Consider the following 56,670-nt stretch of genomic DNA (forward strand, 5'->3'; position numbering starts at 1 on the left):
GGGGTGTGGTGGAGGTGGCGGGGGCGGGGGACGCGGTGCTCTCCCTTCCGGGGTGGACGCGGGGCTTCGTGTGGGTGAACGGCTTCTGCCTCGGGCGGTATTGGGGGGTGGGGCCGCAGCGGGGGCTGTTCGTGCCGGGGCCGGTGCTGCGGGAGGGGGCGAACGCGGTGTGGGTGCTTGAGGTGGAGGGAGCGGAGGGCCCGGCGGAGGTGCGGCTGCGGTAGCCCTGCCGGGGGCTTCCCCAAGCCCGCCCCTTCCCGATCCGGGGGCTGCCGCCCCCGTGCCCCCGCTTTTCGGCGCTCCGCGCCTCGTCCTCAAACGCCGGACGGGCTGGATCTGTCGCTGCTCACGGCAGGGTTTTCAGCCTCTCCGGCGTTTGAGGAGCGGGGGTCTGGGGGCGGAGCCCCCAGGTCGGGAAGGGGCGGGTCAGGGGCGCCCCGCGAAGGTCACGCCTCGTGGACCTCGAACGTGTCCAGGACGAATTCCGCCTTCCCGTCGTCGCCGACCTTGCGGAGGCCCACCCAGGGCTCTCCGTCCGCGGGTGCGGTGAACTCGTAGGAGTGGGTGGTGGGGGCGAGGGCGACGGGCAGGGGGTCGCGGGAGAGTTCGCGGGGGGCGGGGGTGTCGGTGGCGGTCACCCAGGCGTACTGGCCCGCGGTCTCGTTCTCGTAGCGGAAGGACACCCGGTACCGCTTCCCGGCGACGAAGCGCACGGTGTGCGGCACGGTCCGGTAGACGAGGCCCTCGTTCTCGCCGCGGGACTTGAGGGACTGGCCGCCGTCCACGACGTCGTCGACGGCCTTGCCGTTCCAGCCGCGCTGGGTGAAGGGGGCGTGCCGCTGCGCGATGTGGGTGCGCGGGTCGGTGGCTCCCCCGGCGTCGCCCTTGACGAAGGGGCCCCAGCCCTGCGGCACGTGCTCGAAGTCCTCGCGGCACAGGACGCCGCGGGGCAGCCGGGGCGCGGGTGCGGCGGCCACGACGCGGACGTTGTCGAAGCGGACGCGGGCCCGTCCGGCCGCGGCGCGCAGCGCGAGCCGTACGGGGCCGCCGCCCTCGGGCACGGTGAAGGGGGTGAACAGGCGCTGGAAGCGGGTGCCGTGCTTGCGGTCGGCGGCGACGAAGTTCACGGCGGTGGAGGTGGTGGTCCGGTTCGCGGCGGTGACGCCGTCGGCGGTGCGCACCTCCAGGGTCGCGGTGCGTTCGTCGCCGGGCCGCTCGCCGACCTCGACCTGTACGGAGGCGACGTACGGGCCGGGTTCGAGGCGGCGCAGGCGCTGGGTGACGCAGGCGGCGGCGCCGGGGGCGATGACGAGTTCGTGGTCGCCGAGGGCACTGCGCCGGACGGCGGCGGGCCCGGTGACCTGCCAGGCGTCCAGGGTGCCCGCGTGGAAGCCGGGGTCGCGCAGCGGGGTGCCCTGGCCCCAGTCGGGGTCGGGCAGGGCGCGGGCGCGGGTGCGGTACACGACGTAGGGCTGCTCGGCGCGGGCGTCGATGGTGATCTTCCCGGCGCGGACGGGGAGGGCGCGTTCGTGGACGCGGCCCTGGTCGGTGAGGCGGTACAGGTGCACGGTGCGGGCGCCCGTCCAGCCGCGCGGCAGGGTCCAGCGGCTGGTGCCGCCGCGGGGGTTGTAGTGGTAGAGCTTGGCGGGGTCGGTGGCGCGGCGGGGTTCCCAGGGCAGCAGGTAGGTGCCGTCGGCGTAGACGGGGTGGCCGCCGGTGGTGATGCGGCGGGTGCCGTCGGTGTCGGTCACGGCGGTCGCGCCGTCGCCGAAGAAGGTGATCTCGTGCTCGGTCCACGTCTTGACGGGGTGGGCCTGGAGGTACTTGGCGGGCAGCGCGTGGGTCCAGATCAGCCGGTGGAAGGCGGTCCAGTCGGTCTTGCCGACCCAGCCCTCGTAGTTGCCCATGCGGGCGATGCCGAGGAGGGTGGGCCACTTGTCGGCGAAGACGTCCTTCTGGTGGTGGCGGATGAAGCGGATCAGCTGGGAGTTGATGCCGCGCGAGGTGTCGGGGCCGTAGTCGGTCTCGGTGGCCCAGTGGGACCAGATCGCGGAGCGTTCGAAGCCGTGGCCCCATTCGGTGGTGAGGGTCCAGCCCTGCTCGCGCAGGGTCTGCTGGAGTCGGTCGGAGGTCCAGCCGGACTCGCGGAACACGTCGATGTAGAGGGTGTTGAGCGCCTGGTGGGTCTCGCGGCGCAGGGCGGCGAAGCGGCCTGCGATGTCGCCGGAGACGAGGTCGCGGCGCTGGTCGATGCGGTAGCTCTGGTCGAGCCAGTCCCACTGCTGGTCGGTCTTGTCGACGAGTTTCTCGGAGAAGGCGTGGGCGACGGGGTAGGACTCGGTGGCGTTGACGTGGACGCCGAAGTCGCTGTTCCACTTGGCGCCTTCGCGGACCAGGGTGTTGAGGTCGCGCAGGCCGCCGGCGCGGGTGTTGTGGTTGCCCGCGTAGTCGGGGTGGGCGGAGTCGTGGCCTTCGGACTGGTAGCCCTTGAGGAGGGTGTACTGGCGCAGGCCGTCGGTGGCCAGGTGGATGCGTTTGACCTCGTCGAGGGTGGCGAGGAAGGGGTTGGTGGCCTGGGAGGCGAAGTTGAAGGGGATGTGCGGGACGACGCGCAGGTGCTGCTCGTCGGCGCCGAGCGGGTTGACCATGATGTCGCGGAAGGCGATCGCGGCGTCCTGCCAGTCGACCTTGCCGTCGCCGTTGCGGTCGCCGGTGACGACGACGGTGGCGTAGGGCAGCGGCTCGGTGGCGTCGACGGGCGAGGTGGCGGCGCGGTGGGTCCACTGGCCGGGGGTGAGGCGGGCCTCGGTGCGGCCGTCGGCGCGCAGGGTCTGGCGCCACAGGCGGCCGTTGTCCCAGCTGGTCTCGGACGTGGGCTTGTCGTAGACGGTGTTGGTCTCGACGGCGCCGCCGAGCCGGTCGTGCGCGAGCACGGCGTAGGCGCAGCCCGTGGGTGCCTGTGCGGGGGTGTCCGCGGCGAGCCGGACGAGGGTGTCGCCGCTCTTGGCCTTGTCGAGCTGGACGCGGGCGGCGAGCAGGGTCGCACCGGGCTGGTCGCTGCGGACGGACAGCAGGGCGAGGCCGGGGACGCGGAGGGTGCCGACGCGCAGGGCGGGGGTGTCCTGGATCCGGGTGACGCGCCAGTGGACCTGGCGGCCCGCCACGGAGATCTCCACGTCGAGGCGGGTGCCGCCGTCGAAGGTGAGGACGTAGGCCGCGCGGTCGTGGTGTGCCGTCGCGGTGACCTTCGGGGTGTGTTCCTTGTCGTCGATGAGGAGCGTGGTGACGGGGTCCGGCTGTGCGTGCAGCACGGCGCCGCTCGCGCGGTCGGTGTACGACACCACGCGCGGGAAGGCGGTGGCGACGCGGACGTCGAGGGCGGCGGAGCGCAGCACCGCCTCGTCGGCGCGCGGTCCCGCTGCGGGCGCGGCGTGCGCGGTGCCCGCGCTCACGGCGGCCCCCAGTGAGGCGAGCGCCCCGGTGGCGACGACGGCTCTGCGGCTCGGCCCGGACGGCTGTGACGGCGGCATGGACGCACCCCTTGGTGGGACGGAATTCGTGACGGTCACGATGCGCCGGGGGTGCGGGGGGCGCCCATGGACAAAGGAGCGGGAGGTGTTGGACTAAGCGCGGGGCGGTCGGGCAGCGCCCCGAAGGGGCGCGGGGAACTGCGCGACAAGCCACGACGGACCCGCAGACGAAACGCTGAGCCCGTGACTCAGGCCGCCTCCCCCTGCCCGTACGGCAGTACGGCGCGAACCTCCCAGCCCCCGTCCGGGCGCGGGCCCGCGGTGAGCCGCCCCCCGAGGGCACGGACGCGCTCCGCCAGGCCCACGAGACCGAATCCACCCCGGTCGCCGGGGCCGGGCGATGGCGCCGGGGCGCCGTCATCAGTGACTCGCACCTCAAGGCCGCCCTCGGCCAGCCGCACGGTGACGCGGACGGCGGTAGCCCCGGCGGCGTGTTTGCGTACGTTGGTCAGCGCCTCGCGCACGATGTGGTGGGCGGTGGCCGCGAGATCGGCCGGAAGGCGTTCCTGCAGCCCGTGTTCCACCTCAACCGTCACGGGCGGCCCGGCGACGGCACCGGCGTGGGCGAGCGCGCGCAGCTCGGTGAGCCCCGGCAGGGGCGCCGTGCGCGCCTCGCCCTCGCGCAGGACGCGCACCAGGCGGCGCATCGCGCCGAGGGCCGCGTCGCCCGCGTCCGCGATGCGGGCGAAGGTGTCGGCGGTGGTGGGGGCGTCGACGGCGGTGCCCGCGGTGAAGCCCGCGGCGCGGGCCTGCACGACGATGCCGGTGACGTGGTGGGCGACCAGGTCGTGCAGTTCGCGGGCGAGGTCGAGGCGCTCGGCGGCGCGCGCGGCCTCCATGTCGCGCACGCGCTGGGCCTCCGTGCCGCGCAGCAGCAGGGAGAAGGCGCTGACCACGGCGGCGAGCGCGGAGAACAGGAGCGTGAAGCGGCCGGGCGCCGCGTCGCGTACGGGCGCCGCGGCGCAGGCGAGGGCGAGCAGCGGTCCGAGTACGGCGGCGCGCCGTGCGGGCAGCCGCAGCAGGACGCCGGTGAGCAGCACGAGCAGGGCGACGGCCTCGCCCAGGCCCCAGACGGCGAGCGGCCGTCCGCTGGCGAACACGTACAGGGTCGCGGCCCAGGAGACTCCGGCGGCGGTCCAGGCGCGGGCGGCGAGGGGCACGCGCGCCCAGGGCACGGCGCACAGGCAGGTGACGATGCCCGCGGTGAGCAGTGCGGCGCGGGGCTCGGTGGGGTTGCGGGTGAGCGTGAGGCCTTCGACGAGCACGAGGAGCACGAGGGCGGCGGCGAACAGGAGCCGGGCGCCGTGGCGCAGCGCGGGGTGCCGGTCGAGGGCGGGCGGTCTCAGGGCGGGGCGCACGGCGGGCTCACGGGGCCTTGGTGGCGAGTCCGCTCTCCCACGCCCAGGCGGCGATCTCCACGCGGTTGCGGGCGGCCAGTTTGGCCTGGACGTTCGCGAGGTGGGACTTGACCGTGGACAGGGACACGTACAGCTCGGCGGCGATCTCGGCGTTGGTGCGGCCGCGGGCGAGGGCGCGGACGACGTCCCGCTCGCGCTGGGTGAGGGGTTCGGCGGGGCCGGGGGCCGCCTTGCGGGGGGCCAGTTCGCGCAGCAGGCGCACGGTGACGGCGGGTGAGACGAGGGCGTCGCCGACGGCGGCGGCCCGGACGGCCTCGACGAGCATGGCGGGGCTGGCGTTCTTCAGGAGGAACCCGCAGGCGCCGCCGTGCAGCGCGGCGTGGACGTACTCGTCGAGGTCGAAGGTGGTGACGATGACGATGCGGGGGCGGCTGCCGCGGGCGGTGAGGCGGCGGGTGGCCTCCAGGCCGTCGAGGCGGGGCATGCGGATGTCGAGCAGGAGGACGTCCGGGTCGTGCCGCTCGACGGCGTCGAGCGCGGCCTCGCCGTCGACGACGTCGGCGAGCACCTCGATGTCGGGCTTGCTCTCCAGGATCATGCGGAAGCCGGTGCGGACCATCTCCTGGTCGTCCGCGATGACCACCGTGATCGCCATGTGCCGCTGCCTCGCCGTCGCCTGTCTCGTACGCGACGAGTGTCCCATATGTACGCAGCCGGGCCGTACTCCTGTACGGGTGCGCGGGTGCCGGGGCGCGGCCGTCCGGGACGCGGAGAGCCGGGCCCCGGAAAGGGGCCCGGCTCCGTGCACGGCACTGCTCACCGACCGTGCGTCGCGGTGGTGGGGCGGGACGTCAGAGCTGGTTGGCGTACTTGGTTATGTCGGCCGCGAAGGTCGACACCTCGGTGTAGACGCCGGGGTAGGCCGGGCGGGCGCAGCCGGTGCCCCAGCTGACGATGCCGACCTGGATGTACTGGCCCGCGTCGTCCTTGCGGAACATGGGGCCGCCCGAGTCGCCCTGGCAGGTGTCGACGCCGCCGACGCCGAGCTTGCCCGCGCAGATCTCCTCGCCCGGGATGATGTCGCCGTTGTACGCGCGCGAGCAGTCCGCGTCGCTCACGAACGGCACGGTGGCCTTGAGCAGGTAGCGCTGCTGCGGGCCGCCTTCGCGGGCGGCGCCCCAGCCCGCGACGGTGAAGTTGCCGTTGTTGTACTTGGTGTCGGTGGCGATCTTCAGCGTGGGCTGGTTGATCGGCTTGGCGAGCTTGATCAGCGCCCAGTCCTTGCCGCTGCCGTTGTAGCCCGGGGCCTGCAGGACCTTGGTGGACTTGACCTTGATGGCGCTGGAGCTCTGCAGGTCGACGACGCCGCCGGTGGCGGTGATGGAGGTGTTGTTGCCGGAGCCGTCGACACAGTGCGCGGCGGTGAGGACGACGTCCTGCTTCAGCAGGGAGCCGCCACAGCCCATCGACAGGCGGACCATGAACGGGAACTCACCCTGCGCGGCGCGCGTGCCGCCGACGACCTGCTGACCCGGGGTGGGGCCGGGGTGCGGGGCCGCCTGGGCGGCGAGGGGCTGCAGGCTGAGTCCGGCGAGGGCGATCGACCCGAGGACGGTGGCTCTCTTGACTCCACGAAGCTTGTCGGTCTTCAACGTGATGTCCCTTCATGGGAGTTGTGGGGGGTTGCGCAACGCGACGGGCCCATGCCGCACGCGCCGGAGCGCTGCGTGGCATGAGCCCGCCAAAGCGTTGTTGGATTATGAGGAGGCCCACACGCGGCCGACAAGGGGCGGTTTTCAGCCAGCCGTCGACTTCCGAGCTGGTTACGGCCGCGAACAACGCCCGTACAGTAGGGACGAGTTGGGATGATCCATGCGGGATCCGGCATCGGATTCCGCCGCGGCCCAGGGGGGACGGCGTGGCCAACGAGCGGCCCGTGGAGCACGGCTACCCCCATCTGGAGACGGTCCGCGCCGCCGTCACCGCGCTGTACAAACGGCTCTCGTACGACACCGTCCACTCCTTCGACACCAGCGTGGCGCCCGCGGACGTGGCCTTCTGCGACCAGGACGACCTGCACCTCGGCGCGCAGCGGGTGGCCCGCGAGATGGTGCGGCACCTGCGCCTCCCCGACGCCCGCCTGATCGTGTCGTTCCGCGAGATGGAGCACGCCGCGTTCGTCGAACTGACCGCGGGGCCCGAGTACTTCATCGAGCTGAACGACCGCTTCCGGCGCCACCGCAGGGACATCGGAGCGGCCCTCGCGCACGAGGTGATGCACGTGTACCTGCACCGCCTCGGCCTGACCTTCCCCGGCACCCGCGCCAACGAGATCCTCACGGACACCGCGACGACCTACCTCGGCGCGGGCTGGCTCCTCCTGGACGCCTACCGCGAGGACGGCGCGTCCTCGCAGAAGCTCGGCTACCTCACGCCGGAGGAGTTCGGGTACGTGCTCGCCAAGCGGGCCCTCGCGTTCGGCGAGGCGCCCGAGACGTGGTTCACCAGCGCGCAGGCGTACACCGCGTACACGCGGGGCCTGGCGCAGGCCCGCCGCGACGGGCAGCAGCCGCCGCTGACCGCGGCGGGCTGGGCGGGGCGCCGCCGCTACGCCAAGGACCGGCGATACGCCCTCGACCACGGCTCGGGACCCCGGTCCGGCGGGTCGTACTCCTTCTCCCGGCCCGACGCGGCGGGTCCGCTGCGGGTCTCCTTCCCCTGCCCCACGTGCCACCAGCGGATCCGCCTCCCGGCGCGGGGGCGGGTACGGGCGCGCTGCGGCCTGTGCCGCACGGTCCTGGACTGCGACACGTAGCCCGGCCGCCCCGGGGCCCCCTCGCCGCCGGTGCAGGCCCCGACCTGGTGGCTTGCACGTCGCCGTCCGGCGCAAGAGCCAGCCAGGAGGCCGCGGACGCGTGGCGCGGGAGGGCCGCGCAGCCCTAGCCGCCCGCGCCCGGCCGCCCATCCATAGCCGACCGCCCGTAGCTGACCGTCCGTAGCTGACTGTCCGTAGCTGACTGTCCGTCAAAAACTCCGCGCGTCCGCCTTCCCCCTTCAAGACCCCCTCGCTACCGTCCCGCACGACCGGACCACGGCGCGGCGGAAGGCGGACCGATGCGCGGCAGCACTCGCACCCTCACGGCGGCCACGGCCGTCCTCATCGCACTCGGCACCGGCGCCGCGCCCGCGGCGGGATCGGCGCCCGCGCCGGACCGCTCGTACACCGCGGCGGAGCGGTCGGCGCACCGGCAGCAGATCCCGCTCCAGGGCGCCGTCAACGTCCGTGACGTGGGCGGCCACCGCACCTACGACGGCGAGCGGGTCAGGCTCGGCCTGGTCTACCGCGCCGACGCCCTCAGCAAGCTCACCGACGCGGACGTCGGCACGCTGGCCGGGCTCGGCCTGCGCACGGTGGTGGACTTCCGGGTCGCGGAGGAGGTCCGGTACGACGGGCAGGACCGGCTCCCCGCCGGGCTCGCCGCCACCGCGCGGCCGGTGCCGGACAACGGCCTCTTCCGGCAGCTCATGACCGTGATCGGCTCCCGCGACCCGGTCAAGCAGGAGGAGCTGCTCGGCGGCGGCAGGGCCGAGGCCTTCATGCGGGAGGTGTACCGCGCGTTCGTCACGGACGCCACGGGCCGCGCGCACTTCGCGGCGACGCTGCGCGACCTCGCGGCCGCGGGCTCCGCGCCGCTGCTCTACCACTGCACGGCGGGCAAGGACCGCACGGGCTGGCTGACGTACGTCCTGCTGCGCGCGGTCGGCGTGCCCGAACGGACGGCCGTGGCGGACTACTTGGCGTCGAACACCTTCCGCGCCGCCCACGACGCCAGGCTGCGCGAGTCGCTCAAGCAGGCGGGGCTCATGGTCAAGCCGGAGCTCCTCATCCCGCTCCAGGAGGTCCGTACGGACTACCTCGACGCGGCGCTCACCGAGGCGACGCGGCGGTACGGCGGCTTCGGCGGCTATCTGACGAAGGGCCTGGGCCTGGCCCCGCGCACGCTGCTCGGCCTGCGCGAACGCCTGGTCGGCTGAGCCGCCGCGGGCCGCCGGGGGCCGCCGCGCGCGGTCAGGCGGTGCGCGGGGCGACGATGCCGAGCGCCCGTGCCGCCTTCAGCCACTGCGGGAACTCCCCCACCAGGTGGTCGTAGAGGACGTCGTCGGGCACCGCGCGCGGCTCCTCGCCCGCGTGGAAGAACCCGGCGTTGTCGACGGGCCGCTTCTCGGGCACGGCCAGGTCGTCGAGGCGCCGCAGATAGTCGAACTGCCTGCTCCCGGGGTCGCCGAAGCCGATGAACTTCCAGAACATCGGCAGTTTCGCGGCCTTGCACAAGTACCGTTCGGCCGCGGCCTTGTTGAGGGGGCCGCCGTCGGTCTGGAAGACGACGAGCGCGGGCGCGGGCGGGCCCTCGCCCCGGCTCCGCGCGCTCTCCGCGGCGTCCAGGTAGTGGTCGATGACGGCGTCCATGGCCAGGTGGTAGTTGGTCTTCCCCATGTGGCCGAGGCCCGCGGCGATCTTCTCGATCCGGCCGCGGTGGCGGGCCAGTTCGACGTCGGCGACGGCGTCCACGTCCGTGGAGAAGAACACGGTCGGCACGACGCCGTCGTCGTCCAGGTGCGCGGACAGGCCGAGGACGCGGTCGGCGAGCGCCTGGACGCTGCCGTCCTGGTAGTACGGCCGCATGGAACCGGAGTAGTCGACCACCAGGTAGACGGCGGCCCGCTCGCCCTCCAGGCCGTGCGCGCGCACGGAGGCGCCCGCCGTCTTGTAGAGGCTGACGAGCGCGGGCGCCGTCTCCTCGACCTTGCGGAGGCTGATCGCGGCGGTCATGCCGGGCCCGTGAGGAAGTCGACGGCGAGGCGCAGGAATTCGTCGGCCCGCTCGGCGAAGGCCAGGTGGCCGCAGCGCGGGAAGACGTGCAGACGGGCGTCGGGCATGGCCTTCAGGGCGACGAACGCGCCGTCGAGCGGGTTCACCCGGTCCTCGCGCCCCCAGGTCAGGAGCGTCGGCCGGGTCACGCGATGGGCCTCGCGCCACAGCAGCGCGCCCTCCGGCCACTTCGCGAACGCGGCGCCCACGCGCTGGGCGCCGAGCCTGGCCTCCGGCTCCAGGGCGCCGGCGAACCGCTCCTCGACGAGGTCGTCGGTGACGTACGCCGGGTCGTGGACGAGGGTCGTCAGAAACGCCCGCATCGCCTCGCGGGTCGGCTCGGGCGCCGCGCCGAACTCGATGAGCCGTCGTACGCCTTCGGGCGGGTCGGCCGAAAAGACGTTCAGGGAGAGGCCGCCGGGGGCCATGAGCAGCAGCCTGCCGACCTTGTCCGGGTGGTCGAGGGCCAGCCGCACGCAGGCGCCGCCGCCGAGCGAGGCGCCCGCGAAGTGGGCGCGGGTGATGCCCAGTTCGTCGAGCAGCGCAGCGACGGCGGCGGCGCTGAAGGAGAAGAAGTCCCGGTCGGGCTCGGGCTTGTCGGACGCGCCGAAGCCGGGCTGGTCGACGAGCAGCGTGCGGAAGTGCCGTGCGAAGCCGGGCAGCAGGTCGCCGAAGGTCGACCAGGCCGACGCGCCGGGGCCGCCGCCGTGCAGCATCACCAGGACGGGCGCCGCGGGGTCCTCGGGGCCCGCCTCGTGGTAGCGCAGTCGCAGACCGTTGGCCTCGGCCGTGCGCGAAGTGCCCGCACGCGTGCGGTCCGTCCCCTTCGTCTCACTCGTCACGCCCCCATCCTCCCCCATCCGCCCACCCGCCCCGCACGGGACCGGGTGGGCGCTACCCCCGGGGGCTACGTCGGTTCGGCGTCGCGGAAGGACGGCAGGGCGAAGATCCTGGTCTTCGCCTCGTCCGACATCAGCTCCACCAGGGGAAGGACCAGGCCCCACAGGTCCCGCTTGTCGACCTCGCGGGCGAGCGCGTCGAGGTCCTCGTCCGCGAGCGCCCCGGCCCGCTCCGCGACGACCTGCCGCGACGGCTCGGGCAGGACCTCCACGAGCGGCAGGAACTCGGCCCACAGGCCGGTGGACACGACGGCGGGCACGATGCCTTCGAGGACGCCGGGCTCGCGGAGCGCGGGCAGCGCGGCGACGGCGCGCCGCTCCTCCTCGGACAGCAGGGCCACCAGCGGAAGGAGCGACTCCCAAAGGCCCTGCGCGGCCACGGTCGTGACGAGCGCGTCGAGGCGCTCGGCGGGCTGCGCCGCCGCGAGCGAGGCGATCCGTCCGCGCTGCTCGCCGGTGACCATCCCGGCGACGGCGAGCGCCTCGGGCCACAGCCCTTCGGTGGCGGCGGAGGCGATGACGGTCGCGAGCCGCTCCTCGCCCATCAACTCGACGATGCGGCCGAGGTGTTCGGGGTCGTCGACGAGGAAGCCGGTGCGCAGCACGGCCGCGTCGTCGACCTGCGGCAGGATGCGGCCCAGCGCGGAGTCCCTCAGATGGCCGACGAACCGCCCCATGGTGAGGTGGTCCTCTCGTCCGGCGAGTTCGAGGGAGATGCGCACGACGAGGCCCTCGTCGAGCCGGTCGACGATGCCGCTGATCCGCCGCGGGTCGAGGTGCCCGCAGGACTCGGCGGTGAAGGCGACGGGCAGCTTCTCGATGATGTCGGCGGCGCGGGCCGGTTCGAGGCGCCCGGCGACGGCCGCGGCGAGCCGGGGGCCGAGCGCCTTCTGGGAGATTGCGGCGGCGACCCCGGCGGGCACGAGCTTGGTGGCGGAGGCGATGCGGTCGAGCATCTCCGGCGACCGGTCGTAGAGCGCGGCGACGCAGTCGGCGCGCAGGCGGCGCACGTCGTCGGCGGGCAGCTCGCCGAGGAACGCGAGGTCGTCGGGGTCGACGTCGAGGAGCCGGGCGGTCTTCAGGGTCTCGGCCCTGGCGCGCAGCTTGTCCACGGTGTTCACGCCCCCTAGCGGAAGAGGATCCGGCGGACCGGGCCGCGGGCCAGGGCGGGCACCAGCTTCAGGGCGTCCTCAGCCGCCTCGTTCAGGCCGGAGGCCCGGCGTTCGCGCTCGCGGCGCAGTGCGGTGGCGAGCCGTTCGATGTGGTCGGGCGCAAGCCTCCCGACGCTTTCCGGGGGTTCGGCCCCCAGCTCCGTCTTCAGCTGCTCCACTGCTCGGGTGTTCACGGGGGACCTCCCACGACGCGCGGCTGCTGCGGGGTTCGCGTCCCGAGAGTGGAGCGGAATTGAATAATAGTCAATAGCGGGGGACGGGGCGTCTGCGCCCGGCGTCCGCACCCGTACGCTTGGCCGAATGAAACGCGCTGGTCTGCTTCTTCTCGCGGTCGTCCCCCTCACCGTCGCCGCGGTCGCGTGCTCCGCCGCCGACGGCTCCAAGGGAACGGGCAAGGGCACGTCCACCACCGCGCGGCCCTACGACGAGAACGGGTCGTCGGTGGACCGGCGCACGGACGACAAGAGGGTGGCGGACCTGCCGCCAGGCCTCGCGGCGCCCGCGAAGAAGGAGCTCGCGATGCGGCTCGTCGCGAGCGCGGAGAACTCGACACTCGACTGGCGCGGCCAGTACGGCTACATCGAGGACATAGGCGACGGCCGCGGCTACACCGCGGGCATCATCGGCTTCTGCACCGGCACCCACGACCTGCTGAAGCTCGTCGAGGACTACACGGAGAAGCACCCGGACAACGGCCTGGCCCGCTTCCTGCCCGCCCTGCGCGCGGTCGACGGCAGCGACTCGCACGAGGGCCTGGGGCGGCCCTTCACGCGCGCGTGGGCGCGGGAGGCGCGCGCGGCCGCCTTCCAGCGGGCCCAGGACGCGGTGCGCGACCGCCTCTACTTCGACCCGGCGGTCCGCGCCGCCAAGCTCGACGGGCTCGGCACGCTCGGGCAGTTCGTGTACTACGACGCGATGGTCATGCACGGCCCCGGCACCGGGCCGAAGGCCTTCTACGGCCTGCGCGACGCCGCGCTCAAGAAGGCCCGCACCCCGGCGGACGGCGGCGCCGAGACGACGTACCTCGACGCCTTCCTCGACGTCCGCCGCACCCTGATGAAGACCGAGAAGTCCCACCGCGACACCACCCGCATAGACACAGCCCAGCGCCGCTTCCTCCGCGAGGGGAACCTGGACCTGCGCACGCCGTTGACGTGGCGGGTGTACGGCGAGAGGTACCGGGTCCCCCGCTAGGCAGGCACAGCGACGGGAGCGCCCCAAAGGGGCGCGGGCCTGTATCGATCTGCGGCTCCGCCGCGCGGGCGCGACCAGCCACGACGAGCCCGCAGCCGCCCGACGGCACAACGCGGCACATCCAGCGGCGCCGGGCGCACCACGGGCCCGGACCCCACACGGGAATCCGGGCCCGGGACGGGCGTACGGCGGGGCTCAGCCCTTGACCGCCCCGGCCGCGAGGCCGGAGCCCAGGCGGCGGTGCACGATCACGAAGAAGATCATCACCGGCAACGTGACCAGCGTGGAGCTGGCCATGACGGGCCCCCAGGAGGTGGTGTTCTCACCGAAGAACTGGAAGATGCCCACGGCCGCCGTGTACTTGTCGCTGCCCTTCATGAAGGTGTACGCGAACACGAACTCGTTCCACGCCGTGATGAAGGCGAAGATCGAGGTGGCCACCAGGCCGGGACCGACCAGCGGAAGCAGCACGGACCAGAACATGCGGAACCAGGACGCGCCGTCGATGTACGCCGCCTCCTCGACCTCCTTGGGCACCGCCGCGACGAAGCCGCGCAGGGTCCAGATCGCGAACGGCAGCGACAGGGCGATGTACACCACCGAGAGGCCGAGCAGCGAGTTCAGCATCTCGAAGTCCCGCATCTGGATGAACAGCGGGATGACGAGGGCCTCCAGCGGCACCATCTGCACGACGAGCACCATGATCAGCACGGACGTGCGGAACTTGAACTTGAAGCGGGCCACCGCGATCGCCGCGAACAGCGAGAGCGCGGCCGCCGCGGCGATCGTGGCGACGCCGACGATCGCCGAGTTCAGCAGGTACTGGCCGAAGTTGCCCCGGTCGAAGACGAAGTCGAAGTGGTCGAACGTCAGGCCGCTCGGCAGCAGGTCTGAGCCGCGCGTGATGGCCTTCGGGTCGAGCGCCGTGGAGACCATCCAGTAGACGGGGAACAGTGTGAAGACCAGCAGCGCGATCACCGCGACCGGCAGGCCGATGCGTGAGGCGAGCGTGGTACGGCGGACGCTCACAGTTCCTCCTCCCCCTGCCGGAACAGCGTACGGATGTAGATGACGGTGATCACCAGGAGCAGCAGCGTCAGGAGGACCGCGGCCGCGGCACCCGTGCCGTAGTCGTTCTTGGCGAACGCCTCGATGTACGAGTAGACGCCGAGGTTGTAGACGTCCGGGTTGGACCCGCTGCCTCCCGGCATCAGGAAGACCTGGGTGAAGACCTTGAAGTCCCAGATGGTGGACAGGATGGTCACCACTAGGAAGACCGGCTTGATGCTCGGCACGGTGATCTTCCAGAACCGCTGCCAGGCGTTGGCGCCGTCGATCTCGCCCGCCTCGTACAGCTCCTTCGGGATGGTGAGCAGCCCGGCGAGCACGGTGATCGCGACGAACGGGAAGCCGTGGTGCACGACGTTGATCGTCGCGATCCCGTAGAACGGCAGCCGTTCGGTGAACCAGTTGGTGGTCTCCGCGTCGATCAGGCCGAGCGAGTCGGCGACCTGGCTGACCATGCCGTCCTGCGGCTGGAACAGCCAGATCCACACGTACGTGCCGGTGACCGCGGGCATCGCCCACGCGGCCAGGATGGACACCGAGCAGATCAGCTTCCACGTGGTGCCGAGCCGGTTGAGCAGCAGGGCCACCAGGGTGCCGAGCACGACGGTCAGGCCGACGCACGCGAACGCGAAGAACACCGTGTTCGGCAGGACCGTCTTCCACAGCAGGTCGCCGGTCAGCAGGTCCTTGTAGTGGTCGAAGCCGATGTACGTGCCCTCGCCGCCGCCGAACTTGACCTTGTAGTCCTGCAGCGACAGCTTGCCGACCTGGATCAGGGGCCACAGGAGCAGCCCCACGAGCACGATCAGGGAGGGGGCGAGCAGCAGCCAGGGCCGGGTGAGGGTGACCAGTTTCTTGCGGCGGCGCGCGGCTTCGGCGCCCCCGTCGTCTGATTGCGGGCGGACCGAAGGCGTGACCTCCGGCCCGTCACTGACGAGCGTGTCTTTCACGGCGTGACTCGTCTTTCGCTTACTTGTCCTTGGCGAAGATGTCGTCCATGTCCTTCGCCGCCTTGTCCGCGGCCTCCTGGACGGACGACTTGCCCGTGAGGATCGACTGGACCATGCCGGTGATGACCTGCGAGGCCTGGATCTCGCCGTACGCCTTCGTCTTCGGAACGGTGGCGCCGGCCTCGATCATCTGCTTCGCGAACGGCTCGACCAGCGGGTCCTTCTGGTCCTGGATCTTCTTCAGCTCGGAGTTCTGGCCGGGGAAGTAGTTGGTCTGCTTGGCCCACTTCGCGGCGAACTCACCGGTGGTCATCAACTTGACCAGCTCCCAGGCGAGTTCCTTCTTGTCCGTGTTGAACGCGGACAGGTAGGAGCCGCCGAGGAAGGACTTGCTCATGCCGCCGTTCGGCCCGGGGATCGGCACGGCGCCGAGCTTGCCCTTGAGCTTCGGGTTCGCCTCGACGATGGCCTTGGGGGTCCAGTTGCCGCCGACCGACATGGAGATCTCGCCCTTGTTCCAGGCGTCGCCGACCTCCTTCTCCGTCCAGGTGTTGACCTTGGCCGGGGAGACCTTGTCCTTCCGCGCCAGGTCCGTGTAGTACGTGAGGCCCTTCACGGCCTCGGGCGAGTTGATGGCGGACTTCCACTTGTCGCCCTGCTGGGTGGCGAGTTCACCGCCCGCGCCCCAGACGAAGGCCGTCGCGAACATCTCCGCGCCGCCCGCCACCGGGAAGGCGATCTTGTCCGGCTCCTTCGCCTTGAGCGTCTTCGCCGTCTCCTGGAGCTCCTTCCAGGTCGTCGGCGGCTTCAGGTTGTGCTTCTCGAAGACGTCCTTGCGGTACACGATGGACCGCACACCCGCGTACCACGGCATGCCGTACTGCTTGCCGTCCAGGGTGCCCGCGTCCTTCAGGCCCTCCACCAGGTCGTTCGACAGGCCCGACTTCTTCAGGTCGTCCGTGACGTCGACGAGCGCGCCGGTCTCGGCGAACTGCGGCACCCACGTCGTGCCGACCTCGGCGACGTCGGGGACCTGGTCCTCGCCGCCCTCGATGGCCGTCGTGAACTTCTTCTGGGCGGTGGCCCACTGCTGGTACTCGACCTTGATCTTGGCACCGGTCTTCTTCTCGAAGGCCGCGCCGACCTCCTTGAAGAAGGGCCGGGGGTCGGGGTTGGTCCCCTCCATGATCCATACGGTGAGGGTCTTGCCCTTGCCGTCGGCCTTGTCGCCCTTTTCCCCGTCGCCGTCATCGCCGCACGCGGTTGCGGTCAGACCGAGCGTCAGGGCGATACAACCCGCCGCGATGACACGTCGCTTCATGCCGGCCCCCTTCAGGTTCTTGTAGTGGGAGCGATTGTGCTCACGCAGGGTGTTGGCGGTCTAGACCCTTTCGGGGAAGCGGCCGAACCGTAATCACCGTTGCGCGGTGCGCTATCGCTGTGTTCCGACGGTGTCGTACGGCGCCGCCGGGCGGCGGATCGCCTCCGCGGTCCCACCCGTTTGCCGCACATCTGCCGCCCGGCAGGGGGCTTTCTCCCCCACCCGCCCACCCTCGTCCCCCTGCCTCCTCCGAGCGCCTCACGCCGTGCGGCCCGGGACCGACCAGATCCGGCCACCGGCCCGCGCCCGAGCGCGGGTTGAGAACCACGCCGCGGCACCCACCCTGCCCGGGGCACGGCCCCGCCCTCGCCACGGCGCCTGACGCCGGAACCACGCCACCCAGACGCTCGGACACTGGCCGAAGCCAGACCTGAAGCCACGAGGCCGCCGCACACCCACGCGCGGCACCCCCATCCACCGCTCCCGCACCCTCACCCGACACGGCTCGGGCTCGCCGACCGGGACAGCGCCCCCACCACGCGCGACCACCTCACGCAGAGCGATCAAACTCAGCCACGCCCCCCACCCAGGCACCGGTTGAAAACGGGGCCGAAGCCCTTCACGCCACGACCAAGTGGTACGGCTCGATGGCACCCCCTCGTGTCGCGTGCGGCGGGCAGGCCCGGCCTCCCGCCCTCGCTCGGGCGGGCCGAAAGCACGCCCGAGCCAGATCCTCAGAGACGGGCCGCGGGACCGCCCAGTACGCGGCACACGGGCCCGACCCAGGCGGGGGCAGGCGGGTGGGACCGTGCGTGGAGCGCAGCACTCCGGAGCCCCGGCCAGGAGGTAAGGAGGCCCGGTGCGGGGAAGAGGTGCGCGGTGCCTGCCGAAGTCCGGTCGGGGACATGGCAGGCACCGCGCCAGTTCCGTACGCCGTTGTACGGGACAATCAGGGTCCGGACCGCCGGGGAGGCGGTCCGGGGATCAGACCGTGAGGGAACGGTCCGAGGGACGGATCGGGGCCGGGAGGTCACTCGCGCCGGTGAGGAACCGGTCCACACCGCGCGCGGCCGAACGGCCCTCGGCGATCGCCCAGACGATCAGCGACTGGCCACGGCCCGCGTCACCCGCGACGAAGACGCCCGGCACGCTGGTGTGGAAGTCACCGTCACGGGCAATATTGCCACGCTCGTCCAGGTCGATGCCGAACTGGTCCACCAGACCGTTCTCCCGGTCCGTACCGGTGAAGCCCATCGCGAGGGTGACGAGCTGCGCCGGGATGCGCCGCTCCGTGCCCGGCTTCCGGGTGAGCTTGCCGTCCACGAAGGCGACCTCGACCAGGTGCAGCCACTGCACGTTCCCGTCCTCGTCGCCCTCGAAGTGGGTCGTGGAGACGGAGTAGACGCGCTCGCCGCCCTCCTCGTGGGCGGAGGTGACCTTGTACAGCATGGGGAAGGTCGGCCAGGGCTGGCCGGGCGCCCGGTCCTCGCCGGGTCGGGGCATGATCTCCAGCTGGGTGACGGACGCCGCGCCCTGGCGGTGCGCGGTGCCCACGCAGTCCGCCCCGGTGTCGCCGCCGCCGATGACGACGACGTGCTTGCCCTCGGCGGAGACGGGCGTCACCACGTAGTCGCCCTCCTGGACCTTGTTCGCCAGGGGCAGGTACTCCATCGCCTGGTAGACGCCCTTGAGCTCGCGGCCGGGCACCGGCAGGTCGCGAGCCGTCGTGGCGCCCGCCGCGATGACCACGGCGTCGTACCGCTTGCGCAGCTTCGCCGCGTCGATGTCGCGGCCGACCTCCACGCCGGTGCGGAACTTGGTGCCCTCCGCGCGCATCTGCTCGATGCGCCGGTTGATGTGCCGCTTCTCCATCTTGAACTCGGGGATGCCGTAGCGCAGCAGCCCGCCGATGCGGTCGGCGCGCTCGTAGACGGCGACGGTGTGGCCCGCCCGGGTGAGCTGCTGGGCGGCGGCGAGCCCGGCCGGGCCCGAGCCGATCACGGCGACCGTCTTGCCGGAGAGCCGCTCGGGCGCCTGCGGCGCCACGTCGCCCGTCTCCCAGGCCTTGTCGATGATGGAGACCTCGACGTTCTTGATGGTGACGGCCGGCTGGTTGATGCCGAGCACGCACGCCGCCTCGCAGGGCGCCGGGCAGAGCCGCCCGGTGAACTCCGGGAAGTTGTTCGTGGCGTGCAGCCGCTCGGAGGCCGCGGACCAGTCCTCGCGGTACGCGTAGTCGTTCCACTCGGGGATCAGGTTCCCCAGCGGACAGCCGTTGTGGCAGAAGGGGATGCCGCAGTCCATGCAGCGCGAGGCCTGCTTGGAGATGATCGGGAGCAGCGAGCCCGGGACGTAGACCTCGTTCCAGTCCTGGACGCGCTCGCCCACCGGGCGGGTCCGCGCGACCTCGCGGCCATGGTTCAGAAAGCCCTTCGGGTCAGCCATGGGTCGCCGCCTCCATCATCTTCTCGGTGATCTCGGACTCGGAGAGTCCGGCTCGCTCGGCGGCGTCCTTGGCGGCGAGCACTGCCTTGTACGTGCTGGGGATGATCTTGCTGAAGCGGTCCACCGACACGGCCCACTCGGCGAGCAGCTTCTCGGCGACGGTCGAACCCGTCTCCTCCTGGTGGCGGCGCACGACGTCGTGCAGCCACTGCTTGTCGGTGTCGTCCAGGGCCTCGACGGCCCCCAGGTTGCCGGCGTTGACGCATGTGCGGTCGAGGTCGATGACGTACGCGATGCCGCCCGACATGCCCGCCGCGAAGTTGCGGCCGGTCTCGCCGAGGACGACCGCGTGGCCGCCGGTCATGTACTCGCAGCCGTGGTCGCCCACGCCCTCGGAGACCACCGTGGCGCCGGAGTTGCGCACGCAGAAGCGTTCGCCGGTGCGGCCGCGCAGGAACAGCTCGCCGCCGGTCGCGCCGTAGGCGATGGTGTTGCCCGCGATGGTGGAGTACTCGGCGAGGTGGTCGGCGCCCCGGTCCGGGCGGACGATCACGCGGCCGCCGGAGAGGCCCTTGCCGACGTAGTCGTTGGCGTCGCCCTCCAGGCGCAGCGTGACGCCGCGCGGCACGAAGGCGCCGAAGGACTGGCCCGCCGAGCCGGTGAAGGTGATGTCGATGGTGTCGTCGGGCAGGCCCGCGCCGCCGAACTTCTTCGTCACCTCGTGGCCGAGCATGGTGCCGACGGTGCGGTTGATGTTGCGGATGGCGACCTGGGCGCGGACCGGCTGGGCGTCCTGGAGGGAGTTCGCGGCGAGGGCGTCGGCGGCGAGCCGGATCAGCTCGTTGTCGAGCGCCTTCTCCAGGCCGTGGTCCTGGGCGACCAGTTGGTGGCGCACCGCGCCCTCGGGCAGGTCCGGGACGTGGAACAGCGGCGCGAGGTCGAGGCCCTGGGCCTTCCAGTGGTCGACGGCCCGCGCGGTGTCGAGGAGCTCGGCGTGGCCGACGGCCTCCTCGATGGAGCGGAAGCCGAGCTCGGCGAGCAGCTCGCGGACCTCCTCGGCGATGAACTCGAAGAAGTTCACGATGTACTCGGCCTTGCCGCTGAAGCGGTCGCGCAGCGTGGGGTTCTGCGTGGCGATGCCGACCGGGCAGGTGTCCAGGTGGCAGACGCGCATCATGACGCAGCCCGACACCACGAGCGGCGCGGTCGCGAAGCCGAACTCCTCGGCGCCGAGCAGCGCGGCGATGACGACGTCGCGGCCGGTCTTCAGCTGGCCGTCGGTCTGCACGACGATGCGGTCGCGCAGGCCGTTGAGCAGCAGCGTCTGCTGGGTCTCGGCGAGGCCGAGCTCCCAGGGGCCGCCCGCGTGCTTCAGGGAGGTGAGCGGGGACGCGCCGGTGCCGCCGTCGTGGCCGGAGATGAGGACGACGTCCGCGTGTGCCTTGGAGACACCGGCGGCCACGGTGCCGACGCCGACCTCGGAGACCAGCTTCACGTGGATCCGCGCCTGCGGATTCGCGTTCTTCAGGTCGTGGATGAGCTGGGCGAGGTCCTCGATGGAGTAGATGTCGTGGTGCGGCGGCGGCGAGATGAGGCCGACGCCGGGCGTCGAGTGCCGGGTCTTGGCGACCCACGGGTAGACCTTGTGCCCCGGCAGCTGGCCGCCCTCGCCGGGCTTGGCGCCCTGGGCCATCTTGATCTGGATGTCGTCGGCGTTGACCAGGTACTCGGAGGTGACGCCGAAGCGGCCGGAGGCGACCTGCTTGATGCTGGAGCGGCGCGCCGGGTCGTAGAGGCGGTCCGGGTCCTCGCCGCCCTCGCCGGTGTTGGACTTGCCGCCGAGCTGGTTCATCGCGATGGCGAGGGTCTCGTGCGCCTCGCGGGAGATGGAGCCGTACGACATGGCGCCGGTGGAGAAGCGCTTGACGATCTCGGAGACCGGCTCGACCTCGTCCACGGAGATCGCCGGGCGGCCCTCGGGGCCCGACTTGAAGCCGAACAGGCCGCGCAGGGTCATCAGGCGCTCGGACTGCTCGTTCACGCGGTCCGTGTACTGCTTGAAGACGTCGTACCGGCGGTTGCGGGTGGAGTGCTGGAGGCGGAAGACCGTCTCGGGGTCGAACAGGTGCGGCTCGCCCTCGCGGCGCCACTGGTACTCGCCGCCGATGTCCAGGGCCCGGTGCGCGGGCGCGATCCCGGAGGCCGGGTAGGCCTTGGCGTGGCGGGCGGCGACCTCCTTGGCGACGACGTCGATGCCGACGCCGCCGATCTTGGAGGTGGTGCCGTTGAAGTACTTCTCGACGAAGGACTCCTCAAGGCCGACGGCCTCGAAGACCTGCGCGCCGCGGTAGGAGGCGACGGTGGAGATGCCCATCTTGGACATCACCTTCAGGACGCCCTTGCCGAGGGCGAAGATCAGGTTGCGGATGGCCTGCTCGGCCTCGATCCCGGGCAGGAAGGTGCCCGCGCGGACCAGGTCCTCGACGGACTCCATCGCCAGGTACGGGTTGACGGCCGCGGCGCCGAAGCCGATGAGCAGCGCGACGTGGTGCACCTCGCGCACGTCGCCTGCCTCGACGAGCAGGCCCACCTGGGTGCGCTGCTTGGTGCGGATGAGGTGGTGGTGGACGGCCGCGGTGAGGAGGAGCGAGGGGATCGGGGCGTGCTCGGCGTCGGAGTGCCGGTCGGAGAGCACGATCAGGCGGGCCCCCGCGTCGATGGCCGCGTCGGCCTCGGCGCAGATCTCCTCGATGCGGGCGGCGAGCGCGTCGCCGCCGCCGTGCACCCGGTACAGGCCGGAGAGGGTCGCGGCCTTCATGCCGGGCATGTCGCCGTCGGCGTTGATGTGGATGAGCTTGGCCAGCTCGTCGTTGTCGATGACCGGGAAGGGCAGCGTGACGGAGCGGCACGAGGCGGCGGTCGGCTCCAGGAGGTTGCCCTGCGGCCCGAGCGAGGAGCGCAGCGAGGTGACGAGCTCTTCGCGGATGGCGTCCAGGGGCGGGTTGGTGACCTGGGCGAACAGCTGCGTGAAGTAGTCGAAGATCAGCCGGGGGCGCTCGGAGAGGGCCGCGATCGGCGTGTCCGTGCCCATCGAGCCGATCGGCTCCGCGCCGGCCTTGGCCATCGGCGCGAGCAGGATCCGCAGCTCCTCCTCGGTGTAGCCGAAGGTCTGCTGGCGGCGGGTGACGGAGGCGTGCGTGTGCACGATGTGCTCGCGCTCGGGCAGGTCGGAGAGCTCGATCTCGCCGGCCTCCAGCCACTCCTGGTACGGCTTCTCGGCGGCGAGGCCCGCCTTGATCTCGTCGTCCTCGACGATGCGGTGCTCGACGGTGTCGACGAGGAACATCCGGCCGGGCTGGAGGCGGCCCTTGCGGACGACCTTGGCGGGGTCGATGTCGAGGACGCCGACCTCGGAGCCGAGCACGACGAGGCCGTCGTCGGTGACCCAGTAGCGCCCCGGGCGCAGGCCGTTGCGGTCCAGGACGGCGCCGACCTGGGTGCCGTCGGTGAAGGTGACGCAGGCGGGGCCGTCCCAGGGCTCCATCATCGTGGCGTGGTACTGGTAGAAGGCGCGCCGGGCCGGGTCCATGGAGGTGTGGTTCTCCCACGCCTCCGGGATCATCATGAGCACGCTGTGCGGGAGGGAGCGGCCGCCGAGGTGGAGCAGTTCGAGGACCTCGTCGAAGGACGCGGAGTCGGACGCGTCCGGCGTACACACCGGGAAGGTCCGCTCCAGCTGCTCCTGGCTCCCGAACACCTCGCCGACCAGCTGCGACTCCCGGGCCCGCATCCAGTTGCGGTTGCCCTGCACGGTGTTGATCTCGCCGTTGTGGGCGACGAAGCGGTAGGGGTGCGCGAGCGGCCAGCTCGGGAAGGTGTTCGTCGAGAAGCGCGAGTGGACGAGCGCGATCGCCGTGGCGAAGCGGCGGTCGGACAGGTCGGGGAAGAAGGGCTCCAGCTGGCCGGTGGTCAGCATGCCCTTGTAGACGATCGTGCGCGCGGAGAGCGACGGGAAGTAGGTGGCGGCCTCGCGCTCGGCGCGCTTGCGCAGGACGAAGGCCTTGCGGTCCAGGGCGATGCCGGTGCTCTCGCCGTCGGTGACGAACAGCTGCCGGAAGACGGGCATGGTGGCGCGGGCGGTGGCGCCGAGCAGCGTCGGGGCGACGGGCACCTCGCGCCAGCCGAGGACGGTGAGGCCCTCGTCGGCGGCCATCGTCTCGATGTGTGAGACGGCTTCGTCCGTACCGTGCGGGGGCAGGAAGGCGATGCCGACGGCGTACGCGCCCGCCGCGGGCAGCTCGAAGCCGGCGGCCTCGCGCAGGAACGCGTCGGGGACCTGCAGCAGGATGCCCGCGCCGTCGCCGGAGTCCGGCTCGGAGCCGGTGGCGCCGCGGTGCTCCAGGTTGCGCAGTACGGTCAGCGCCTGCTCGACGAGCTCGTGGCTCGCCTCACCGGTGAGGGTGGCCACGAAGCCGACACCACAGGCGTCGTGTTCGTTCCGGGGGTCGTACATGCCCTGCGGGGCGGGGCGACCGTCCATGGGCGACCAGGCGTCGGAACGCATCGGCACTCCCGTCGTCGTGGTGGGGCACCTCCCAGGCTCTGGGGGCGCGGGCGGCGAGGGACGACGTTGGCCCTGGCGAAATTTCGTGCAGGTTACATGATGGGCCGCTTCTCGAAAAGCGGATACTTCATTCCAGTATCTGGACAGCGCTCTGGGGATGGAGAGCGGCGAAGAGGGGCCTGAGCGGGCAGATCGGTGACCGTTGGCCCGGAGCGACCACAGGCCTCATTGCCCGCAGCGCTTACGGCTCATGCCCGCCGGTCAACGGATCGAAACAGCACAGAAACGGATACTTGTACGAGGCTCCGCATACCCCTGCGATCGGTCATCCTACGGCCGTGCCGAACAGGCTGCCCAGGGCGTACGTCACACCCGCCGCGGCCCCGCCGAGCACGAGCTGCCGCAGCCCGCTGAACCACCACGACCGCGCGGTCACCTTGGCGACGACGGCGCCGCACGCGAACAGGCCGACGAGGGCGAGCAGCACCGCGGGCCACAGGGCACCGGCGCCCAGCAGGTACGGCAGGACGGGCACCAGCGCACCGAGGGCGAAGGCGCCGAAGGACGAGACCGCCGCCACCACCGGCGACGGCAGGTCGCCCGGGTCGATGCCGAGTTCCTCGCGGGCGTGGATCTCCAGGGCCTGCTCGGGGTCCTGCGACAGCTGCCGCGCCACCTCGCGGGCGAGCGCGGGCTCGACGCCGCGGGACTCGTAGAGCGCGGCCAGCTCCTGCTCCTCGTCCTTGGGGTGCTTGCGCAACTCCCTGCGCTCCACGTCCAGTTCCGCCTCCACCAGCTCGCGCTGCGAGGCGACGGAGGTGTACTCGCCCGCCGCCATGGAGAACGCCCCGGCCGCGAGCCCGGAGAGCCCGGTGATCACGATGGTCTGCTGCGAGACGGCCCCGCCCGCGACGCCCGTCATCAGGGCGAGGTTGGACACCAGGCCGTCCATGGCCCCGAAGACGGCCGGGCGCAGCCAGCCGCCGTTGACGTCACGGTGGGTGTGGTTGTCACGGTGCGCCTCGTGCAGTGTCGCTTCGGTTTCGATGATCGCCATGGTGCGGCCCCCTTGCTGTCGCGCTGAACGTCTCGACGTCTCTCTGACATCTCCTCGGCGATCTCGAAAGTACGCGCGAAAAATCGCTCCCGCCAGCAAGGAAGGCCGTACTTACCTGCGAAAACACACCCCTGTGAGACGCCCTGGACGGCTCGCACGGAGCCGTCGCGGACATGCCGAAGGAGTGACGCTGAGCGCCCGCATGCTCACATGAGTGGCGCGACGTGGCAGGGATGCTCCCAGCACGACTCACCGGCACTCAGCGCGATGGGAGGCAGGGCATGGCGTCCGTCGCCTGTGTTCCCCCGGTCCCGGCGCCCGACGGCGCGGGCGGATTGCGCGAGCGGGCCCGCGGGGCGATGCTCGGCCTCGCGGTCGGCGACGCGCTCGGCGCGCCCGCCGAGAACCTGAAGCCGTCCGAGATCCGCCGCCGTTGGGGCCGCATCACCGGGTACGTCGCCGAGCGCCCCGCGGGCACGGACGACACCGAGTACGCGATCTTCTCCGGCCTGCTGCTCGCCCGGCACGGCTCGGCGCTCACCGTCGCGCACGTCGAGCGGGCCTGGCACCGCTGGATCGCCGACCTGGACGAAGGCCCCTTCCGGGGCGCCGGGTTCAGCGAACGCGGCACCCTGGAGAACCTCCGCAGGGGCCTGGCCGCACCCATCTCCGCGCAGCACCGGCACGCCTGGAGCGACGGCCTCGCGATGCGGGCCGCACCCTTCGGGGTCTTCGCCGCGGGCCGCCCCGCGGAGGCGGCCCGGCTCGTCGCCGTGGACGGCACCGTCAGCCACGACGGCGAGGGCATCCACGGCGGCCGGGCCGTCGCCGCGGGCGTCGCGGCGGCGATGGCCGGGGCCCCGGTGGAGACGGTGGTCGCGGCGGCCCTGTCCGTCATCCCGTACGACTCCTGGACCTCGCGCTCCCTGCGCCGCGCCGTCGCCGTGGCCCACCGGGGCGAACGCGCGGTCCGCTCGGCGGTCGTCATCGGCGGCTACCCCTGGACGGACCTGGCCCCGGAGGCAGTGGGCCTCGCCTTCGGCGCGTACGCGGCCGCCGGGGGCGACTTCGCGACGGCGGTCCTCACCGCGGTCAACATGGGCCGCGACGCCGACACGACGGCCGCGGTGGCGGGCGCCCTCGCGGGCGCCACCTGCGGCGCGGCCGCGATCCCCCCGGAGTGGTCCCGAGCAATCGGCCCGGTAAGGGGCACCTGCCTGCCGTCCATGAGGGGCCGTCACGTACTGGAAGTAGCGGACCTTCTCACACCGGACGACGACAGTGCTCCCGCCCCAGCTGTGGGCAGCTGGTCCGCCCAGACGGCGAGTGGGGTATCCCCTGCTCGAGCGGAGCCGAGAGCTTGGGGAGGGGTGGGCACAGCCCCACCACCGGCCCGCACCGTCGGGGGTCCGGGGCGCAGCCCCGGCAACCACCCCCTGGACGGAGCCCAGGTCGAAGGCCTCCTGCTCGGCCTGGCGGCAGGCGACGCCGCCGGCTGGCCATCGGCCCGCCACAGAGCGGCCCGCATGCCCGACTGGACCCGCCGCCTCACCCGAGAACTGGACACCTTCGCCGAGCACAACGCCACCACCACCCTCCCCGTCCCCATCGCCCTCAACCAGCCCCCCGAACCCCTGCGCCTGGGCCCGTCCGACGACGCCGAATGGGCCGCGCTCACCGCCGAATCCGTCCTGCGCGCGGCGGACGGCACCCTCGACCCCACCCTGACCAGGGACCGCCGCACCCGCGCCACCCTCGCCCTGTCCTGGAACACCCTGGCCAGCGAGGTGGCCGCCGCCGCGGCCCGCGCCCCGGAGGTGGAGTCCGCCGTACTCCCCCTGCGCGCCCGCATCTCCGTGCGCGCGGGCCTCGGCAACCTGGCCGCGGGCCTCACCCCGCCCGCCACCGGCCACGACAACCCGCACTTCTTCGACGACGCGGCCTGCGTCCGCGCCTGCGTCCTGGCGCTCGTGCACCCCGGCGACCCCGAACGGGCCGCAGACCTCGCCGAGTTCGACGCCCGCTACACCCAGGACGGCGACGGCGTGCACGGCGCCCGCGCGATGGCCGCGGCGATCGCGGCGGCCCTCGGCGGCGCCGGTCCCGACGCCGCGGTGGACGCCGCCGTCGCCCAGCTGCCCGAGCACACGGAGATCGGGCGCAACGCCCGGCACGCCGTGAAGCTCGCCCGCACCTGCGCCCCCGCGGCGGACGCCACGTTCGCCCTGGTCCCGCTCCTGGAGCACGAGATCGTCGACCACGTCTACAGCTACGGCATCGCCGCCGCCGAGACCGTGCCCGTCGCCCTGGCCCTGGCCACCGCGGCCCGCGGCCGGATCCGCGAGGCGGTGCCCGCCGCCGCCTGCCTGTCGCGCGTGGCGGACTCGGCGCCCGCGCTCGTCGGCGCCCTGACCGGCGTCCTGGGCACGGCCGCCGCGATCCCCGACAGCTGGCGCGCGTCCTGCCGCACCCTGTCCGGCTGCGCCCTGCCACGCCTGGCGGGTACCGACCTGGTGGAGCTGGCCGGACATCTGACCCGCACGAACTGACCACCCAGGAGAGCGATCCAGACATGCCACCACCGAAGAGGACGTTGCTTCAGGACCGCGTCACCGGCGCACTCGTGGGCGCTGCCGTCGGCGACGCGCTCGGCGGCCCCGTGGAGGGCTACTCCCCCGAGCAGATCGCGGACCGGCACGGCGGCCCCGTCCACGGCATCGTCGGCCCCTGGCACGGCGACGCCTGGCGCACGGCCCGCCCCGTCGCCCCGTACCACAAGGGCGACGGGCACGTCACCGACGACACCTTGATGACGCACGCGCTGATCCGCGTGTACACCGCCGTGCGCGACCACTTGGACGCGTACGCGATCGCCGACCACCTGGTCCCCGACCTGATGACGAACCCGCGCTGGATCCCGGAGCTGGAAGCCGAGGCCCTGCCCCTGCACCGCGTCTTCCTCGCCGAGAAGTGGCTCGTCGCCCGGCTGCACTACGGCCACGTGGACCCGCGCGAGGCGGGCAGCGGCAACATCGTCAACTGCGGCGCGGCGATGTACATGGCGCCGGTCGGCCTGGTCAACGCCGCCCACCCCGAGGCCGCGTACGCCGAGGCCCTGGACGTCGCGGGCGCGCACCAGTCGTCGTACGGGAGGGAGGCGGCGGGCGTCTTCGCGGCGGCGGTGGCGGCGGCCTGCACCCCCGGCGCGACCCCCACCACGGTGATCGACACCTGTCTGGCCCTGGCCAAGGACGGCACCCGGGCGGCGATCGAGGCGGTGGTGGACACGGCGGGCCGCCACCGCGCGTACGAGACGGCGCTGCGCCCGCTGCGCGCGGCGGTCGCCCCCTTCGACACCGTCGGCCCCGACTACCGCGCCCCGTCCCTGGGCGCCCGCCGCCCCTCGCGCCTGCACGCCGTCGAGGAGCTCCCCGTCGCGCTCGGCATGCTCCTGATCGGCGACGGCGACTACCGCGCCACCGTCCTCGGCTCGGTGAACTACGGCCGCGACTGCGACTCGATCGCCACGATGAGCGGCGCGCTCGCGGGCGCCCTGCGCGGCGAGGCCGCGGTCCCGCCGGACTGGTCGAAGCGGGTGGCCGAGGCGAGCCGCCTGGACCTGCACGCCCCGGCCCGCGCCCTGACGGCGGTCGCCGAGGAGGTCTTCGCCAGGGACCGGGCCCGCCGCCGCGCCCACGAGGAGGCCTTCGCGTCCCTGACGGGCGGCACCCCCTGATGCGCCTCACCTGGCTGCAGCCCGAGGACCTCATCGCCCACGAACTCCGCCAGGCGGAGGAGGAGGGCCGCGACGTCACCCCCGTACGAACCCGCTGGCAGGCGGCGGGCGGCGACCCGAACCCACCCCACTCGGGCGCCTCCCCACACCCTGCGCCGCCCCGCCTCCGGGCCCTGGCGGAACGGCTCCTCGACGAGCTGGAGGACGTCCAAGCCCGTCCGGCGTTCGAGGACGAGGCCGCAGGCCGATCGAGCGGGGTCCAGGGGCGGCAGCCCCTGGTTCCGGGAAGGGGCGGGCCAGGGGCGCCCCCGCGAGGGCACCACGCCCGCGTCCACGCCGCCTGGCTCGGCAGAGCCGCAGGCTGCCTCCTGGGCAAACCCGTGGAGAAGCTCCCCCTGCACGCCATCCGCGCCCTGGCCGGGGCCACGGACAACTGGCCCCTGCGGACCTGGTTCACGGCCAGGGGCGTCCCGCCCGAGCTCACCGCCCGCCACCCCTGGAACCGCCGCTCCGCCACCACCTCCCTGGCCGAGAACATCGACGGCATGCCCGAGGACGACGACCTCAACTACCCCCTGCTCAACCTGCTGCTCCTGCGCCGGCACGGCCCCGCCTTCACCACCTCGGACGTGGCCGCGCTCTGGCTCGACGAACTCCCCGTCGCCCGCACCTTCACCGCCGAGCGCGTCGCGTACCGCAACCTCCTCAACGGCGTCGTACCGCCCCGCACGGCCCGGCACCGCAACCCGTTCCGCGAGTGGATCGGCGCCCTCATCCGCGCGGACGTGCACGGCTGGACCCACCCCGGCGACCCCGCGGCGGCGGCCGAGCAGGCCCGCAGGGACGCGTGTCTGACGCACACCGGCAACGGCGTGTACGGCGCGATGTTCGCGGCGGCCACGATCGCCCAGGCCGCGTCCGGGAGCGGCGACGTCCACCACTGTCTGGCGACGGGCCTGACGGTGGTGCCGCCCTGCTCGCGCCTCGCGCGCGCGGTCGGGCACGGCATCGAACTGGCCCGTACGACACGCCGCTTCGACGACGTCGCCGACGCGCTGCACACCGCGTACGGCCGCTACCACTGGGTCCACGTCGTGCCGAACGCGGCCCTGCTCGCCGCCGCCCTCACCCACGCCGACGGCGACTTCACCGGCTCCATCACGCGCGTGGTCTCCGGCGGCTGGGACACGGACTCCAACGGCGCGACGGCCGGTTCGGTCGCGGGCCTGCTCGCCGGGCACCCGGACGCGCTCCCGGCCCGCTGGACGGCCCCGCTGAAGAACCGCCTCGCCACGTCCGTCGGCACCTTCGACGGTGTCGGCTTCGACGAACTGGCCACCCTCACCACCGAACTGACGCATCATCACCCCGCAGAGGAGACGTCCCCCTGATGGCCCCCCACATCGTCGTCCTGGGCAGCACCAACATGGACCTGGTCGCCTACGTGCCCGCGGCCCCGCGGCGCGGCGAGACCGTCACCGGTCGCGAGTTCCGCACCTTCCCCGGCGGCAAGGGCGCCAACCAGGCCGTCGCCGCGGCCCGCGCGGGCGCCACGGTCTCGATGATCGGCGCGGTCGGCACCGACCCCTTCGGCACCCAGCTGCGCACCGCGCTCGACCACTCCGGCGTGGACGTCGACCTGCTGCGCACCGTGGACGGCGCGACCGGCACCGCGCACATCGTCGTCGACGACGATGGCGGCAACGCGATCGTCGTCGTGCCCGGGGCGAACGCCACGCTCACCGCGCTCACCCACGGCGACGAGGCCCTGATCGCCTCCGCCGACCTGCTCCTGCTCCAGCTGGAAGTCCCGCTCGACGGCGTCGTCGCCGCCGCGCGCCACGCCCGCGAGCACGGTGTGCGCACCGTCCTCACCCCGGCGCCCGCCCAGCCCCTCCCGCCCGAACTCCTCGCCGCCACCGACCTGTTGATCCCCAACGAGCACGAGGTGACCGCGCTCACCGGCATCACGGACCCGGGCGCCGCCGCCCGGGCCCTGCTCTCCCAGGTCCCGGAGGTCGTCGTCACGCTCGGCGCGCACGGCAGTCTGTACGCGGCGCGCGACACCGGGACCGTCGCGGTGCCCGCGCCCCGCGTCACGGCGGTGGACTCGACGGGCGCGGGCGACACGTTCGTGGGCGCCCTCGCGGTGGCGCTCGGCGAGGGCAGGCCGACGTCGAACGCGCTGGGATGGGCCTCGGCGGCGGCCGCGCTCTCCGTACAGCGCCCGGGCGCCGCCGCCTCCATGCCGTACCGCACGGAGATCGACGCACAGGCGGGAGCCACCTCATGACCGCCGCTCCCCCGCTGACCGGCCTGCGCGTCGTCGACCTCGCCACCCTCTTCGCGGGCCCGCTCGCCGCGACCCTCCTCGGCGACTTCGGCGCGGACGTCGTCAAGGTCGAGCACCCCACGCGGCCCGACCCGTCCCGGGGCCACGGCCCGGCGAAGGACGGCGTCGGCCTGTGGTGGAAGCTGCTCGGCCGCAACAAGCGCACGATGACGCTCGACCTGTCGACGCCCGGCGGCCGGACCACCCTGCTGCGCCTGGCCGCCGACGCGGACGTGATCGTGGAGAACTTCCGCCCCGGCACCCTGGAGAAGTGGGACCTGGGCTGGGACGAGCTGAGCGCGGCCAACCCGCGCCTGGTCCTGGCCCGCGTCACGGGCTTCGGGCAGTTCGGGCCGTACGCGCGCCGCCCCGGCTTCGGCACGCTCGCCGAGGCGATGAGCGGCTTCGCCGCGGTGACCGGCGAGCCCGACGGGCCGCCCACGCTGCCGCCGTTCGGCCTCGCGGACTCCGTCGCGGGGCTCGCGACGGCGTACGCGGTGATGACGGCGCTCGCCGCCCGCGACCGCACGGGCCGGGGCCAGGTCGTCGACATGGCGATCATCGAGCCGATCCTCACGGTCCTCGGCCCGCAGCCGCTCTGGTACGACCAGCTGGGCCTCGTGCAGCCGCGCACCGGCAACCGCTCCACGAACAACGCGCCCCGCAACACCTACCGCACGGCCGACGGCGGCTGGGTCGCGGTGTCCACCTCAGCGCAGTCGATCGCGGAGCGCGTCCTGCGCCTGGTCGGCCGCCCCGAGCTGACCGACGAGCCCTGGTTCACCACCGGCGCCGGGCGCGCCGCGCACGCGGACGTCCTCGACGAGGCGGTCGGCGCCTGGATCGCCCGGCACACCCGCGCCGAGGTCGTCGAGGCCTTCGAGAAGGCGGAGGCGGCGGTGGCCCCGGTCCAGGACGTCCGGGACGTCATGACGGACCCGCAGTACACGGCCCTGGGCACGCTCACCACGGTCCCCGACCCGGAGCTCGGCCCGCTGCGCATGCAGAACGTCCTGTTCCGCCTCTCCGAGACGCCCGGCGCGATCCGCTGGGCGGGCCGTCCGCACGGCGCCGACACCGACGAGATCCTCACCGAACTCGGCCTCACGGCCGGGGAGATCACCTCGCTGCGCACGGCGGGTGCCCTGTGAGACCGCCCCCGCTGACCTGGCTGTACGTTCCCGGCGACCGGCCCGAGGTGGTGGCCAAGGCGCTGGTCGCGGGCGCGGACGTGGTGATCGTCGACCTGGAGGACGCGGTGGCGCCCGACCGCAAGGAGTACGCCCGCGCGGCCACCGCCGAGCTGCTCGCCGAGCCGGGCCCCGTACCGGTCCACGTCCGCGTGAACGCCCTCGGCACGCCCCTGTCCGACGCCGACCTGGAGGCCCTCGCCCCGCTGCCCGGCCTCGCGGGCCTGCGCCTTCCCAAGGTCACATCGGCCGCCGACGTGATCCGCACCGCCGAGCGCGCCGCTCCCCTGGACGGCGGCGCCCCCGCCCTGTACGCCCTGCTCGAATCGGCCCTGGGCGTGGAGCGGGCCTTCGCCGTCGCGACCGCCCACCCGGCGCTGCGCGGCCTGTCCATCGGCGAGGCCGACCTCCGTGCCGACCTCGGCGTACGGGACGAGACGGGCCTCGACTGGTGCCGCTCCCGGGTGGTCGTGGCGGCCCGGGCGGCGGGGCTTGTGCCGCCCGCCCAGTCGGTCTACCCCGACGTCCGCGACACGGACGGCCTCACGGCGTCCTGCGCCCGCGGCCGCGCCCTCGGCCTGCTCGGCCGCGCGGCGATCCACCCGCGCCAGCTGCCGGTCATCGAGCGCGCGTACCTGCCGACTCCGCAGGAGGTCGAACAGGCGGAGGAGGTCCTCAAGGCGGCGGCCACGGAGCGGGGAGCGCAGGCGCTCCCCGACGGCCGCTTCGTGGACCGGGCGGTGGTGGAGCAGGCCCACAGGACGCTCGCTCTGTCCCGCCACACGCCGTAGGGGTCCTCCCGCCGCGACGGCGAGCAGCCACGGCGCAACGAGCCCGGCGGTGCCGGACCCTCATCAGTCCTTGGCAGCGGACCCCGCCCCACCGTCGGACCCGGCCTTGCCGAGACCGGCCTTCTCGGCCCCGGCCTTGGACAGGGCGTCCGAGGGCTTGCCCTCGGCCTCGCCCTCGTCGCTGCTGGAGGCGCCCCCGCCAGGAACCGGCTCGACGATCTCCTCGCGCCCCGGCCGCAGCCGGGCCGACAGCACGAGGTAGACCACGGCGAGCAGGAAGACCAGAAGCGCGGTCCAGTTGTTCAGGCGCAGGCCGAGGAATTCGTGCGCGTCGTCGACGCGCATGTACTCGATCCAGAAGCGGCCCACACAGTACGAGGCGACGTACAGCGCGAACGCCCGGCCGTGGCCCAGCTTGAAGCGCCGGTCCGCCCAGATGACGAGCAGCGCGACGCCGACGCACCACAGCGACTCGTACAGGAACGTCGGGTGGTAGGTGCCAGGGACGCGGCCGTCGTCGGAGCTGGTGATCTTCAGCGCCCACGGAACGTCGGTCTCCCTGCCGTACAGCTCCTGGTTGAACCAGTTGCCCCAGCGGCCGATGGCCTGGGCGAAGGCGATGCCGGGGGCCAGTGCGTCGGCCCAGGCGGGCAGCGGAATGCCGCGCCTGCGACAGCCGATCCAGGCGCCGACCGCGCCGAAGGCGATCGCGCCCCAGATGCCGAGGCCGCCCTCCCAGATCTTGAAGGCGTCCACCCAGTCACGGCCGTCGCCGAAGTACAGCTGGTAGTCCGTGATCACGTGGTAGAGGCGGCCGCCGACCAGGCCGAAGGGCACCGCCCACACGGAGATGTCGGCCACGGTGCCGGGCTGCCCGCCACGGGCGACCCACCGCTTGTTGCCGAGCCACACGGCGACGAACACGCCGATGATGATGCAGAACGCATAGCCGCGCAGCGGGATGGGGCCGAGGTCGACCACTCCGCGCGAAGGGCTGGGGATGTAGGCAAATTCCATGGCAGGGTCGACGCTACCTTGCCGGGCGGGGGCGACGGCAACCAGCCCGACAACGGGTCCGTAACAGGGCCGGGCGGCGGACCGGGATCCGGCCGCCGCCGGGCGCGGGGCCTGCTAGCCGTTCGCCTTCTCCACGGCGGCCTTGAGCTTGTCGGGGGTCAGCGGGTTCTTCTGGTCCTCGAAGATGTTCTTCCCGTCGAGCAGGACCGTGGGCGTGCCGCGCAGGCCGGCGTCCTCGAAGGCCTTGTCGGACTTGGTCACCCAGCTGTTGTGCGTGCCGTCGGTGACGCACTTCTTGAAGGGGGCGGTGTCGAGGCCCTCGACCTTGCCCGCGAGCTCGATCAGCTTGTCGTTGTCCGCGAAGGCGTCGTCGGTCTCCATGGGCTGGTTCTGGAACAGCACGTCGTGGTACGGCGCGAACTTGCCCGCGTCCTGGGAGCAGGCGGCGGCGTTGGCGGCGCGCAGGGAGCCGGAGCCGCCCATGTTGTCGTCGATGAGGGTCGCGAGGTGGTACTGGACCTTGAGCCGGCCCTTGTCCACGAGGTCGTTGATCGTCGAGCGGTAGCCGTCCTCGAACTGCTTGCAGGCCGGGCAGCGGAAGTCCTCCCAGACGGTGAGGGTGGACTTGGCGCCGTCCTTGCCCGACTGGATGGCCAGCTTGTCCTTGCCCGCCGCGCCGGTGGGCGCGACGACCGGGCCCGAGGCGTCCTTCTTCTTGTCGTCGTCCCCGGCGTTGGCCGCGAGCAGGCCGCCGACCGTGGCCAGGGCGAGCACACCGACGACCGCGGCGCTCACCAGGAGCGTGCGGCGCCGCCTGTCCCGCGCCTTCTGCCGCTCGCGCTCCACTGCAAGGCGCTCCCGGGCGGTGCGCTTACCCTCACGGTTCTTCTCGCTCATACCGGACCAAACGAACCGGGGAGGCGCGAGCGCACCTCCCCGGTCCAGGTCCACCCGTACGAGCGACCCGGCGTTCTACGAGCCCGTTCGCACGCCCCGGGCGAGGTCGCCCGCGAGGTCCCGCACCGCGTCGAGACCCGCCGCCGCGTCCTCGGCGTCGAGCATGCGCTGGACGAACGCCGAGCCGACGATGACGCCGTCGGCGAAGGCCGCGACCTCGGCGGCCTGCTCGGCGTTCGAGACGCCGAGGCCGACGCAGACCGGCAGGTCGGTGCTGACGCGGGTGCGCCGGACCAGGTCGGCGGCCTGCTCGCCGACCGAGGCGCGGGTGCCGGTGACGCCCATCAGCGAGGCGGCGTACACGAAGCCGGAGCCCGCCGCCGTGATCGTCGCGAGCCGCTCGTCCTTGCTGCTCGGCGCGACGACGAAGACGGTGGCCAGGTCGTGCTTGGCCGCGTGCTCGCGCCACAGCGCCGACTCCTGGACGGGCAGGTCGGGCAGGATGCAGCCCGCGCCGCCCGCCTCCGCGAGCTCGGCGGTGAAGCGCTCCACGCCGTAGCGGTCGATGGGGTTCCAGTACGTCATGACGAGGACCGGCTTGCCCGTCGCCGCGTGGGCCTCGCGCACCGTGCGCAGGACGTCCGCGATCTTGACGCCGCCGCGCAGGGCGATGTCGTCGGCGGTCTGGATGACGGGCCCGTCGAGGACGGGGTCGCTGTGCGGCAGGCCCACCTCCACGACGTCCGCCCCGCCGTCGAAGGCGGCCTTGACCGCCTCGATGCCGCCGTCGACGGTCGGGAAACCGGCGGGCAGGTACGCGATGAGCGCCGCGCGGCCCTCCGCCCTGGCGGCGGCGAGGGTGTCGCTCAACAGCTGGATGTTCCCGCTCACTTCGCGTCCCCCTCGATCTCGGCGGTGCCCGCGGCGTCCGCGGCGACCTCGGCGTCGGTGTCGTACAGGCCGAAGTAGCGCGCGGCGGTGTCCATGTCCTTGTCGCCGCGTCCGGACAGGTTGACGACGAGCAGGCCGTCCTTGCCCAGTTCCCTGCCGACCTCCAGGGCGCCCGCGAGCGCGTGGGCGCTCTCGATCGCCGGGATGATCCCCTCGGTGCGGGAGAGCAGGCGCAGGGCCTGCATGGCGGCGTCGTCGGTGACGGCGCGGTACTCGCCGCGGCCGCTGTCCTTGAGGAAGGCGTGCTCCGGGCCGATGCCCGGGTAGTCGAGCCCCGCCGAGATGGAGTACGGCTCGGTGATCTGGCCCTCCTCGTCCTGCAGGACGTAGGACCGCGAGCCGTGCAGGATGCCCGGCTCGCCCGCGGTCAGGGTGGCCGCGTGCTCGCCGGTCTCGACGCCGTGGCCCGCGGGCTCGCAGCCGATGAGCCGGACCCCGGCGTCCGGGATGAAGGCGTGGAAGAGGCCGATGGCGTTGGAGCCGCCGCCGACGCAGGCGATCGCGGCGTCGGGCAGGCGGCCCGCGCGCTCCAGGATCTGCCGCCGGGCCTCGACCCCGATGACGCGGTGGAAGTCCCGCACCATGGCGGGGAAGGGGTGCGGCCCGGCCACGGTCCCGAACAGGTAGTGGGTGCGGTCCACGTTGGCGACCCAGTCGCGGAAGGCCTCGTTGATGGCGTCCTTCAGCGTGCGGCTGCCGGACTTCACGGCGATGACCTCGGCGCCGAGCATGCGCATGCGGGCGACGTTCAGCGCCTGGCGCTGCGTGTCGATCTCGCCCATGTAGATGGTGCAGTCGAGGCCGAACAGCGCGCAGGCCGTCGCCGTGGCCACGCCGTGCTGGCCCGCGCCGGTCTCGGCGATCACCCGGGTCTTGCCCATGCGGCGGGTGAGCAGGGCCTGCCCGAGCACGTTGTTGATCTTGTGGGATCCGGTGTGGTTGAGGTCCTCCCGCTTCAGGAAGACGCGGGCGCCACCGGCGTGCTCGGCGAACCTCGGCACCTCGGTGAGGGCGCTGGGGCGGCCGGTGTAGTTCACGAGCAGGTCGTCGAGCTCCCGGGCGAACTCGGGGTCGGCCTTCGCCTTCTCGAACTCGACGGCCACCTCGTCGACGGCCGCGACCAGGGCCTCCGGGATGAACTTGCCGCCGTAGGCGCCGAAGTAGCCTTCGGCGCTGGGGACTTGACCCTCCGGGTCCGGGATGAAGAACTCGCTGGGCATGGGTGGATACCTCGTTGTCGTGCGTGAGCGAACGTGGGTAACCGTCTGCGCGCGGCCGCGTCGCGGTGGCACCTCCCACCCGCGCCGGGGTCCGGGGGCGGAGCCCCCGGTCTCGGGAAGGGGTGGGCCCGGTGCCGAACCCGCGGGACGTCAGGGACGCGCGCCGCCCCGGCGCCATCGCATCCCGTTCACCTGGCCGGGCTCGTCCCCGATGACGTACCGCACGCGCCGCCCGTGCACCCGCCGCGCGGGCGCCCGGCAGCCACGCGGCCGGCACCCGCGGGCGAGGCGGGCGTACGGGTCGCGCGTGGCGGCGAGGCGGTCGGCGGACACGGGGACGGTCAGCTCCGGCCGTGCCGCAGGGCCGGGTGGGCACCCGCGGCGACCAGGTCGGACACGGCGGCCTTCGGGTCACGGCCGGTGACGAGGGACTCACCCACGAGCACCGCGTCGGCACCCGCGTTCGCGTAGGCGATGAGGTCGTGCGGGCCGCGCACACCGGACTCGGCGATCTTCACCACGGAGTCGGGCAGCTCGGGCGCGACGCGCTCGAACGTGGCGCGGTCGACCTTGAGGGTCTTCAGATCGCGCGCGTTCACCCCGATGACGCGGGCGCCCGCGTCCAGGGCGCGCTCGGCCTCCTCCTCGTCGTGGACCTCCACGATCGGGGTGAGGCCGATGGACTCGGCGCGCTCGATCAGCGACTCCAGTGCGGGCTGGTCGAGGGCCGCGACGATCAGCAGGGCGAGGTCGGCGCCGTACGCGCGGGCCTCCCACAGCTGGTACGAGGTGACGATGAAGTCCTTGCGGAGCACCGGGATGTCGACCTTGGCGCGCACGGCCTCCAGGTCGGCGAGCGAGCCGCCGAAGCGGCGCTCCTCGGTGAGCACGGAGATGACGGCGGCGCCGCCCGCCTCGTAGTCGGCGGCGAGGCCCGCCGGGTCGGCGATCGCGGCGAGCGCGCCCTTGGACGGGCTGGAGCGCTTGACCTCGCAGATGACCTTGACGCCGTCACCGCGCAGCGCGGCCGCGCCGTCCTTGGCCGCAGGAGCCTTCGCCGCGCGCTCCTTGAGCTCGTCGAGGCTGACGCGCGCCTGCCGCTGTGCGAGGTCGGCACGGACTCCGTCGATGATCTCGTCGAGCACACTCACGCGAGCGGCCCCCTTCCCTGCTTTCCGATGGTCACTGCGATGGTATCCGCAGCACGGCGTAGTACTCGCATCCGGTTGACGAGGCTCTCACTACCTGGACTCTACGCCGGTTCCGCGAGGGCCTCTCGGGGGCCGCTAGGGGTGCAGCCAGGACCCGAACGGCAGATTCCGTACGAGGGTGAAGAGCGCGAGGACGGTGCCGACGGCCCACAGCTGGGCGCGGCCGAGCTCGATCCGGACGGGCCTGCCGCGGACCGCCCGCAGTGCCCACAGCACCCACAGGACGGCGAAGAGGCCGTAGCCCACGACGGCGACGGCGTTGGCGCCCAGGGCCGTGGTGAGGTCGCCGTGGACGAAGGCGTGCGCGCTGCGCAGGCCGCCGCAGCCGGGGCAGAAGACTCCGGTGAAGTACAGCAGCGGGCAGGTCGGGTAGTGCCCCGGCTCGTTCGGGTCGACGGTGGCGACGTAGGCGAAGGCGGCGGCGACGGAGCCGAGCACGCCGAGCGGCACGGCGAGGCGGCGCAGCGCGGGGCCCGCGCCCGTGGGCACGGCGGTCTCCTGTTCGGCGGTCACCCGGGCATTGTCCCCCGTGCGGCGCCCGGAGCGCCCGGCCGGTACGCCGACGGGGCGGCCGGACGTGTGTCCCGGCCGCCCCGTCGGCGTACGCGTGCGGTCAGCCCTCGGCGCGGGCCACCTGGTGCTGGTTCGGCTTCTGGCCGAGGCCGGCCAGGCGCATCGCGCCGCCGACCACGCCGCCCGCGAGGATGATCGCCATGCCGGCCCAGAAGCCGACGGGCTTCGCCATCACCATGAAGGCACCCGCGACGCAGAAACCGATGAAGGCGATGATGACACCGGTCCAGGCGGCCGGGGTGTGTCCGTGGCCATGTCCCGCCATGACTTGCTCCTCGTTAGCTGTGGCTGTGCGCGTGTTGAACGCTCTGTCCATTGTCCCGTACGCGGGATCGTGCCCGGTGCCGGGGTGTCCCGGCGGGTCGGCGGCGTGTCTAGCCGGCCTGGGTCGGGTCCTCGCCCCGGTCGATGGCCTTCCACAGGTCCTCGGGGCGGTCGGGGTCGGGGGCGCGGCGGGCCCGCGGCCGCGGGGCGCCGTCGCGCTCGTAGCGGCCGGACATCGCGGGCCAGGCGCTGCCGCGGACCAGGGCGAGCAGCCCCGCGGCCAGGATGAGGGCGCCCGCAGCGACGGCGGCGTACGGCCAGCCCGTGTGGCTGAGCCCGGCGATCTCGGCGGCGGCGTCGCCGGAGGCGTTCGCGGCCTTGTCGTCGAGCGCCGCGCGGTCGTTCGCGCCGAGCAGCGCCGCGACGACGATGCCGACGCCGCTGAGGGCCAGGAGCGCCGACACGAGCACGCGGCCCGCGCGGCGGACGGCGAAGATCGCGACGAGCGCGGCGAGGCCGACTATCGCGAGCGCGGCGGGCACGCCCGTGACGTCGCTGCCCTTGGCGGTCAGCGGGAAGTCACCGCCCGCGACGGCCGCGGAGCCGTGCGCCCAGGACTGCCGGGAGGCGAGCAGGGCGAGGGCCGCGCCCGCGGCGCCGAGCAGCAGGGCGGCGGCGAGGCTGCGGCGGCCGCCGCCGCGCGCGGTACGGCCCGCGGCGGCCTCGGGCGCGTCCTCGGTTCGGGGCGTCGGTAGGGCAGAAGTCACCCGTCCACTATCCCTCACGGCTCGCTGTGGTGTGCAGGCGGTTCGCGGTATGGATGGCGCGGAGCACGGCGGCGGCCTTGTTGCGGCACTCGGTGTCCTCGGCGACGGGGTCGGAGTCGGCGACGACCCCGGCCCCGGCCTGCACGTACGCGGTGCCGTCACGGAGGAGCGCGGTGCGGATGGCGATGGCGGTGTCGGAGTCGCCCGCGAAGTCGAGGTAGCCGACGCAGCCGCCGTACAGGCCGCGGCGCGCGGGTTCGAGCTCGTCGATGATCTGCATGGCGCGGGGCTTGGGGGCGCCGGAGAGGGTGCCCGCGGGGAAGCAGGCGGTGAGCACGTCGAAGGCGGTGCGGTGCGCGGCGACGCGCCCGGTGACCGTCGACACGATGTGCATGACGTGCGAGTACTTCTCGATGGACATGAAGTCCACGACCTCGACGGAGCCCGGCTCGCAGACCCGCCCGAGGTCGTTGCGGCCGAGGTCGACGAGCATCAGGTGCTCGGCGCGCTCTTTGGGGTCGGCGAGGAGTTCGTCGGCGAGCTCCTGGTCCTCCTTGGGCGTGGCGCCGCGCGGGCGGGTGCCCGCGATGGGGTGCACCATGGCGCGCCCGTCCTCGACCTTGACCAGGGCCTCCGGGCTGGAGCCGACGACGTCGAAGGCCCCGTCCTCCCCGCAGGGGAACCGGAACAGGTACATGTACGGCGACGGGTTGGTGGCCCGCAGCACCCGGTAGACGTCGAGGGCGCTGGCGCGGCACGGGGTCTCGAACCGCTGCGAGGGCACGACCTGGAAGGCCTCGCCCGCGCGGATGCGCTCCTTGATGTCCTCGACGGCGGCCTGGTAGTCGGGGCCGCCCCAGCGGGCGGTGAACTCCGGCAGCTCGGAGGGCGGAAGGGCGGCCGGGGGCTGGGCGACCGGCCGCGACAGGTCGGCCTCCATGGCGTCGAGGCGGGCCACGGCGTCGGCGTAGGCCTCGTCGACGCCGGAGTCGAGGTCGTTGTGGTTGATCGCGTTGGCGATCAGCAGGACCGAGCCGTCCCAGTGGTCGAGTACGGCGAGGTCGCTGGTCAGCAGCATGGTGAGCTCGGGCAGGCCGAGGTCGTCGACCTCGCCGGGGCCGATCTTCTCCAGGCGGCGCACGATGTCGTAGCCGAGGTAGCCGACCATGCCGCCGGTGAAGGGCGGCAGGCCCTCGGCGCCGGTGAGGTCGCGCGGGGTGTGCAGGGCGGCGACGGTGGCGCGCAGCGCGGCGAGCGGGTCGCCGGACGTGGGCACGCCGACGGGCGGGGTGCCCAGCCAGTGGGCCTCGCCGTCGCGCACGGTCAGGGCGGCGGCGCTGCGCACGCCGACGAAGGAGTAGCGAGACCAGAGGAAGTCGGCGCGGCCGTTCTCCGCGGACTCCAGGAGGAAGGTGCCGGGGCGCTCGGCGGCGAGCTTGCGGTAGAGCCCGACCGGGGTGTCGCCGTCGGCGAGGAGCCTGCGGCTGACGGGGATCACTCGGCGGTCGGCCGCGAGCTTGCGGAAGGTCTCAAGATCCATGGGGGCGACCCTACTGGCCGAGGGTGAGCACGTCGGTGTCGAAGCAGGTGCGCGTGCCCGTGTGACAGGCGGCGCCGACCTGGTCGACCTTGACGAGGACGGTGTCGGCGTCGCAGTCCAGGGCGACGGACTTCACGTGCTGGGCGTGCCCGGAGGTGTCCCCCTTGACCCAGTACTCCTGGCGGCTGCGCGACCAGTAGGTGCAGCGTCCGGTGGTCAGGGTGCGGTGCAGCGCCTCGTCGTCCATCCAGCCGAGCATGAGCACCTCACCGGTGTCGTACTGCTGGGCGATGGCGGGGAAGAGCCCGTCGGCGTCGCGCTTGAGGCGGGCGGCGATCTCGGGGTCGAGGCTGCTGGGTGCGGGCGTGCTGCTCATGCCGGACATTGTGCCGCGCCCGGGCGGCGCGCTCCGCGGAGGTCCACTGTGCGGACCGCGCGCCCAGTCGTACGCTGGCTCCCATGTCGACCCATGCCAAGCGTGAACGACTCCTCCTCGCCGACCTCCTGGAGGCCGCGGGACCGGACGCACCGACCCTGTGCGAGGGCTGGCGCACCCGTGATCTCGCCGCGCACGTGGTGGTGCGCGAGCGGCGCGCGGACGCCGCGGGCGGAATCGTGATCAAGCAGCTCGCGGCCCGTCTGGAGCGGGTGCAGGCCGAGTTCGCCGCGAAGCCGTACGAGGAGCTGATCCAGCTGATCCGCACGGGTCCGCCGCGGTTCTCGCCCTTCAATCTGAAGCAGGTCGACGAGGCGGCGAACGCCGTCGAGTTCTATGTGCACACCGAGGACGTGCGCCGTGCCGGGCCCGGCTGGACGCCGCGCGAGCTCGACCCCGTCTTCGCCGACGCCCTGTGGGCCCGGCTCGAGCGCACGGCACGTGTCATCGGGCGCAAGGCGCCGGTGGGCCTGGTCCTGCGCCGCCCCGACGGCCAGACGGTGGTCGCCCACCGCGGCGCCCCGGTGGTCACGGCCACCGGCGAGCCCGGTGAGCTCCTGATGTTCGTCTTCGGCCGCCAGGAGGTCGCGGACGTGGAGCTCGAAGGCGACAAGGAGGCCGTGGCCAAGCTCCACGAGACCAAGCAGCTGGGCCTGTAGCGCCGCTGGTCCGCGGCGGGGCGCGGGGCCGGGTCAGCGCACCGGGTGCCCCGCCGTCCGCAGCGTCTGCTTCACCTCGCCGATCCGCAGGTCCCCGAAGTGGAAGACGGACGCGGCGAGGACCGCGTCGGCGCCCGCGGCCACGGCGGGCGGGAAGTGGTCGAGGCGGCCCGCGCCGCCGGAGGCGATGACGGGCACGGTGACGTGCTTGCGGACGGCCTCGATCATCTCGATGTCGTAGCCGTCCTTCGTGCCGTCCGCGTCCATCGAGTTGAGCAGGATCTCGCCCGCGCCGAGCTCGGCGGCCCGGTGGGCCCACTCGACGGCGTCGATCCCGGCGGACTTGCGGCCGCCGTGCGTGGTGACCTCGAAGGATCCGGCCGCGGTGCGGCGGGCGTCCACCGACAGGACGAGGACCTGGCGGCCGAAGCGCTCGGCGATCTCGCGGATCAGGTCGGGCCTGGTGATCGCGGCGGTGTTCACGCCGACCTTGTCGGCGCCCGCGCGCAGCAGCTTGTCGACGTCGTCGGCGGTGCGCACGCCGCCGCCGACCGTGAGCGGGATGAAGACCTGCTCGGCGGTGCGGCGGACCACGTCGTACGTGGTCTCGCGGTTGCCGGAGGAGGCGGTGATGTCCAGGAAGGTCAGTTCGTCGGCGCCCTCGGCGTCGTAGACCTTCGCCATCTCGACGGGGTCGCCCGCGTCGCGCAGGTTCTGGAAGTTGACGCCCTTGACGACCCGGCCGTTGTCGACGTCCAGGCAGGGGATGACTCGGACGGCGAGCGTCACGATGGTGCTCCTTGAGGGACTTCTCGGAATGCTTCGAGTTCTACTTCGACCAGGATGCGCGGGTCGACGAAGCCGGACACGACCACGAGGGTGGTGACCGGGCGCACGGAGTCGAAGAACTCCCGGTGGGCCCGGCCCACCTCGTCGACGTCCCGCGCATGGGTCAGGTACATGCGGGTGCGGATCACGGAGTCGGCGCCGAGGCCGAACTCCCCCAGCGCCTCGACGGCGCTCGCGAAGGCCGCCTTGGCCTGCTCGTACGGGTCGCCCTCGCCGTGCAGGACGTCGCCCCGGAAGGACGTCGTCCCGCCGACCACGACCCGGTCGCCCGCCGCGACGGCGCGTGCGAAACCGAAGGCCTCTTCCCAAGGACTGCCGCTCTGCACGCGCCGTACGCCGGTCATCGGGACACGGCCTCCAGGGCCTCTTCGAGGGTGAACGCCTTCGCGTACAGGGCCTTGCCGACGATGGAGCCCTCCACGCCCTGCGGCACGAGCTCGGCGATCGCCCGCAGGTCGTCCAGGGAGGAGACGCCGCCGGAGGCGACGACCGGGCGGTCGGTGACCGCGCAGACGTTGCGCAGGAGCTCCAGGTTCGGGCCCTGGAGCGTGCCGTCCTTGGCGATGTCGGTGACCACGTAGCGGGCGCAGCCCTCGGCGTCGAGGCGCGCCAGGGTCTCGTACAGGTCGCCGCCGTCGCGGGTCCAGCCGCGGCCGCGCAGCGTGGTGCCGCGCACGTCGAGGCCGACGGCGATCTTGTCGCCGTGCTCGGCGATGACCTTGGCGACCCACTCGGGGGTCTCCAGGGCGGCGGTGCCGAGGTTCACGCGGGTGCAGCCGGTGGCGAGGGCGGCGGCGAGGGTGTCGTCGTCGCGGATGCCGCCGGAGAGCTCGACCTTGATGTCCATGGCGCCCGCGACCTCGGCGATCAGGGCGCGGTTGTCGCCGGTGCCGAAGGCGGCGTCCAGGTCGACCAGGTGCAGCCACTCGGCGCCCGCGCGCTGCCAGGCGAGGGCGGCCTCCAGGGGAGAGCCGTAGGAGGTCTCCGTGCCGGACTCGCCGTGCACGAGGCGGACGGCCTGGCCGTCGCGGACGTCGACGGCGGGGAGGAGTTCGAGCTTCGGGGCCGTGAGAGGGGCCATCAGAGGGTTCCGATCCAGTTCTTCAGCAGCTGCGCTCCGGCGTCGCCGGACTTCTCGGGGTGGAACTGCGTGGCCCACAGGGCGCCGTTCTCGACGGCCGCCACGAAGGGCGAGCCGTGCGTGGCCCAGGTGACCTTGGGGGCGCGCATCACGGGGTTCGCGACCTCCAGGGACCAGTCCTGGACGGCGTAGGAGTGCACGAAGTAGTAGCGCTCGTCCGCGGTCAGGCCGCGGAACAGCTCGGAGTCCTCGGGGGCCTCGACCGTGTTCCAGCCCATGTGGGGCACGACGTCGGCCTTCAGGGGCTCGACGGTGCCGGGCCACTCGTCCAGGCCCTCGGTCTCGACGCCGTGCTCGATGCCGTGCGCGAAGAGGATCTGCATGCCGACGCAGATGCCCATGACGGGGCGGCCGCCGGACAGGCGGCGGCCGACGATCCAGTCGCCGCGCACGGACCGCAGCCCCTGCATGCAGGCGGCGAAGGCGCCCACGCCGGGCACCAGCAGGCCGTCGGCGTTCATGGCCGTGTCGAAGTCACGGGTGATCTCGACGTCGGCGCCCACGCGGGCCAGGGCGCGCTCGGCGGACCGCACGTTCCCGAAGCCGTAGTCGAGGACGACGACCTTCTTGGTGGCTCCTGCGGAGGTCAATTCCACACCTCCAGGCGGACGATGCCCGCGAGCAGGCACATCCCGGCGCCGATGGAGAGCAGCGTGATCAGGCTCTTGGACTGCTTCTGCTTGACGAAGGAGTAGACGCCGCCGAGCAGGAAGAGCCCGACGAAGAGCAGCATGGTGGAGATGCCGTTCATGCGGTTACAGCGCTCCCTTGGTGGAGGGGAGGATGCCGGCGGCGCGCGGGTCGCGCTCGCTGGCGTACCGCAGCGCCCGGGCGAGGGCCTTGAACTGGCACTCGACGACGTGGTGGGCGTTGCGCCCGTACGGCACGTGGATGTGCAGGGCGATCTGCGCCTGGGCGACGAAGGACTCGAAGATGTGCCGGGTCATCGTCGTGTCGTACGCGCCGATCATCGGGGCCAGGTTCTCGGGCTCCGTGTGGACGAGGTACGGGCGGCCGCTGAGGTCGACGGTGACCTGGGCGAGGGACTCGTCGAGGGGCACCGTGCAGTTGCCGAAGCGGTAGATGCCCACCTTGTCGCCGAGCGCCTGCTTGAAGGCGGCGCCGAGCGCGAGGGCGGTGTCCTCGATGGTGTGGTGGGTGTCGATGTGCAGGTCGCCCTCGGTCTTGACCGTGAGGTCGAAGAGGCCGTGGCGGCCGAGCTGGTCGAGCATGTGGTCGTAGAAGCCGACCCCGGTCGACACGTCGACCTTGCCGGTGCCGTCGAGGTCGATCTCGACGACGACCGAGGTCTCCTTGGTGGTTCTCTCGACCCGTCCTACGCGGCTCATGCTCCGTGCTCCTTCTTGAGTGCGCGTACCGCATCGAGGAACGCGTCGTTTTCGGCGGGGGTTCCCGCGGTCACCCGCAGCATGCCGGGCACGCCGTTGTCCCGGACGAGGACCCCCTGGTCGAGGATCCGCCGCCAGGCGTCGTGGGCGTCGGGGAACCGCCCGAACTGGACGAAGTTCGCGTCCGACTCCGTCACTTCGAAGCCGAGCTCCCGCAGTCCGGTGACCAGCCGGTCGCGCTCGGCCTTGAGCTGCTCGACGTACCCGAGGAGCGTGTCCGTGTGCTCCAGGGCGGCGAGCGCGGTGGCCTGCGTGACGGCCGACAGGTGGTACGGCAGGCGCACCAGCTGGACGGCGTCCACGACCGCCGGGGCGGCGGCCAGATAGCCGAGGCGCAGGCCCGCGGCGCCGAACGCCTTGGACATGGTGCGCGAGACCACCAGGTGCGGCCGCCCTTCGAGGAGCGGGAGCAGCGACTCGCCGTGGCTGAACTCCACGTACGCCTCGTCGACCACGACCATGGACGGCTTGGCGGCCTGGGCGGCGTCGTACAGGGCGATGACGGCTTCGCGGGGCACGGCGTTGCCCGTGGGGTTGTTGGGCGTCGTGATGAAGACGACGTCCGGCGCGTTCTCGGCGATCGCCGCGGCGGCGGCCTCGACGTCGATCGTGTAGTCGTCGCGCCGCGGTCCGGAGATCCAGCCGGTGCCGGTGCCGCGCGCGATCAGGGCGTGCATCGAGTACGAGGGCTCGAAGCCGATGGCGGTGCGGCCCGGGCCGCCGAAGGTCTGGAGCAGCTGCTGGATGATTTCGTTCGAGCCGTTGGCCGCCCAGACCTGGGCGCGGGTGACCCGGTGGCCGCCGGTGCGGGTCAGATAGGCGGCGAGCTGGGTGCGCAGCTCGACCGCGTCCCGGTCTGGGTAGCGGTTCAGACCGCGCGCGGCCTCGCGGACGCGCTCGGCGATGCGCTCGACGAGGGGCTCGGGCAGCGGGTACGGGTTCTCGTTGGTGTTCAGCCGGACCGGGACGTCGAGCTGCGGGGCGCCGTACGGGGACTTGCCGCGCAGTTCGTCCCGTACGGGGAGGTCGTCGATGTTCGGGGAGCTCACTTGCCGGGCACCTTCCAGCCGAACCTGGCCTTGATGGCGGCGCCGTGCGCGGGCAGGTCCTCGGCCTCGGCGAGCGTCACCACGTGGTGGGCGACCTCGGCGAGGGCGTCGCGGGTGTAGTCCACGATGTGGATGCCGCGCAGGAAGGACTGGACGGACAGGCCCGACGAGTGGCAGGCGCAGCCGCCGGTGGGCAGCACGTGGTTGGAGCCGGCGCAGTAGTCGCCGAGGGAGACCGGGGCCCAGGGGCCGACGAAGATCGCGCCCGCGTTCTTGACCCGGTCGGCCACGGCGGCCGCGTCGGCGGTCTGGATCTCCAGGTGCTCGGCGCCGTACGCGTCGACGACGCGCAGGCCCTCCGCCAGGCCGTCCACCAGCACGATCGCGGACTGGCGGCCGCTCAGGGCGGGCACGATCCGGTCCTCGACGTGCTTGGTGGCGGCGACCTGCGGCTGGAGTTCCTCGGCGACCGCGTCGGCGAGCGCCACGGAGTCCGTGACCAGGACGGCGGCCGCGAGCGGGTCGTGCTCGGCCTGGCTGATCAGGTCGGACGCGATGTGCACCGGGTCGGCGGTGTCGTCGGCGAGGACCGCGATCTCGGTCGGGCCCGCCTCGGTGTCGATGCCGATGCGGCCCGTGAAGTACCGCTTGGCGGCGGCGACCCAGATGTTGCCGGGCCCGGTGACCATGTTGGCCGGGGCGCACGATTCGGTGCCGTACGCGAACATCGCGACGGCCTGGGCGCCGCCGACGGCGTACACCTCGTCGATGCCGAGGAGCGCGCAGGCGGCGAGGATCGTCGGGTGCGGCAGGCCGTCAAAGTCGGCCTGCGGGGGCGAGGCGAGGGCCATGGAGGCGACGCCGGCCTCCTGCGCGGGCACCGCGTTCATGATCACGGAGGAGGGGTAGACGGACCGGCCGCCCGGGGCGTACAGGCCCACGCGCTCGACCGGCACCCACTTCTCGGTGACCGAGCCGCCGGGCACGACCTGGGTGGTGTGCGGGGCGCGGCGCTGGGCGCGGTGGACGGCGCGGGCGCGGCGGATGGACTCCTCCAGGGCCGCGCGCACGTCCGGGTCGAGGCCCGCGAGGGCCTCGGTGAGCGCCTCGGCGGGCACCCGGACCCGGTCGAGCCGCACGCCGTCGAACTTCTCCGCGTAGTCGATCAGCGCCGCGTCGCCGCGATGATGCACGTCTTCGCAGATCGGTCGCACCTTGTCCAGGGCGGCCGCGACGTCGAAGTCGGCACGGGGCAGCAGAGCGCGCAGAGCGGAACCCGACGGAAACTCCGTGAGGGCCTCGCCGCGCAGATCGATTCGAGAGATCACATGGCCAATTCTCGCAGACGGCCGTGGGCGGCCGGTCGGCCGTATCAGTGAGTGATACGAGACGGTCCGCCGCCGGACGGCTGGGCACGCCCCCGGCGGAGCCTCTCGTTCCGAATCCAGCCGGATTCCCGGAAGACGCCGTTCACCACTAGCGTTCGGGCAGTCACGGAACGGGCATGAACAGGTGTACGAGACACGGACGCGCCCCAAAAGAGGCGCGGGGCCGCGTCGGCCCGTCGCGGCAGCACCAACGACACGCTCAAGGCACCCGCAGGGAGGACGTCACAAGTGGTCGACGACACCGGCATCGGGGACCCGCCGGACGGGCTGACCGCCTCGGAGATCGGGATGTGGCAGGCGTTCCGCAACGGCACGGTGTACGACCTGAGGGCGGGCAACGCCACCGTCGACGACCCGCACGGCGCCCACCCCTGGGGCGCCGAGCGCAGCGTGCGGGCCCGCATCGTGGCCTGGCTGCTGCTCGACGGGCCGCCCGCGCTCGCGGGCCGGGTCTCGTCCCTGAAGCTCACCGGCGTGCGGATCACCGACGTCCTGGACCTGGCGGGCGGCACGGTGGTGCCGTACACGGAGCTGAAGGGCTGCCGCTTCGAGAAGGAGGTCCTCCTCCCCGAGGCCCGCTTCACCACGCTGCGCATGGTCGACTGCTCCATCCCGCGCCTGGAGGCCGCCCGGCTGCACACCGAGGGCGATCTGCATCTGCCGCGCTGCCGGATCCACAACGGCATGCGCCTGACCGACGCCCACATCGGCACCGACCTGCTGCTCAACCAGGCCGTCGTCTACCGCGACCGGCGCACCCGCTCGCTGATGGGCGACGGCATGACCGTCGGCCAGGACCTCCAGGCGGAGATGCTGGAGTCGCACGGCGAGCTGCGCCTGCGCGGCGCGAAGATCGGCGTCAGCCTGAGCCTGCGCGGCAGCCTCCTGGCCAATCCGTACGGCCGCTACGCCCTGAACGCCCCGCAGCTGACCGTCGAGCGCACCCTGTACCTGACCCCCGCGGGCGTCGGCAATCCGCCGCAGACCAGCGGCACGACGCCCGCGCGCGGGACCCGCGTCCAGCGCTTCAGCTGCGCGGGCGGCATCCGGCTCGACGACGGGCGCTTCGGCGACGCGGTGGATTTTGGCCAGGCCCGCTTCACGCTGCAGGACGGCCAGGAGGTGTCCCTGCGCCGGGTGCAGACGCCCGAGCTGCGCTTCCTCGGCGAGGCCCCGCAGCGCGGCAAGGTCGTCCTGTCCGGCGCCCGCGTCGTCAACCTGATGGACCGGGCCACGAGCTGGCCGGGCCCCGGCGCCCTCCAGATGGGCGGTTTCACGTACGAGAACCTGATCCCCCAGGGCGCCTTCCCGCTGTCGCAGCGCCTGCGGTGGGTGGCCGCGGCCACCGCCGAGTACAACCCCGAGCCGTACGAGAAGCTCGCCGCCGTCCTGCGCAACGGCGGGGAGGACGCCGACGCCCGCGAGGTCCTGCTCGCCAAGCAGCGCCGCCGCCGCGAGACCCTGCCGCTCGCGGCCAAGCTCTGGGGGTACGCGCAGGACTGGACGGTGGCCTACGGCTACCGCCCCGGCCGGGCCGCGCTGTGGATGGCGATCCTGTGGGCGGCGAGCGCGATCGCCTTCTCCCGCGCCGACCACCCGCCCCTCAAGGAGGGCGAGCACCCGGACTGGAACCCGTCCCTGTTCGCCCTCGACCTGCTCCTGCCCGTCATCAACCTGGGCCAGGACACCTACTGGCAACTGCGCGGCGGCTGGCAGTGGCTGGCGGCGGCCCTGATCCTGATGGGCTGGGTCCTGGCAACAACGGTCGCGGCAGGCGCGACCCGCCTGCTCCGCAGGAACTGACGGGCTTCATCGCCGCTCCGCGGCTCGTCCTCGGCCTGCACCGAGATCTTTGAGCCCGTCCGGCGTTTGAGGACGAGGCGCGGAGCGCCGATTGACGGGGGTCCAAGGGGGCGGAGCCCCCTTGTTCGGGAAGGGGCGGGTCCGGGGCGCCCCGCGAGGGCCCCGGATTCGCGGCCGAACCGTTATGCGACCCCGCACAACCAAGCCCCCGCCCCACCCGTCAACAGCAACGACCGCACCAGAACGTCCAGGCGCCAGAGGGGGACCGCTCATGCCGCTGCTGCGCGCCCTCATCCGCACCGCCCGCATGGTCCGCCACACCCCCCAGCTGGCCGACGGCCTGCCCGCCGCCGACGAGGTGCTGCTCGACGTGCCGGACGACCGCCTGGGCCCGGCCCTCGTGGCCGCGGGCCGCGGCGACCACGGCCCGGCCGCCAAGCTGCTCGCCACCACCCGCGAGGCCGCCGAGTGGGAGAACCGCGACCGGTACGCCACCCGCCTCGCCGCCTTCGCCCGCTCCCGGCCCGAGTGGTTCGACGACTGGCTGACCGTCGCCCCGCACGACCCGGACGCGCTGCTGCTCAAGGCCGAGCTCGCGGTCGTGCGCGGCTGGGAGTCGCCCGCGCGCGCCGAACTCCTCCGCGAGGTCAGCCCGCTGCTCACAGCCGCGGCCGAGGCCGACCCGCGCGACCCGGTGCCCTGGCGCGTGGCCCTCGACCACGCCCGCGGCACCCACGCCTCGCACTCCGACTTCGAGCAGCTGTGGGGCCAGGCCGTGCGCCGCTCCTCGTACCACTACGGCTGCCACGCCTCGGCGCTGATGTACCTGTCCGCGGACTGGTACGGCTCGCACACCGAGTGCTTCGACTTCGCGGAGCGCGCGGCCGCGGACGCGCTGCCCGGGTCGCTGATACAGGCCCTCCCGGTGCGCGCCGCGTTCGCGTACCTCGCGGGCGGCGGCGGACGGCTGCCGCGCGAGCGCCTGGACCGGGCCGCCGACCTGGCCGTCGCGCTCTCGGCCTCCTACGCGCCCGCCGACCCGTGGCCGGCCGAGGTGCGCAACCTCCTGACGTACGTCCTCATCCGCCTGGAGCGCTGGCAGGACGCCCTCGACCAGTTCCGTCTGATCGGCCCGTACGCGACCTCGTTCCCCTGGGACCGCGTCTCCGACGACCCGCTCGGGCAGTTCCTGGAGCTGCGCGACGGCGTCCGCATCGAGGTGGCCGCGCGCACCCCGCTGCGGACCCGGCGCGGGCGCGAGGAGGGCAAGGTCACCGACGGCCGTTAGGCTTTCGGCTCGTGACGACCGTCCGGCTCCCCCTGTTCCCACTCAACTCGGTGCTGTTCCCGGGGCTCGTGCTGCCCCTGAACGTCTTCGAGGAGCGATATCGCGCCATGATGCGCGACCTGCTCAAGTCTCCCGACGAGGAGCAGCGGCAGTTCGCCGTCGTGGCGATCCGCGACGGCAGCGAGGTCGCGCCGAGCGCGCCCGGCCTCCCCGACCAGACGACCCGGCCCGAGCAGGGCCCGGCAGCGGGCTTCGGCGACGACCCGATGCGGGCCTTCCACGAGGTGGGCTGCGTCGCGGACGCGGCGACCATCCGCGAGCGCGAGGACGGCGGCTTCGAGGTGCTCGCCACCGGCACCACCCGGATGCGGCTGCGCTCGGTGGACGCCTCCGGCGCGTATCTGACGGCGGAGCTCGAACCGCTCGCGGAGGAGCCGGGCGACGAGGCGGGAGCCCTCGCCGAGGGCGTGCTCAGGGCCTTCCGCTCCTACCAGAAGCGCCTCGCGGGCGCCCGGGAGCGGTCCCTGTCGACGGGCACGGAGCTGCCGGACGACCCGTCGGTCGTGTCGTACCTGGTCGCGGCGGCCGCGGTCCTGGACACGCCCACGAAGCAGCGCCTCCTGGAGGCCGCCGACACGGCGTCGCGGCTGCGCGACGAGCTGACCCTGCTGCGCAGCGAGACGGCGATCATCCGCAATCTGCCGTCGCTGCCGGCGACGGACCTGACGCGCGGCACGACGAGCCTCAACTGACACATCCCGAGACGTGACCCGATACGCATCCCGACGGGCAGGCGAAGTGGCGAAGAAGCAGAAGAAGTCGCAGACGGGCGGCACCCCGGCGACGGTGGCCCTCACGGGTGCGGGCGTCGCCTTCACCCTCCACGCGTACGACCACGACCCGTCCCACCCCTCGTACGGCGACGAGGCCGCTGAGGCGATGGGCGTGTCCCCCGACCGCGTCTTCAAGACCCTGGTCGCCGAGGTCGACGGCGAGCTGACGGTGGCCGTCGTGCCGGTCGCGGGCTCGCTCGACCTCAAGGCCCTGGCGGCGGCGGTCTCCGGCAAGCGCGCGGTGATGGCGGACCCGGCGGCGGCGGAGCGCACCACGGGGTACGTGCGCGGCGGCATCTCCCCCCTGGGCCAGCGCAAGAAGCTCCGCACGGTCCTGGACGACTCGGCGTCGTCCCACGCCACGATCTGCGTCTCGGCGGGCCGCCGGGGCCTGGAGGTGGAGCTCTCCCCCGCCGACCTGACCGCCCTCACCTCGGCGACGCTGGCACCGATCGGGCGTGATTGACCCCTCGACGCCCTCGCGATCCTCGACTAGGACCACACCCATGTCGAAGAAAACGAGAAAGCGGAAGTGGCGGGTCAGGAAATCCAGGTCGAACCACGGCCGCCGCCCGGCCTGAGCCGGAGAATTTCAGCCCCTCCGGCGATTGAGGAGCGGGGGTCTGGGGGCGGAGCCTCCAGGATCGGGAAGGGGCGGGCCAGGGGCGCGCCGCGAGGCTCAGGCCTGCTCCTGCCCCGCCCCGTAGGAAGAGAACGGCTCCGGATCCCGGGGCCCGAACAGCGCCGTGAGCACGAGGTGCACGATCATCGCGGCGACGGGCCAGGCGAGCAGCACCCCCTTGGCGTTCAGCTCCATCGGCGCGTCGAAGACGACACCGCGGCCGACGGACTTGGCATGCGCCACCACATCCGTGTCGGGCCCGAGCCACACGCCCACCTTCCAGGCGAGCACCGCGCCGAGGAGCGCTCCGGCGGCGAGCCCGACGACCAGCGGGATGCCGCCCCTGCGCCGGACGAGGAAGACGACGAGCGCGCTGAGGAAGCCGAACGCGAGCCCCAGCAGGGTGAACGTTCCGTCGACCCCGATGGCCTGCTCCCCCTCGGTGTCCTTGAGGTAGACCGCCTGCTTGTCGGCGATCAGCGGCACCCGGGGCGCCAGCCACAGCCACAGCAGCCCGAGCAGCACGCCGCTCACCGCCACCGCGGCCGCGACCACCGCGGCCTGCCCGATCTCACGCTTCATCCCGGGCTCGCCCTCCTCGTGCCAGGTGTCGGCCCCGGATCCCGGCGCGTGCGCGGACGTCTGCGGCGCCTGCCAGGGATCGTGCTCGGGCTCGTGCTGCGGCGGTTGGGAGGGTGTCAGCGGTGCGGTCACGCACACATGGTGCCAGCTCTGCCTGAGAACCGCAGAACCGCGCCACCGGACGGACGCGGGACCCAGTCAGCGCACGGCCGCGCGCCGGTAGGCCCACGTGGCGACGGTGAGCGAGACCACGCCGACCACCGCGCAGACCCCGAGGTCGAGCAGCACGACGCCCCAGTCGGGGTCGCCGCGGAAGGTCCGGGCGAGCGCCTCGACGCCGTACGTGGACGGCAGCAGGTCGCGCGCGTACTGGAGGAGGCCAGGCATCCGCTCGGCCGGGAGCACGCCGAGCAGGAGCGCCGCCGACATGCCCATCTGGCCGAGCAGCGTGGCCAGTTCCGGCCGGGGCGCGAGCAGTCCGAGGGCGGCGCCGAGCCCGGCGAGCGCGGCACCGGCGAGCGGGATCACCGCGGCGAGCACCCACAGATGGGTCAGCGGCAGGCCGAAGAGCCCGCAGCCGACGACCGCCGTGACGATGGTGCCGGGCACCGTGAAGGAGGCGTAGGCGGCGGCCGCGCCGAGCACCACGGCGGCGGGCGGCACGGGCAGCGTGGCGTAGTGGTCGAGCCCGCCGTCGCCGCGCAGCTGGCCGAAGTACTGGGCGAGCAGGTTCAGCGCGACGAAGGCCACGACGAGGACGGACGAGCCGGCCACGACCGCGTGGGCCTCGCTGCCGCCGTCCACGACCCCGCGCATCAGGATCATGATGCCGACCGACTGGAAGGTGGCGACGAAGAGCAGCGGGATGCGCGCGACCCGGGCCCGCGACAGCTGCGCGCGGTAGACCGCGGCGAGCGCGGGAAGCATCCGGGCCCGCGGGCCCAGCGGCGCCGCCACGTCCACCGCCGCCGCGCGGTCGTCCTCGGCCCGGATCACGGCCTCCAGGGGAACGGCACTCAACGGACAACCTTCCTGCAGACGTCCCAACGCTTCACGGCTCGGTCCCTCACGCCTTCACCAGTCCGTCCCCGCCGCGCCCGCCGAGGGCCAGGTACACGTCCTCCAGGCTGGGCGTGGCCAGCGTGAAGTCGTCGAGCGCGGCGAAGGCGCTGCCGCCGGTGACCGCCGCGACGGCCGCCCTGGCCTCCTCCGGCGCGAGCCGCAGCGTCCAGCGGCGCCCGGACTCGACGGCCGACGAGCGCAGCGCGGCGACCTCCGGGACGTCGACGGGCGCCCGCTCCCGCCACACGAGCTCCACCCGCACCTCGCCCGCGACCTTCTCCTTCAGACCGGTGGGCGTGTCGCAGGCGATGACCTTGCCGTGGTCGAGCACGGCGACGCGGTCGAGCACGGTCTCGGCCTCGATGACGTTGTGGGTGACGAGCAGGACGGTCGTGCCGTGCTCCGCGCGCCGCCGGTCGACCGCGCTCCACACCGCGCGCCGCGCGACCGGGTCCATGCCGGTCGTCGGCTCGTCGAGCACGAGCAGCTGCCGCTCCCCGACAAGCGCGGTGGCGAAGCAGGCGAGCCTGCGCTGGCCGCCGGAGAGCTTCTTCAGGGGGCGGGATGCGAGCTCGGTGAGCCCGAGCTCGTCGAGGACGTCGTCGCGCTGGGCCCGGGCCCGGACCGTGTCGAGGCCGCGCAGGCGCGCGGTGGTCTCGACGGCGAGGGAGACGGTCAGCTCGTCGAGCGCGGTCGACTCCTGGCCGAGGTAGGCGAGCAGCCGCGCGGCCCGCTCGGGGTGGCGCACGATGTCGTGGCCGAGCACCTCGACGCTGCCGCTGTCGGGGCGCATGAGGCCGGTCAGCTGGCGTACGAGGGTGGACTTGCCGGCGCCGTTGGGCCCGAGGAGGCCGAAGATCTCGCCGCGGCCCACCCGGATGTCGACGCCGTCGCTGGCGCGCACCTCGGGCGTGGCGGGCCTGCCGCGCCGGCCCCGGGCGGCGGGATAGACCTTGACCAGATCGCGCACCGCGCAGACGGCATCGCTGCCGTGCCCCTGCCGGAGCCCCCCTCGGACTGCCTGTGCCGCGCGCGTACTCACGAAGGACGAGGGTACGGGGTCGGCCGGGCGGCGGGGCGCGCGGGGCGGGCCTCACGCGTCCGTCCGGGCGCGTCCCGAGCCCCTGGGGGGTGTTTATCCAGCCCTCGCCCAGGGCCCCGCGAAGCCCCTCATTCCCCGGCAGGCACGTGCTCCGCGGCGGTACGAACGTCGATTTCCCGCCAGAATCCGGCACGGATCGCATACCGGTCGTGCTCGTCGATCTGGTCGTCCTTGTGGGCGAGCAGCCCGAAGCGGGCGGCGTACCGCAGCAGTTCGCCGTCGATGCGGTGCGGGATGCGCGGGTACATCGTGGACAGCTTCTGCAGGTTGTGCTGCTCGGGCAGGCGGGCCATCCAGCGGCGCGCGAAGACCTGCCCGACCTCGTACGGGTCGCCGCCGACGGTGGTGATGTCCTCCTCGCGGTCGGCCCAGCGCTGCTCGGCCGTGGTGAGCTGGGCGAGCGTGGGCAGCGCTGCGGCCTCGGCGGGCTCGGCCGGGACGGCGGGGCGGTCGACCCAGCCCTTGTCCGACGACCAGCGCAGGGTCGCGCTGGTGTGCTCCCGGCCGGCCTGGACCGGGCCGGGGCCGCGCAGTGCGGCGAGGTCCTTGGGGGTGGGGACGCCCTTGGCGGCCCGGTCGCCGTTCTCCTGGGCGCGCGGCGACGCGGCCGCGTGCTCGGCCGCGGGCTGCTCGGCGGCGTCCGCGGGAGCGGTGGCGAGGGCGGACTCGGGCAGCGGCGCGGAGAGGATCGCGGCGATCTCGGGCCGGGGCGCGGGCGGTGGCGCGCAGACGCCGCCGAGCTCCTTGGCGCGGACGGCCTTGGTGATCCAGGCGCGGTCGAGGACGCGCCGCTCGTCGGCCTCGGCGACGAGGTCCTCGGACTGGTTGTAGTCGCCGTCGGCGGCCTGGACGGCCCAGAGGTGGACGGCGACGCCGTGCTCCTTGGCGGCCATCATGCCGGGCAGCAGATCGCCGTCGCCGGTGACGAGCACGACGTCGGAGCAGGCGCGGTTGCGGGCCAGCTCCGTCAGCTCGGCGTGCATGGCGGCGTCCACGCCCTTCTGCGCCCACCGCCCGTCGCTGCGGGTCAGCGCGCCCAGGCGGACGGTCACCCGCGGCATGACGCGCAGCCTGCGGTGCTCCGGCTGCGGCACGCGGTCGGGTGCGCCGTCGAACCAGTAGATGCGGAGCAGGGGCCGCTCGGTATCGGACTCGGCGCGCTCGCGCAGGCCCTGGATGAGCGCGGTGTGGTCAACGGTGATCCTGGACCGGGACGGTTCTCCCGCGAGGAGGCTCGCGGCGGCTCCCAGCAGATACCCGGCGTCCACCAGGACGACGCAGCGGTCCACGCGATCCACCCTCTTTCCAGGTTGCCCGGCTTGCCCGGCCTTGCCCGAAAGCTCCCCACGGGTGCCCCGAACGGTCTCACAGGTGCACGGCCGCGGACCTGCGGTCCTGGGGGTCACTTCGGGTTCGCTTCGAGTCTGCCCGACCTCGCGGAGGTTAACGGCTCGAAACTCGATCTTCGGCGTGGCGTATCCGCTCCGTACCCTCCGGCAGCCCCTATTACGCACGGTGAGTGCCCGAAAT

51 protein-coding genes and 1 pseudogene are annotated in these 56,670 nt (G+C 73.2%); 15 read left to right on the forward strand and 37 right to left on the reverse strand.

The window, feature by feature from the left end:
- Positions 1-224: pseudogene (locus IG74_RS46365) on the forward strand (beta-galactosidase); the annotation flags it as partial.
- Positions 225-446: 222 nt separating this feature from the next.
- Here the strand turns inward: IG74_RS46365 and IG74_RS0129770 are convergent.
- The 4 genes from IG74_RS0129770 to IG74_RS0129785 form a co-directional block, all read right to left on the reverse strand.
- Positions 447-3,530, reverse strand: a complete 3,084-nt coding sequence (locus IG74_RS0129770) for an endo-alpha-N-acetylgalactosaminidase family protein (RefSeq protein WP_030683683.1) — start codon at positions 3,528-3,530, stop codon at positions 447-449.
- A gap of 188 nt (positions 3,531-3,718) precedes the next feature.
- Positions 3,719-4,888 (reverse strand): sensor histidine kinase, encoded by a 1,170-nt coding sequence (locus tag IG74_RS0129775; RefSeq protein WP_078869128.1) that lies wholly within the window; start codon positions 4,886-4,888, stop codon positions 3,719-3,721.
- A 7-nt stretch (positions 4,889-4,895) separates the two neighbouring features.
- A complete protein-coding gene (locus IG74_RS0129780) occupies positions 4,896-5,543 on the reverse strand; it encodes a response regulator (RefSeq protein WP_030683687.1) in 648 nt (215 codons plus the stop codon).
- A gap of 196 nt (positions 5,544-5,739) precedes the next feature.
- Positions 5,740-6,540, reverse strand: a complete 801-nt coding sequence (locus IG74_RS0129785; protein WP_030683688.1) for a S1 family peptidase — start codon at positions 6,538-6,540, stop codon at positions 5,740-5,742.
- A 266-nt stretch (positions 6,541-6,806) separates the two neighbouring features.
- Here IG74_RS0129785 and IG74_RS0129790 point away from each other — a divergent pair, with 266 nt between their 5' ends.
- Together IG74_RS0129790 and IG74_RS0129795 are read left to right on the forward strand one after the other, a co-directional pair.
- On the forward strand, positions 6,807-7,703 hold the full coding sequence (locus IG74_RS0129790) for a hypothetical protein (RefSeq protein WP_030683689.1): 897 nt from the start codon (positions 6,807-6,809) through the stop codon (positions 7,701-7,703).
- A gap of 299 nt (positions 7,704-8,002) precedes the next feature.
- Positions 8,003-8,923, forward strand: a complete 921-nt coding sequence (locus IG74_RS0129795) for a tyrosine-protein phosphatase (protein ID WP_030683692.1) — start codon at positions 8,003-8,005, stop codon at positions 8,921-8,923.
- 34 nt (positions 8,924-8,957) lie between these two features.
- Here IG74_RS0129795 and IG74_RS0129800 read toward each other — a convergent pair whose 3' ends face one another.
- From IG74_RS0129800 to IG74_RS0129815, 4 genes are all read right to left on the reverse strand, one after another.
- Complete coding sequence (locus IG74_RS0129800) at positions 8,958-9,719, reverse strand: VWA domain-containing protein (protein ID WP_030683693.1); 762 nt, start codon at positions 9,717-9,719, stop codon at positions 8,958-8,960.
- Positions 9,716-10,600 carry a 4,5:9,10-diseco-3-hydroxy-5,9,17-trioxoandrosta-1(10),2-diene-4-oate hydrolase gene (hsaD, locus tag IG74_RS0129805; protein WP_051855638.1) on the reverse strand — a complete coding sequence of 295 codons (885 nt, stop codon included), beginning with the start codon at positions 10,598-10,600 and terminating at the stop codon, positions 9,716-9,718. The genes IG74_RS0129800 and hsaD overlap by 4 nt, the downstream gene beginning before the upstream one ends.
- A gap of 65 nt (positions 10,601-10,665) precedes the next feature.
- Positions 10,666-11,778 carry a hypothetical protein gene (locus IG74_RS0129810; RefSeq protein ID WP_234334495.1) on the reverse strand — a complete coding sequence of 371 codons (1,113 nt, stop codon included), beginning with the start codon at positions 11,776-11,778 and terminating at the stop codon, positions 10,666-10,668.
- A gap of 5 nt (positions 11,779-11,783) precedes the next feature.
- A complete protein-coding gene (locus IG74_RS0129815) occupies positions 11,784-12,002 on the reverse strand; it encodes a hypothetical protein (protein ID WP_030683700.1) in 219 nt (72 codons plus the stop codon).
- 127 nt (positions 12,003-12,129) lie between these two features.
- Here IG74_RS0129815 and IG74_RS0129820 point away from each other — a divergent pair, with 127 nt between their 5' ends.
- The gene (locus IG74_RS0129820; RefSeq protein WP_030683702.1) at positions 12,130-13,023 is read left to right on the forward strand and encodes a chitosanase; all 894 of its coding nucleotides are present in this window, start codon (positions 12,130-12,132) and stop codon (positions 13,021-13,023) included.
- A gap of 195 nt (positions 13,024-13,218) precedes the next feature.
- Here the strand turns inward: IG74_RS0129820 and IG74_RS0129825 are convergent, their stop codons facing one another.
- The 6 genes from IG74_RS0129825 to IG74_RS0129850 all read right to left on the reverse strand — a co-directional run bounded on the left by IG74_RS0129825 (position 13,219) and on the right by IG74_RS0129850 (position 24,428).
- Positions 13,219-14,052 (reverse strand): carbohydrate ABC transporter permease, encoded by an 834-nt coding sequence (locus IG74_RS0129825; protein ID WP_030683704.1) that lies wholly within the window; start codon positions 14,050-14,052, stop codon positions 13,219-13,221.
- Positions 14,049-15,041, reverse strand: a complete 993-nt coding sequence (locus IG74_RS0129830; RefSeq protein WP_030683706.1) for a carbohydrate ABC transporter permease — start codon at positions 15,039-15,041, stop codon at positions 14,049-14,051. The genes IG74_RS0129825 and IG74_RS0129830 overlap by 4 nt, the downstream gene beginning before the upstream one ends.
- 19 nt (positions 15,042-15,060) lie before the next feature.
- Complete coding sequence (locus IG74_RS0129835; RefSeq protein WP_030683708.1) at positions 15,061-16,362, reverse strand: sugar ABC transporter substrate-binding protein; 1,302 nt, start codon at positions 16,360-16,362, stop codon at positions 15,061-15,063.
- Between the two features lie 984 nt (positions 16,363-17,346).
- Entirely contained in the window at positions 17,347-18,807 is a 1,461-nt protein-coding gene (locus IG74_RS0129840; protein ID WP_030683710.1) for a glutamate synthase subunit beta, read from the reverse strand.
- Positions 18,800-23,320: a glutamate synthase large subunit gene (gltB, locus tag IG74_RS0129845; RefSeq protein ID WP_030683712.1), complete on the reverse strand. Its 4,521-nt coding sequence runs from the start codon at positions 23,318-23,320 to the stop codon at positions 18,800-18,802. Before gltB ends, IG74_RS0129840 begins: the two co-directional genes overlap by 8 nt.
- Before the next feature lie 376 nt (positions 23,321-23,696).
- On the reverse strand, positions 23,697-24,428 hold the full coding sequence (locus IG74_RS0129850; RefSeq protein ID WP_030683714.1) for a VIT1/CCC1 transporter family protein: 732 nt from the start codon (positions 24,426-24,428) through the stop codon (positions 23,697-23,699).
- 281 nt (positions 24,429-24,709) lie between these two features.
- Between IG74_RS0129850 and IG74_RS54770 the strand changes: the two genes are divergently transcribed.
- The 6 genes from IG74_RS54770 to IG74_RS0129885 are packed head-to-tail and all read left to right on the forward strand — an operon-like array spanning position 24,710 to position 32,477.
- The gene (locus IG74_RS54770; RefSeq protein ID WP_420709957.1) at positions 24,710-26,977 is read left to right on the forward strand and encodes an ADP-ribosylglycohydrolase family protein; all 2,268 of its coding nucleotides are present in this window, start codon (positions 24,710-24,712) and stop codon (positions 26,975-26,977) included.
- Positions 26,978-27,000: 23 nt separating this feature from the next.
- Entirely contained in the window at positions 27,001-28,164 is a 1,164-nt protein-coding gene (locus tag IG74_RS0129865) for an ADP-ribosylglycohydrolase family protein (RefSeq protein WP_030683715.1), read from the forward strand.
- Positions 28,164-29,555 carry an ADP-ribosylglycohydrolase family protein gene (locus tag IG74_RS0129870; RefSeq protein ID WP_030683716.1) on the forward strand — a complete coding sequence of 464 codons (1,392 nt, stop codon included), beginning with the start codon at positions 28,164-28,166 and terminating at the stop codon, positions 29,553-29,555. Before IG74_RS0129865 ends, IG74_RS0129870 begins: the two co-directional genes overlap by 1 nt.
- Entirely contained in the window at positions 29,555-30,457 is a 903-nt protein-coding gene (gene rbsK / locus IG74_RS0129875) for a ribokinase (protein WP_030683718.1), read from the forward strand. Before IG74_RS0129870 ends, rbsK begins: the two co-directional genes overlap by 1 nt.
- Positions 30,454-31,647: a CaiB/BaiF CoA transferase family protein gene (locus tag IG74_RS0129880; RefSeq protein ID WP_030683720.1), complete on the forward strand. Its 1,194-nt coding sequence runs from the start codon at positions 30,454-30,456 to the stop codon at positions 31,645-31,647. The genes rbsK and IG74_RS0129880 overlap by 4 nt, the downstream gene beginning before the upstream one ends.
- Positions 31,644-32,477: an HpcH/HpaI aldolase/citrate lyase family protein gene (locus IG74_RS0129885; protein ID WP_030683722.1), complete on the forward strand. Its 834-nt coding sequence runs from the start codon at positions 31,644-31,646 to the stop codon at positions 32,475-32,477. Before IG74_RS0129880 ends, IG74_RS0129885 begins: the two co-directional genes overlap by 4 nt.
- Before the next feature lie 63 nt (positions 32,478-32,540).
- Here the strand turns inward: IG74_RS0129885 and lgt are convergent, their stop codons facing one another.
- From lgt to hisI, 11 genes are all read right to left on the reverse strand, one after another.
- Complete coding sequence (gene lgt, locus IG74_RS0129890) at positions 32,541-33,494, reverse strand: prolipoprotein diacylglyceryl transferase (RefSeq protein ID WP_030683724.1); 954 nt, start codon at positions 33,492-33,494, stop codon at positions 32,541-32,543.
- Positions 33,495-33,608: 114 nt separating this feature from the next.
- Positions 33,609-34,391, reverse strand: coding sequence for a DsbA family protein (locus IG74_RS0129895; protein WP_030683725.1), 783 nt, complete (start codon positions 34,389-34,391; stop codon positions 33,609-33,611).
- Positions 34,392-34,466: 75 nt separating this feature from the next.
- Entirely contained in the window at positions 34,467-35,282 is an 816-nt protein-coding gene (gene trpA, locus IG74_RS0129900) for a tryptophan synthase subunit alpha (RefSeq protein WP_030683728.1), read from the reverse strand.
- Positions 35,279-36,562, reverse strand: a complete 1,284-nt coding sequence (gene trpB / locus IG74_RS0129905) for a tryptophan synthase subunit beta (RefSeq protein WP_030683733.1) — start codon at positions 36,560-36,562, stop codon at positions 35,279-35,281. Before trpB ends, trpA begins: the two co-directional genes overlap by 4 nt.
- 150 nt (positions 36,563-36,712) lie before the next feature.
- On the reverse strand, positions 36,713-36,907 hold the full coding sequence (gene trpM / locus IG74_RS53585; protein ID WP_078869130.1) for a tryptophan biosynthesis modulator TrpM: 195 nt from the start codon (positions 36,905-36,907) through the stop codon (positions 36,713-36,715).
- Positions 36,904-37,713 carry an indole-3-glycerol phosphate synthase TrpC gene (gene trpC / locus IG74_RS0129915; protein ID WP_030683738.1) on the reverse strand — a complete coding sequence of 270 codons (810 nt, stop codon included), beginning with the start codon at positions 37,711-37,713 and terminating at the stop codon, positions 36,904-36,906. The genes trpM and trpC overlap by 4 nt, the downstream gene beginning before the upstream one ends.
- A gap of 135 nt (positions 37,714-37,848) precedes the next feature.
- On the reverse strand, positions 37,849-38,286 hold the full coding sequence (locus IG74_RS0129920) for a DUF2752 domain-containing protein (protein ID WP_037826247.1): 438 nt from the start codon (positions 38,284-38,286) through the stop codon (positions 37,849-37,851).
- A 100-nt stretch (positions 38,287-38,386) separates the two neighbouring features.
- Positions 38,387-38,611 carry an HGxxPAAW family protein gene (locus IG74_RS0129925; RefSeq protein ID WP_030683743.1) on the reverse strand — a complete coding sequence of 75 codons (225 nt, stop codon included), beginning with the start codon at positions 38,609-38,611 and terminating at the stop codon, positions 38,387-38,389.
- 109 nt (positions 38,612-38,720) lie between these two features.
- Positions 38,721-39,377 (reverse strand): TIGR02234 family membrane protein, encoded by a 657-nt coding sequence (locus tag IG74_RS0129930; RefSeq protein ID WP_030683745.1) that lies wholly within the window; start codon positions 39,375-39,377, stop codon positions 38,721-38,723.
- Between the two features lie 7 nt (positions 39,378-39,384).
- Complete coding sequence (locus IG74_RS0129935) at positions 39,385-40,917, reverse strand: anthranilate synthase component I (RefSeq protein WP_030683747.1); 1,533 nt, start codon at positions 40,915-40,917, stop codon at positions 39,385-39,387.
- A gap of 10 nt (positions 40,918-40,927) precedes the next feature.
- Positions 40,928-41,293 (reverse strand): phosphoribosyl-AMP cyclohydrolase, encoded by a 366-nt coding sequence (gene hisI, locus IG74_RS0129940; RefSeq protein ID WP_030683748.1) that lies wholly within the window; start codon positions 41,291-41,293, stop codon positions 40,928-40,930.
- An 83-nt stretch (positions 41,294-41,376) separates the two neighbouring features.
- Between hisI and IG74_RS0129945 the strand changes: the two genes are divergently transcribed.
- Entirely contained in the window at positions 41,377-42,012 is a 636-nt protein-coding gene (locus IG74_RS0129945; RefSeq protein WP_030683749.1) for a TIGR03085 family metal-binding protein, read from the forward strand.
- 33 nt (positions 42,013-42,045) lie between these two features.
- On the opposite strand, the gene hisF is transcribed toward IG74_RS0129945, so the two are convergent.
- The 8 genes from hisF to hisD are packed head-to-tail and all read right to left on the reverse strand — an operon-like array spanning position 42,046 to position 47,788.
- A complete protein-coding gene (gene hisF, locus IG74_RS0129950) occupies positions 42,046-42,801 on the reverse strand; it encodes an imidazole glycerol phosphate synthase subunit HisF (protein ID WP_030683750.1) in 756 nt (251 codons plus the stop codon).
- On the reverse strand, positions 42,798-43,205 hold the full coding sequence (locus IG74_RS0129955; RefSeq protein ID WP_030683751.1) for a RidA family protein: 408 nt from the start codon (positions 43,203-43,205) through the stop codon (positions 42,798-42,800). The genes hisF and IG74_RS0129955 overlap by 4 nt, the downstream gene beginning before the upstream one ends.
- Positions 43,202-43,942 (reverse strand): bifunctional 1-(5-phosphoribosyl)-5-((5-phosphoribosylamino)methylideneamino)imidazole-4-carboxamide isomerase/phosphoribosylanthranilate isomerase PriA, encoded by a 741-nt coding sequence (gene priA / locus IG74_RS0129960; protein WP_030683752.1) that lies wholly within the window; start codon positions 43,940-43,942, stop codon positions 43,202-43,204. The genes IG74_RS0129955 and priA overlap by 4 nt, the downstream gene beginning before the upstream one ends.
- The gene (gene hisH / locus IG74_RS0129965) at positions 43,942-44,592 is read right to left on the reverse strand and encodes an imidazole glycerol phosphate synthase subunit HisH (protein WP_030683753.1); all 651 of its coding nucleotides are present in this window, start codon (positions 44,590-44,592) and stop codon (positions 43,942-43,944) included. Before hisH ends, priA begins: the two co-directional genes overlap by 1 nt.
- On the reverse strand, positions 44,589-44,753 hold the full coding sequence (locus tag IG74_RS52845; RefSeq protein WP_030683755.1) for a hypothetical protein: 165 nt from the start codon (positions 44,751-44,753) through the stop codon (positions 44,589-44,591). The genes hisH and IG74_RS52845 overlap by 4 nt, the downstream gene beginning before the upstream one ends.
- Before the next feature lie 4 nt (positions 44,754-44,757).
- Positions 44,758-45,351, reverse strand: coding sequence for an imidazoleglycerol-phosphate dehydratase HisB (gene hisB, locus IG74_RS0129975; protein ID WP_030683756.1), 594 nt, complete (start codon positions 45,349-45,351; stop codon positions 44,758-44,760).
- Positions 45,348-46,460, reverse strand: a complete 1,113-nt coding sequence (locus IG74_RS0129980) for a histidinol-phosphate transaminase (protein ID WP_030683758.1) — start codon at positions 46,458-46,460, stop codon at positions 45,348-45,350. Before IG74_RS0129980 ends, hisB begins: the two co-directional genes overlap by 4 nt.
- Complete coding sequence (hisD, locus tag IG74_RS0129985; protein WP_030683760.1) at positions 46,457-47,788, reverse strand: histidinol dehydrogenase; 1,332 nt, start codon at positions 47,786-47,788, stop codon at positions 46,457-46,459. The genes IG74_RS0129980 and hisD overlap by 4 nt, the downstream gene beginning before the upstream one ends.
- A 348-nt stretch (positions 47,789-48,136) precedes the next feature.
- Here hisD and IG74_RS0129990 point away from each other — a divergent pair, with 348 nt between their 5' ends.
- The 4 genes from IG74_RS0129990 (at position 48,137) to ybaK (ending at position 52,238) form a co-directional block, all read left to right on the forward strand.
- Positions 48,137-49,651 (forward strand): oxidoreductase, encoded by a 1,515-nt coding sequence (locus IG74_RS0129990; protein WP_420709959.1) that lies wholly within the window; start codon positions 48,137-48,139, stop codon positions 49,649-49,651.
- Positions 49,652-49,922: 271 nt separating this feature from the next.
- Positions 49,923-50,939, forward strand: coding sequence for a hypothetical protein (locus tag IG74_RS0129995; protein ID WP_030683765.1), 1,017 nt, complete (start codon positions 49,923-49,925; stop codon positions 50,937-50,939).
- Positions 50,940-50,950: 11 nt separating this feature from the next.
- Positions 50,951-51,691 carry an LON peptidase substrate-binding domain-containing protein gene (locus IG74_RS0130000; RefSeq protein WP_030683767.1) on the forward strand — a complete coding sequence of 247 codons (741 nt, stop codon included), beginning with the start codon at positions 50,951-50,953 and terminating at the stop codon, positions 51,689-51,691.
- Positions 51,692-51,737: 46 nt separating this feature from the next.
- Entirely contained in the window at positions 51,738-52,238 is a 501-nt protein-coding gene (ybaK, locus tag IG74_RS0130005; RefSeq protein ID WP_030683769.1) for a Cys-tRNA(Pro) deacylase, read from the forward strand.
- A 213-nt stretch (positions 52,239-52,451) separates the two neighbouring features.
- Here ybaK and IG74_RS0130010 read toward each other — a convergent pair whose 3' ends face one another.
- The 4 genes from IG74_RS0130010 to IG74_RS0130025 all read right to left on the reverse strand — a co-directional run bounded on the left by IG74_RS0130010 (position 52,452) and on the right by IG74_RS0130025 (position 56,429).
- Entirely contained in the window at positions 52,452-53,108 is a 657-nt protein-coding gene (locus IG74_RS0130010; protein WP_030683771.1) for a hypothetical protein, read from the reverse strand.
- 66 nt (positions 53,109-53,174) lie between these two features.
- Positions 53,175-53,903 carry an ABC transporter permease gene (locus tag IG74_RS0130015; protein WP_234334496.1) on the reverse strand — a complete coding sequence of 243 codons (729 nt, stop codon included), beginning with the start codon at positions 53,901-53,903 and terminating at the stop codon, positions 53,175-53,177.
- 139 nt (positions 53,904-54,042) lie between these two features.
- A complete protein-coding gene (locus IG74_RS0130020; protein ID WP_078869131.1) occupies positions 54,043-55,080 on the reverse strand; it encodes an ABC transporter ATP-binding protein in 1,038 nt (345 codons plus the stop codon).
- Between the two features lie 128 nt (positions 55,081-55,208).
- Positions 55,209-56,429 carry an NYN domain-containing protein gene (locus tag IG74_RS0130025; RefSeq protein WP_030683777.1) on the reverse strand — a complete coding sequence of 407 codons (1,221 nt, stop codon included), beginning with the start codon at positions 56,427-56,429 and terminating at the stop codon, positions 55,209-55,211.
- Between the last annotated feature and the right edge of the window lie 241 nt (positions 56,430-56,670).

This window comes from Streptomyces sp. NRRL B-1347 (assembly GCF_000720325.1).
Classification (GTDB): Bacteria; Actinomycetota; Actinomycetes; order Streptomycetales; family Streptomycetaceae; genus Streptomyces.

Excerpts from the sequence above, each read along its gene's own strand:
- IG74_RS0129770 (WP_030683683.1), bottom strand. The coding sequence starts at position 3,530 with ATGCCGCCGTCACAGCCGTCCGGGCCGAGCCGCAGAGCCGTCGTCGCC.
- IG74_RS0129780 (WP_030683687.1), bottom strand. The coding sequence starts at position 5,543 with ATGGCGATCACGGTGGTCATCGCGGACGACCAGGAGATGGTCCGCACC.
- IG74_RS0129795 (WP_030683692.1), top strand. The coding sequence starts at position 8,003 with ATGCGCGGCAGCACTCGCACCCTCACGGCGGCCACGGCCGTCCTCATC.
- IG74_RS0129800 (WP_030683693.1), bottom strand. The coding sequence starts at position 9,719 with ATGACCGCCGCGATCAGCCTCCGCAAGGTCGAGGAGACGGCGCCCGCG.
- IG74_RS0129820 (WP_030683702.1), top strand. The coding sequence starts at position 12,130 with ATGAAACGCGCTGGTCTGCTTCTTCTCGCGGTCGTCCCCCTCACCGTC.
- IG74_RS0129835 (WP_030683708.1), bottom strand. The coding sequence starts at position 16,362 with ATGAAGCGACGTGTCATCGCGGCGGGTTGTATCGCCCTGACGCTCGGT.
- IG74_RS0129840 (WP_030683710.1), bottom strand. The coding sequence starts at position 18,807 with ATGGCTGACCCGAAGGGCTTTCTGAACCATGGCCGCGAGGTCGCGCGG.
- gltB (WP_030683712.1), bottom strand. The coding sequence starts at position 23,320 with ATGTACGACCCCCGGAACGAACACGACGCCTGTGGTGTCGGCTTCGTG.
- IG74_RS0129850 (WP_030683714.1), bottom strand. The coding sequence starts at position 24,428 with ATGGCGATCATCGAAACCGAAGCGACACTGCACGAGGCGCACCGTGAC.
- IG74_RS54770 (WP_420709957.1), top strand. The coding sequence starts at position 24,710 with ATGGCGTCCGTCGCCTGTGTTCCCCCGGTCCCGGCGCCCGACGGCGCG.
- IG74_RS0129865 (WP_030683715.1), top strand. The coding sequence starts at position 27,001 with ATGCCACCACCGAAGAGGACGTTGCTTCAGGACCGCGTCACCGGCGCA.
- IG74_RS0129870 (WP_030683716.1), top strand. The coding sequence starts at position 28,164 with ATGCGCCTCACCTGGCTGCAGCCCGAGGACCTCATCGCCCACGAACTC.
- rbsK (WP_030683718.1), top strand. The coding sequence starts at position 29,555 with ATGGCCCCCCACATCGTCGTCCTGGGCAGCACCAACATGGACCTGGTC.
- IG74_RS0129880 (WP_030683720.1), top strand. The coding sequence starts at position 30,454 with ATGACCGCCGCTCCCCCGCTGACCGGCCTGCGCGTCGTCGACCTCGCC.
- lgt (WP_030683724.1), bottom strand. The coding sequence starts at position 33,494 with ATGGAATTTGCCTACATCCCCAGCCCTTCGCGCGGAGTGGTCGACCTC.
- IG74_RS0129895 (WP_030683725.1), bottom strand. The coding sequence starts at position 34,391 with ATGAGCGAGAAGAACCGTGAGGGTAAGCGCACCGCCCGGGAGCGCCTT.
- trpB (WP_030683733.1), bottom strand. The coding sequence starts at position 36,562 with ATGCCCAGCGAGTTCTTCATCCCGGACCCGGAGGGTCAAGTCCCCAGC.
- IG74_RS0129925 (WP_030683743.1), bottom strand. The coding sequence starts at position 38,611 with ATGGCGGGACATGGCCACGGACACACCCCGGCCGCCTGGACCGGTGTC.
- IG74_RS0129935 (WP_030683747.1), bottom strand. The coding sequence starts at position 40,917 with ATGGATCTTGAGACCTTCCGCAAGCTCGCGGCCGACCGCCGAGTGATC.
- hisI (WP_030683748.1), bottom strand. The coding sequence starts at position 41,293 with ATGAGCAGCACGCCCGCACCCAGCAGCCTCGACCCCGAGATCGCCGCC.
- IG74_RS0129945 (WP_030683749.1), top strand. The coding sequence starts at position 41,377 with ATGTCGACCCATGCCAAGCGTGAACGACTCCTCCTCGCCGACCTCCTG.
- IG74_RS0129955 (WP_030683751.1), bottom strand. The coding sequence starts at position 43,205 with ATGACCGGCGTACGGCGCGTGCAGAGCGGCAGTCCTTGGGAAGAGGCC.
- priA (WP_030683752.1), bottom strand. The coding sequence starts at position 43,942 with ATGGCCCCTCTCACGGCCCCGAAGCTCGAACTCCTCCCCGCCGTCGAC.
- IG74_RS52845 (WP_030683755.1), bottom strand. The coding sequence starts at position 44,753 with ATGAACGGCATCTCCACCATGCTGCTCTTCGTCGGGCTCTTCCTGCTC.
- hisB (WP_030683756.1), bottom strand. The coding sequence starts at position 45,351 with ATGAGCCGCGTAGGACGGGTCGAGAGAACCACCAAGGAGACCTCGGTC.
- IG74_RS0129990 (WP_420709959.1), top strand. The coding sequence starts at position 48,137 with ATGTGGCAGGCGTTCCGCAACGGCACGGTGTACGACCTGAGGGCGGGC.
- IG74_RS0129995 (WP_030683765.1), top strand. The coding sequence starts at position 49,923 with ATGCCGCTGCTGCGCGCCCTCATCCGCACCGCCCGCATGGTCCGCCAC.
- IG74_RS0130015 (WP_234334496.1), bottom strand. The coding sequence starts at position 53,903 with ATGCTTCCCGCGCTCGCCGCGGTCTACCGCGCGCAGCTGTCGCGGGCC.